Source organism: Peristeroidobacter soli, assembly GCF_004138485.1.
Taxonomy (GTDB): Bacteria; Pseudomonadota; Gammaproteobacteria; order Steroidobacterales; family Steroidobacteraceae; genus Steroidobacter; species Steroidobacter soli.
The window spans coordinates 168,035-224,794 of record NZ_RYEV01000003.1; the positions used below are offsets into that span (position 1 = coordinate 168,035).

Annotated in this window: 54 protein-coding genes (1 of these 54 running past the window's edge); 30 read left to right on the forward strand and 24 right to left on the reverse strand. The window is 62.7% G+C overall.

Annotated features, from left to right (window positions below; translation table 11 throughout):
• Window position 1 precedes the first annotated feature (1 nt).
• Complete coding sequence (locus EKO19_RS09535; protein WP_129776202.1) at window positions 2-442, reverse strand: nuclear transport factor 2 family protein; 441 nt, start codon at window positions 440-442, stop codon at window positions 2-4.
• 236 nt (window positions 443-678) lie between these two features.
• Here EKO19_RS09535 and EKO19_RS09540 point away from each other — a divergent pair, with 236 nt between their 5' ends.
• The gene (locus tag EKO19_RS09540) at window positions 679-1,665 is read left to right on the forward strand and encodes an SH3 domain-containing protein (RefSeq protein WP_129776203.1); all 987 of its coding nucleotides are present in this window, start codon (window positions 679-681) and stop codon (window positions 1,663-1,665) included.
• Here EKO19_RS09540 and EKO19_RS09545 read toward each other — a convergent pair.
• The 4 genes from EKO19_RS09545 to EKO19_RS09560 are packed head-to-tail and all read right to left on the reverse strand — an operon-like array spanning window position 1,655 to window position 3,067.
• Entirely contained in the window at window positions 1,655-2,035 is a 381-nt protein-coding gene (locus EKO19_RS09545) for a hypothetical protein (RefSeq protein ID WP_129776204.1), read from the reverse strand. The genes EKO19_RS09540 and EKO19_RS09545 overlap by 11 nt on opposite strands.
• A 10-nt stretch (window positions 2,036-2,045) precedes the next feature.
• On the reverse strand, window positions 2,046-2,294 hold the full coding sequence (locus tag EKO19_RS09550) for a hypothetical protein (RefSeq protein ID WP_129776205.1): 249 nt from the start codon (window positions 2,292-2,294) through the stop codon (window positions 2,046-2,048).
• 18 nt (window positions 2,295-2,312) lie between these two features.
• Window positions 2,313-2,651, reverse strand: a complete 339-nt coding sequence (locus EKO19_RS09555; RefSeq protein WP_129776206.1) for a hypothetical protein — start codon at window positions 2,649-2,651, stop codon at window positions 2,313-2,315.
• Window positions 2,652-2,668: 17 nt separating this feature from the next.
• On the reverse strand, window positions 2,669-3,067 hold the full coding sequence (locus tag EKO19_RS09560) for a VOC family protein (protein ID WP_129776207.1): 399 nt from the start codon (window positions 3,065-3,067) through the stop codon (window positions 2,669-2,671).
• 335 nt (window positions 3,068-3,402) lie between these two features.
• On the opposite strand from EKO19_RS09560, the gene EKO19_RS09565 reads away from it, so the two are divergent.
• Window positions 3,403-3,798 carry a VOC family protein gene (locus EKO19_RS09565; RefSeq protein ID WP_129776208.1) on the forward strand — a complete coding sequence of 132 codons (396 nt, stop codon included), beginning with the start codon at window positions 3,403-3,405 and terminating at the stop codon, window positions 3,796-3,798.
• Between the two features lie 54 nt (window positions 3,799-3,852).
• Here the strand turns inward: EKO19_RS09565 and EKO19_RS09570 are convergent, their stop codons facing one another.
• Complete coding sequence (locus EKO19_RS09570) at window positions 3,853-5,454, reverse strand: tannase/feruloyl esterase family alpha/beta hydrolase (RefSeq protein WP_217705230.1); 1,602 nt, start codon at window positions 5,452-5,454, stop codon at window positions 3,853-3,855.
• A 280-nt stretch (window positions 5,455-5,734) separates the two neighbouring features.
• Between EKO19_RS09570 and EKO19_RS09575 the strand changes: the two genes are divergently transcribed.
• Both EKO19_RS09575 and EKO19_RS09580 read left to right on the forward strand, forming a co-directional pair.
• Entirely contained in the window at window positions 5,735-7,999 is a 2,265-nt protein-coding gene (locus EKO19_RS09575; RefSeq protein WP_129776209.1) for a TonB-dependent receptor, read from the forward strand.
• Between the two features lie 67 nt (window positions 8,000-8,066).
• Window positions 8,067-9,320, forward strand: a complete 1,254-nt coding sequence (locus EKO19_RS09580) for an MFS transporter (RefSeq protein ID WP_129776210.1) — start codon at window positions 8,067-8,069, stop codon at window positions 9,318-9,320.
• 72 nt (window positions 9,321-9,392) lie between these two features.
• Here the strand turns inward: EKO19_RS09580 and EKO19_RS09585 are convergent, their stop codons facing one another.
• The 3 genes from EKO19_RS09585 to EKO19_RS09595 are packed head-to-tail and all read right to left on the reverse strand — an operon-like array spanning window position 9,393 to window position 12,266.
• On the reverse strand, window positions 9,393-10,244 hold the full coding sequence (locus EKO19_RS09585) for a TauD/TfdA dioxygenase family protein (RefSeq protein WP_129776211.1): 852 nt from the start codon (window positions 10,242-10,244) through the stop codon (window positions 9,393-9,395).
• A gap of 22 nt (window positions 10,245-10,266) precedes the next feature.
• A complete protein-coding gene (dmpG, locus tag EKO19_RS09590; protein WP_129776212.1) occupies window positions 10,267-11,319 on the reverse strand; it encodes a 4-hydroxy-2-oxovalerate aldolase in 1,053 nt (350 codons plus the stop codon).
• Window positions 11,316-12,266 (reverse strand): acetaldehyde dehydrogenase (acetylating), encoded by a 951-nt coding sequence (locus EKO19_RS09595; RefSeq protein ID WP_129776213.1) that lies wholly within the window; start codon window positions 12,264-12,266, stop codon window positions 11,316-11,318. The genes dmpG and EKO19_RS09595 overlap by 4 nt, the downstream gene beginning before the upstream one ends.
• 93 nt (window positions 12,267-12,359) lie before the next feature.
• Between EKO19_RS09595 and EKO19_RS09600 the strand changes: the two genes are divergently transcribed.
• The 5 genes from EKO19_RS09600 to EKO19_RS09620 all read left to right on the forward strand — a co-directional run bounded on the left by EKO19_RS09600 (window position 12,360) and on the right by EKO19_RS09620 (window position 17,632).
• Entirely contained in the window at window positions 12,360-13,175 is an 816-nt protein-coding gene (locus tag EKO19_RS09600; protein WP_217705231.1) for an aspartate dehydrogenase, read from the forward strand.
• A gap of 40 nt (window positions 13,176-13,215) precedes the next feature.
• Complete coding sequence (locus tag EKO19_RS09605) at window positions 13,216-13,947, forward strand: GntR family transcriptional regulator (protein ID WP_129776214.1); 732 nt, start codon at window positions 13,216-13,218, stop codon at window positions 13,945-13,947.
• Between the two features lie 119 nt (window positions 13,948-14,066).
• Window positions 14,067-15,299 (forward strand): FAD-dependent oxidoreductase, encoded by a 1,233-nt coding sequence (locus EKO19_RS09610; RefSeq protein ID WP_129776215.1) that lies wholly within the window; start codon window positions 14,067-14,069, stop codon window positions 15,297-15,299.
• An 11-nt stretch (window positions 15,300-15,310) separates the two neighbouring features.
• Entirely contained in the window at window positions 15,311-15,838 is a 528-nt protein-coding gene (locus EKO19_RS09615; protein WP_129776216.1) for a cupin domain-containing protein, read from the forward strand.
• Between the two features lie 3 nt (window positions 15,839-15,841).
• The gene (locus EKO19_RS09620; protein WP_129776217.1) at window positions 15,842-17,632 is read left to right on the forward strand and encodes a gamma-glutamyltransferase family protein; all 1,791 of its coding nucleotides are present in this window, start codon (window positions 15,842-15,844) and stop codon (window positions 17,630-17,632) included.
• Window positions 17,633-17,790: 158 nt separating this feature from the next.
• On the opposite strand, the gene EKO19_RS09625 is transcribed toward EKO19_RS09620, so the two are convergent.
• Window positions 17,791-18,117: a non-heme iron oxygenase ferredoxin subunit gene (locus EKO19_RS09625; RefSeq protein ID WP_129777335.1), complete on the reverse strand. Its 327-nt coding sequence runs from the start codon at window positions 18,115-18,117 to the stop codon at window positions 17,791-17,793.
• A 291-nt stretch (window positions 18,118-18,408) separates the two neighbouring features.
• Window positions 18,409-19,407, reverse strand: a complete 999-nt coding sequence (locus EKO19_RS09630; RefSeq protein ID WP_175597008.1) for a 2Fe-2S iron-sulfur cluster binding domain-containing protein — start codon at window positions 19,405-19,407, stop codon at window positions 18,409-18,411.
• A gap of 74 nt (window positions 19,408-19,481) precedes the next feature.
• Between EKO19_RS09630 and EKO19_RS09635 the strand changes: the two genes are divergently transcribed.
• The 8 genes from EKO19_RS09635 (at window position 19,482) to EKO19_RS09670 (ending at window position 27,083) form a co-directional block, all read left to right on the forward strand.
• A complete protein-coding gene (locus EKO19_RS09635) occupies window positions 19,482-20,258 on the forward strand; it encodes a 2-keto-4-pentenoate hydratase (RefSeq protein ID WP_129776219.1) in 777 nt (258 codons plus the stop codon).
• A 32-nt stretch (window positions 20,259-20,290) separates the two neighbouring features.
• The gene (locus EKO19_RS09640) at window positions 20,291-21,463 is read left to right on the forward strand and encodes a Rieske 2Fe-2S domain-containing protein (protein WP_129776220.1); all 1,173 of its coding nucleotides are present in this window, start codon (window positions 20,291-20,293) and stop codon (window positions 21,461-21,463) included.
• An 8-nt stretch (window positions 21,464-21,471) separates the two neighbouring features.
• Entirely contained in the window at window positions 21,472-22,299 is an 828-nt protein-coding gene (locus EKO19_RS09645; RefSeq protein WP_129776221.1) for an alpha/beta fold hydrolase, read from the forward strand.
• Between the two features lies 1 nt (window position 22,300).
• Complete coding sequence (locus EKO19_RS09650; RefSeq protein ID WP_129776222.1) at window positions 22,301-22,564, forward strand: hypothetical protein; 264 nt, start codon at window positions 22,301-22,303, stop codon at window positions 22,562-22,564.
• A gap of 2 nt (window positions 22,565-22,566) precedes the next feature.
• The gene (locus EKO19_RS09655) at window positions 22,567-23,379 is read left to right on the forward strand and encodes a DODA-type extradiol aromatic ring-opening family dioxygenase (RefSeq protein WP_129776223.1); all 813 of its coding nucleotides are present in this window, start codon (window positions 22,567-22,569) and stop codon (window positions 23,377-23,379) included.
• Between the two features lie 140 nt (window positions 23,380-23,519).
• A complete protein-coding gene (locus tag EKO19_RS09660; protein ID WP_129777336.1) occupies window positions 23,520-24,287 on the forward strand; it encodes a sulfite exporter TauE/SafE family protein in 768 nt (255 codons plus the stop codon).
• Between the two features lie 114 nt (window positions 24,288-24,401).
• Entirely contained in the window at window positions 24,402-26,411 is a 2,010-nt protein-coding gene (locus EKO19_RS09665) for a M3 family metallopeptidase (protein WP_129776224.1), read from the forward strand.
• A 135-nt stretch (window positions 26,412-26,546) separates the two neighbouring features.
• Window positions 26,547-27,083, forward strand: coding sequence for a gamma carbonic anhydrase family protein (locus EKO19_RS09670; protein ID WP_129776225.1), 537 nt, complete (start codon window positions 26,547-26,549; stop codon window positions 27,081-27,083).
• A 118-nt stretch (window positions 27,084-27,201) separates the two neighbouring features.
• On the opposite strand, the gene aroE is transcribed toward EKO19_RS09670, so the two are convergent.
• Both aroE and hemB read right to left on the reverse strand, forming a co-directional pair.
• Window positions 27,202-28,038 (reverse strand): shikimate dehydrogenase, encoded by an 837-nt coding sequence (gene aroE, locus EKO19_RS09675; RefSeq protein WP_217705234.1) that lies wholly within the window; start codon window positions 28,036-28,038, stop codon window positions 27,202-27,204.
• Window positions 28,035-29,048: a porphobilinogen synthase gene (hemB, locus tag EKO19_RS09680; protein WP_129776226.1), complete on the reverse strand. Its 1,014-nt coding sequence runs from the start codon at window positions 29,046-29,048 to the stop codon at window positions 28,035-28,037. The genes aroE and hemB overlap by 4 nt, the downstream gene beginning before the upstream one ends.
• A gap of 174 nt (window positions 29,049-29,222) precedes the next feature.
• On the opposite strand from hemB, the gene EKO19_RS09685 reads away from it, so the two are divergent.
• Window positions 29,223-29,810, forward strand: a complete 588-nt coding sequence (locus tag EKO19_RS09685) for a DNA-3-methyladenine glycosylase I (protein WP_129776227.1) — start codon at window positions 29,223-29,225, stop codon at window positions 29,808-29,810.
• Window position 29,811: 1 nt separating this feature from the next.
• On the opposite strand, the gene EKO19_RS38220 is transcribed toward EKO19_RS09685, so the two are convergent.
• Complete coding sequence (locus EKO19_RS38220) at window positions 29,812-30,657, reverse strand: 23S rRNA (adenine(2030)-N(6))-methyltransferase RlmJ (RefSeq protein WP_157995192.1); 846 nt, start codon at window positions 30,655-30,657, stop codon at window positions 29,812-29,814.
• A 36-nt stretch (window positions 30,658-30,693) separates the two neighbouring features.
• Here EKO19_RS38220 and EKO19_RS38225 point away from each other — a divergent pair, with 36 nt between their 5' ends.
• Window positions 30,694-31,215 (forward strand): hypothetical protein, encoded by a 522-nt coding sequence (locus EKO19_RS38225; protein WP_157995193.1) that lies wholly within the window; start codon window positions 30,694-30,696, stop codon window positions 31,213-31,215.
• Between the two features lie 100 nt (window positions 31,216-31,315).
• Here the strand turns inward: EKO19_RS38225 and EKO19_RS09695 are convergent, their stop codons facing one another.
• The 6 genes from EKO19_RS09695 to EKO19_RS09720 form a co-directional block, all read right to left on the reverse strand.
• A complete protein-coding gene (locus EKO19_RS09695; protein ID WP_157995194.1) occupies window positions 31,316-34,483 on the reverse strand; it encodes a S8 family serine peptidase in 3,168 nt (1,055 codons plus the stop codon).
• A gap of 284 nt (window positions 34,484-34,767) precedes the next feature.
• Entirely contained in the window at window positions 34,768-35,688 is a 921-nt protein-coding gene (gene hemF / locus EKO19_RS09700; RefSeq protein ID WP_129776230.1) for an oxygen-dependent coproporphyrinogen oxidase, read from the reverse strand.
• Window positions 35,689-35,991: 303 nt separating this feature from the next.
• Entirely contained in the window at window positions 35,992-38,544 is a 2,553-nt protein-coding gene (locus tag EKO19_RS09705) for a DNA topoisomerase I (RefSeq protein WP_129776231.1), read from the reverse strand.
• A gap of 62 nt (window positions 38,545-38,606) precedes the next feature.
• Window positions 38,607-39,086: a Smg family protein gene (locus EKO19_RS09710; RefSeq protein ID WP_129776232.1), complete on the reverse strand. Its 480-nt coding sequence runs from the start codon at window positions 39,084-39,086 to the stop codon at window positions 38,607-38,609.
• On the reverse strand, window positions 39,083-40,087 hold the full coding sequence (gene dprA, locus EKO19_RS09715) for a DNA-processing protein DprA (protein ID WP_129776233.1): 1,005 nt from the start codon (window positions 40,085-40,087) through the stop codon (window positions 39,083-39,085). The genes EKO19_RS09710 and dprA overlap by 4 nt, the downstream gene beginning before the upstream one ends.
• Before the next feature lie 33 nt (window positions 40,088-40,120).
• Window positions 40,121-41,290, reverse strand: coding sequence for a LysM peptidoglycan-binding domain-containing protein (locus EKO19_RS09720; protein WP_129776234.1), 1,170 nt, complete (start codon window positions 41,288-41,290; stop codon window positions 40,121-40,123).
• A gap of 320 nt (window positions 41,291-41,610) precedes the next feature.
• On the opposite strand from EKO19_RS09720, the gene def reads away from it, so the two are divergent.
• From def to EKO19_RS09755, 7 genes are all read left to right on the forward strand, one after another.
• Window positions 41,611-42,147: a peptide deformylase gene (def, locus tag EKO19_RS09725; protein WP_129776235.1), complete on the forward strand. Its 537-nt coding sequence runs from the start codon at window positions 41,611-41,613 to the stop codon at window positions 42,145-42,147.
• Window positions 42,148-42,320: 173 nt separating this feature from the next.
• Window positions 42,321-43,262, forward strand: a complete 942-nt coding sequence (gene fmt / locus EKO19_RS09730; protein ID WP_129776236.1) for a methionyl-tRNA formyltransferase — start codon at window positions 42,321-42,323, stop codon at window positions 43,260-43,262.
• On the forward strand, window positions 43,259-44,644 hold the full coding sequence (rsmB, locus tag EKO19_RS09735; RefSeq protein WP_129776237.1) for a 16S rRNA (cytosine(967)-C(5))-methyltransferase RsmB: 1,386 nt from the start codon (window positions 43,259-43,261) through the stop codon (window positions 44,642-44,644). Before fmt ends, rsmB begins: the two co-directional genes overlap by 4 nt.
• 141 nt (window positions 44,645-44,785) lie before the next feature.
• Window positions 44,786-45,325 carry a DUF4390 domain-containing protein gene (locus tag EKO19_RS09740; protein WP_157995195.1) on the forward strand — a complete coding sequence of 180 codons (540 nt, stop codon included), beginning with the start codon at window positions 44,786-44,788 and terminating at the stop codon, window positions 45,323-45,325.
• Window positions 45,307-47,538, forward strand: coding sequence for a sensor histidine kinase (locus tag EKO19_RS09745; RefSeq protein ID WP_129776239.1), 2,232 nt, complete (start codon window positions 45,307-45,309; stop codon window positions 47,536-47,538). The genes EKO19_RS09740 and EKO19_RS09745 overlap by 19 nt, the downstream gene beginning before the upstream one ends.
• Window positions 47,535-48,896 carry a sigma-54-dependent transcriptional regulator gene (locus EKO19_RS09750; RefSeq protein WP_129776240.1) on the forward strand — a complete coding sequence of 454 codons (1,362 nt, stop codon included), beginning with the start codon at window positions 47,535-47,537 and terminating at the stop codon, window positions 48,894-48,896. Before EKO19_RS09745 ends, EKO19_RS09750 begins: the two co-directional genes overlap by 4 nt.
• A 68-nt stretch (window positions 48,897-48,964) precedes the next feature.
• A complete protein-coding gene (locus tag EKO19_RS09755) occupies window positions 48,965-49,621 on the forward strand; it encodes an FABP family protein (RefSeq protein WP_129776241.1) in 657 nt (218 codons plus the stop codon).
• Here EKO19_RS09755 and EKO19_RS09760 read toward each other — a convergent pair.
• From EKO19_RS09760 to EKO19_RS09770, 3 genes are all read right to left on the reverse strand, one after another.
• Window positions 49,602-50,180, reverse strand: a complete 579-nt coding sequence (locus EKO19_RS09760) for an SPOR domain-containing protein (RefSeq protein WP_129776242.1) — start codon at window positions 50,178-50,180, stop codon at window positions 49,602-49,604. The genes EKO19_RS09755 and EKO19_RS09760 overlap by 20 nt on opposite strands.
• 65 nt (window positions 50,181-50,245) lie before the next feature.
• The gene (gene argS / locus EKO19_RS09765; RefSeq protein ID WP_129776243.1) at window positions 50,246-51,964 is read right to left on the reverse strand and encodes an arginine--tRNA ligase; all 1,719 of its coding nucleotides are present in this window, start codon (window positions 51,962-51,964) and stop codon (window positions 50,246-50,248) included.
• 36 nt (window positions 51,965-52,000) lie between these two features.
• The gene (locus tag EKO19_RS09770; RefSeq protein ID WP_407676643.1) at window positions 52,001-54,247 is read right to left on the reverse strand and encodes a primosomal protein N'; all 2,247 of its coding nucleotides are present in this window, start codon (window positions 54,245-54,247) and stop codon (window positions 52,001-52,003) included.
• A 181-nt stretch (window positions 54,248-54,428) separates the two neighbouring features.
• Between EKO19_RS09770 and EKO19_RS09775 the strand changes: the two genes are divergently transcribed.
• From EKO19_RS09775 to EKO19_RS09790, 4 genes are read left to right on the forward strand one after another with little or no spacing between them, the layout of a single operon-like run.
• The gene (locus EKO19_RS09775) at window positions 54,429-55,031 is read left to right on the forward strand and encodes an RNA polymerase sigma factor (RefSeq protein ID WP_129776244.1); all 603 of its coding nucleotides are present in this window, start codon (window positions 54,429-54,431) and stop codon (window positions 55,029-55,031) included.
• Entirely contained in the window at window positions 55,025-55,381 is a 357-nt protein-coding gene (locus tag EKO19_RS09780) for a hypothetical protein (protein WP_129776245.1), read from the forward strand. The genes EKO19_RS09775 and EKO19_RS09780 overlap by 7 nt, the downstream gene beginning before the upstream one ends.
• An 11-nt stretch (window positions 55,382-55,392) precedes the next feature.
• Window positions 55,393-55,626: a hypothetical protein gene (locus EKO19_RS09785; RefSeq protein WP_129776246.1), complete on the forward strand. Its 234-nt coding sequence runs from the start codon at window positions 55,393-55,395 to the stop codon at window positions 55,624-55,626.
• Complete coding sequence (locus tag EKO19_RS09790) at window positions 55,623-56,102, forward strand: DUF3106 domain-containing protein (protein ID WP_129776247.1); 480 nt, start codon at window positions 55,623-55,625, stop codon at window positions 56,100-56,102. Before EKO19_RS09785 ends, EKO19_RS09790 begins: the two co-directional genes overlap by 4 nt.
• Here EKO19_RS09790 and EKO19_RS09795 read toward each other — a convergent pair.
• Window positions 56,050-56,760, reverse strand: partial view of a 4'-phosphopantetheinyl transferase family protein gene (locus EKO19_RS09795; protein ID WP_157995196.1) — the 3' portion only. It continues 39 nt past the right edge of the window; the window shows 711 of its 750 coding nt (coding positions 40-750); the start codon falls outside the window, past its right edge; the stop codon is at window positions 56,050-56,052. The genes EKO19_RS09790 and EKO19_RS09795 overlap by 53 nt on opposite strands.

Genomic DNA, 56,760 nt, shown 5'->3' on the forward strand with positions numbered 1-56,760 from the left:
GTTATTTCGGCATCACCTCCAGGAAGCTGACTTTCCATTCGTCATCCTCCCGGCGCAGAGCGACTTTGAAGGTGCGCACCTCGGCGGCGAGATCCCACTGATCGGCCGCGGCGGCATCGCGGCCGAGCATGCCGACCAGCACCTGGGCTCGAGCTTCACCCTCTGTCGGGAAAGTCAGTTCCTCGATGCGAGTCAGCAGATGGATGGATTGGTTGGCGATGAAATAGCCCCGCGCATAACGCGTGGCCTCTTCAGCGCCCATTCCATTGGCGTCGCGATAATCCGCGGACAGGTGCCCGGCCAGCTCGCGAACATTGCGGTTCTCGGCCGCCTGTTCCATTTGTTCGATGACCGCCCGAACCTGCTGTTCAGGGGAGCCGCCGTCGCTGCAAGCGGCCAGCAGGACCAGCGGAATCAGGCTCAGGCAGTGGCGAATCGTCATAGGTGGCCAGCAATGTACTGAAGTTGCATTTTCAGCCGCGAAGCGGGCTGGAATGATGCGGGCACTATGGCGTGCCGCCACCTGCCGGGCAACGAGCACGGCCGGCAATGTTCAAGTGGGAGCTGTGCGCTTGACCGTCTCCGAGCTGCGTGCTCAGATCCCCGGCCTTGGCGCCTGGCGGCCCAAACTGGCTTTAAATCAAGTATTTCGCACCGTCGGCGCGTTGGGAGAAAGTTATGAAGTCCGTATCGGCCCGTGTTTCAGGGGTGAAGACGCTGGGCGTACGCGCTGCTGTCGTCGCCGCGTTGAGCGTGGTGGGCTTGCCGCTCACGGCGAGCGCGCAAGATGGCATCGAGCACTGTGACAAGCCCATGGGGGCGCTCGCCGTGGTCGAGCCGCAAGACTATGTGTCGCAGTCGCTGTCCCGTTATGGCCTGCAATCTCCGACCGGTTTGATCCGCATGATGGTTCAGCAGTCGAACTGCTTCATCGTCGTGGAGCGCGGCATCGGCATGCAGAACATGATGCAGGAACGCGCCCTGCAGGAATCCGGTGAGCTGCGTCAGGGCTCGAACATGGGCGGCGGCCAGATGGTCAGCGCCGATTTCGTGCTCACTCCGGCTGTGGTGTTTTCCGAGAACGATTCGGGCGGTATCGGTGGCGCGCTTGGCGGTCTGCTCCCGGGTTCCAAAGGCCGTGCGCTCGGCGCCGTCGCCGGTGGCCTGAAATTCAAGGAAGCTCAGACCAGCATGCTCGTGACCGACGCGCGCTCCGGCGTTCAGGTCGCTTCCGCCGAAGGCAACTCGAAGAAGGCAGATCTGAATCTTGGCGGCGCGCTCTTCGGTAGCAGCGCAGCCGGTGCTCTCGGTGGCTACACCAAGACCAACGAAGGCAAGGTGATCGCGGCCAGCCTCGCGGACAATTACAACAACATCGTGCGCTCGGTTCGCAGCCAGCCGAGCCTGCAGCGCGATGTCGGTACCCTCGCGGAAGAGGCGGCGAAGAAGACCAAGGGCGGCGCCGTGTACAACGAAGGCGACACCATCGTGCCGAAGCTCGGCAACCTCAAGGTGTATTCGTCGCCGAGCGAATCCTCGAAGTCGGTCGCGACGCTCGCCAAGGGCGAAGAGATGATCTTCATGGGCGAAGAGAAGGACGGCTTCCTGAAGATCGAGTCCAGCAACGGCGGCGGCTGGGTGAAGAAGGTTCTGGTCACGCGCTGATCGACGCGCGAGCGAACAGGAGCCGGGCGGGATGGAAGTCTGGCCCGGCTTGGATCCATCCCAGCATCGAGGCCGAAATAAACAGAAAAATGAGCGCCATCGCTATCGGCAGCAGCGCCACGAACCAGAAAAGGATGGGGGTCGACTCGCGATCCGGTGTCAGTTCGGGCCTGCTTCCTATCGCCACGCCCGAGCGAATCGTTAGATAAGCCCACCACGCACAGTATCCCGAAGAGAATAAAAACAGCGTGGGGCCGATCGGTTGCTGCCAGCTGTCGGTGATGATGACGTAGAGCAACCCGGCCGCTGCCGCGACCACCAGCGGCAGGTACAAAAGACGCCATGGAAATCGACCCTCGACGATTTTCATCGGGGCCGGACTATTTTCCCCAACGCCAGGCCAGCGGCTTTTCGCCTTTGACCCAGTGAATGGCGATGAGCACCGCCGTGCTCACCAGCAGCAGAATCCAGAATTGTTTTCTTTGTTGGGGTAGGAAGAGCTTTGCGCCGGCGATGAGCAAGGCGATGTAGCCGATCTGAACCACCCATCCTTGCCAGCAGTTCGCGATACCCCAGCCCCAGCCGTAACGTTTCGCTGGAAACCAGAACTTCGGTGTGTCTTCGCTCATGGTGCCTCGCTCGCTCCCTCAAGCCTGATGCCACCTGTAAGCAGTGTAGACCACCGCCAGAACAAACAGCGAGCCGAAAATCTGCTTGTTGTAACGGGCGAGGAGGAGGGGGAGATAGATGTCGAAGTTGTCGCTGCGGTCCGCGGTGAAGCGCGCCGCGACGTTGGTGAGGGGGCAGGCCCAGTGATTGAGTGCAAGAACCAGGATTTCGACGGCGACCAGGCCGATCAGGAGGATCGCCATGTCAAAGCGGCCGAGGAATGCCGCGATCGGCAGCAGGATGATGCAGCTCGCAAAGAATGCCCATACAGCGGTGTGCGCTGACTTTACGAGCGCGAGGGCGGTGGAAGATTTCAAAGTTCCGATATCGCGTCTCAGGCGGCCAGATTCAGCTGCCAGGAAACACCGAACCGGTCGTTGAGCCAGCCGAACCGCTTGGAGAAACCGTAATTGCCGAGCGGCATCAGCACCTGGCCGCCCTCCGACAGAAGGGCGAACACGCGCTCCAGCTCGGTGACTGAATCGAAGTCCACGAACGTGGAGCTCGACGGCGTGAATGAGAAGCCATGTTTGATCGGGCTGTCCGAACACATGAACTCGCGGCCGCACAGCGTGAACACGGCGACCTTGATCGTTCCCACCGGACCGCCCTGTCCTTCAGCGTAGTGCTCGACTCGCACCATTCCGGAGTCCGGGAAGGTGGCGAAGTACAGGTCCAGCGCCGCTTGCGCCGTGCCGCCCTGGAACATCAGAAAGGGTCTGGCTGTGGTCATGGCGATCTCGATGGGGTCGTTCGACAGGGCGCTATGCGAGATATCATAACTCGATCGGACCGGGTCCTCGTGGACGGAGCGTGCGCAACTCACCTAGGTGGCTCGAAGTGGCTCCGCGCGAGCCATCGGAGGCCGATTCTCCCAAGGCGGCCGGCATCTCTGATACATGGCTCATTTTTGGAGACGGCCAAGAGGAGCATCGACCCTGGCCGGGATAGACTCCTTCCTGGGAGCCTTGGGACCGAGCCACTGGCAGCTGCAGCGATTGGAAGAGTCCGTCGAGGTCCGAGTGGACGGATGAGACGGGGCACAAGAATTTTTCTGAAGGAGAGAGCATGTTCAATCATGTGATGATCGGTTCGAACGATATCGAGCGCTCGAAGCGCTTCTACGACGCTGTGCTCAAGACGCTCGGCGCCGGCGAGCCAATACGCAACAACGCGAGCACCGGCCACGTGCGGCTCTTCTATCGTCACAATGGCAGCACGTTCTGCGTTTCCGAGCCGATCAACGGCGAAGCGGCGACCTTCGCGAACGGCGGCACCATCGGGTTCAAATGCAACTCGCCGGAGCACGTCAAGGAATTCCATGACGTGGCGCTCGCTCATGGCGGCAAGTCGATCGAAGATCCGCCGGGGTTGCGCGAGGGTGGCAGCTTGGGCGCCATGTACCTGGCATACGTGCGTGACCCGGACGGCAACAAGCTCTGCGCGATCTATCGAGCCAAGTAAGGTGGGAGCGTTCAGGCGCATGCGAAATCGCGCGCGCCTGAACGCAGCGATCAATTACTTCGGCGCCCGAACCCAATCCAACCGATCGTCCGGTTCCTTCCTCGGCGACGCCTTGACCCAGTTCGCTTCGCTGTTCACATCGCCCTTGCCCGTGTACTTCGCATAAGCGGGATACGGGAACAGCGGGCGAGTGCGAATCACGCCTTGCGCACCGCTTTGAGTGGCGACGACGCGCTCGGGTGCCTGGCCTTGCTCGACCCACTTCACCAACTCGGGCAACAACTCAAACGTGTTCGGCGCGTTGCCGCCGCGGCAATGAAACATTCCGGGGACCATGAACACGCGGAACCAATCGCGCACTTTTTCGCCGCCGCCCTGACGTGAGGTGACCTGAGCGTAGTAATCGAGCAGCGCCATCGGCGATACGCCGGCGTCGGCCCAGCCGTGATACACGATCAGCTTGCCGCCACGCTGCTCAAACTCACGCAGATCCGGCGCAGTATGAGGCGCGACAGGATCGTACTTGCCCGCCATCTCTTCCGTTTTCTCAACATCAGTGTCGAAGTTGAACGTGCGATAGTTGTAATCCGCCGGCGGATTGGTCGGGAACGCGAGATAGCGCAGATACCCTTCTGCAAGTGAGCGACGACCCGCGCCACTCCACGAAAGCTCGCTGCCATACGGCGTCGCGCCCGGCATCAGCTTTTCGCCCTTGCTGTTGACCGGTCCACTGTACAGCGCCTTCGCGGCCGCAACCTGTTCCGCGGTCAAGCAATCCGGCCCGTCACCGCTCTTGCACTGAAGCTTTGCGGGATCGAAGGTGCATGCGCGCGGGTCGGTGAGAATGCCGTCGGCGAGGCCGTCGAGCTTGTCGCACGCTTTCATGACGCCTTTGTTCAGCACTTCGAGCTTCGCGGGGGTGAAGACTTCCGAGCCGTCGTCGCGCAGCAGCTTTTGTGCGTCCCAGTTGTTCGCGATCGCACCGAGGCGACCGGGGAAGGCGGGGTCGCCGGCGATGATGCCGTCGAAGTCGCCGGGATAGTGCTGCGCTTCGGTAAGCCCTTCTCGGCCGCCGGTCGAACATCCTCGAAAATATGCGCGCGCCGGACGCTTGCCGTAGTACCGTTCGGCCAGTGCCTTGCCGGCAATGGACATCAAATGCGTGGAACGGCCAGCGAAGTCTTCGCGGAGCGCAGGATCGCTCCCCCAGACAGGATCTTTGACGACCAGCCCGACGTGCCCCATGTTGTGAGCCGCGACCACGAAGTTCTCGGCGAGCGCGTCGGCGCAGTTGTTGATGTTGATGACGCCGCAGAAGCCGCCGCAGCCCACCTGAAAATAGCGGCCGTTCCAACTCTTGCTGGGCAAGCGCACTTCAAACTGAATCTGCGGCTGAATCACGCCGTTGACGGCGCAATACTCCGCCGTGCCGTCTTTGGCCGGCACCAGCTTTGCCGAAAGCACCGAGAGCGGCGCTTCGAAAGTGTTCTTGAAATCTTCCTCGACCAGTCGCTCGCAGGGAATCGCGCCGCCGATTTGAGCATCGAGCGTTGCCAGCGCGGCCGCACCCTGCGACGCGTGCGCGCCACTGGTTGCCGCAAGGAACGCCACACAAAACAGCAAGGGGGCAGTAAGGGCTCTTATGGTGGACTGCACGGGCTTTCCTCTCGACTCGCAGGGTTGAGAATCTTTGGGTCACGGACGGTCAGGCGCAACGCTGGTGCATGAACTGTGCGTTGCCGCACCAACTTTGCGCTCATTCCGACTTGAGCCAGGCTTGAATTGTCACCGCCAGGCTCTCTATGATCGTCATACATCATACAAAAATACCATCGTATTATCGGTTCGAATGGTGGTATGCAAGTTGCAGTGCTTGAGAGTTGTGGGTTGTGGGGATGCGCGACGCGGTCGCGTCGCATAACTTTGAGGAGCTTGCATGAGAGTCAGCACCAATCGGCTCGGTGGCCGGGTCGCCGTCCGGATCGGCCAGGCCGTCGCGCTGGCGGCGACCGCCATGGTCACTGTCGCGAACGCGCAGGAGGCGATCGTCGAGGAAATCGTCGTTACCGCGACCAAGCGCGAAACGACGATGAAAGATACCCCCGCGGCCATTTCGGCGGTCACCGGTGACGCCATTCGCGAGAGCGCCGCGTTCTCGCTGGAAAGTTTCACGCGAATGGACCCGTCCATTCAGGTCAACAACCGCGGTGTGGGTGACAACCAGATCATCGTCCGCGGCATTTCCTCGTCGGGCAAGCCCACGGTCGGTTTGTACTTCGACGAAGCAGTCATCACCGGCCTCGGCCTCGATGGCGGCAGCGACAATCAACCGAACATCCAGCTCCACGACATGGAGCGCGTGGAAATTCTCAAAGGTCCGCAGGGCACGCTGTTCGGTGCCGGATCGATGAGCGGCACGGTGCGCTTCATCACCAACAAGCCCGACTTGTCGAAAGCATCGTTCGGCTTCACCGGCTCGGCGGCCAGCGTGAAGGACGGCAACGAGCTGTTCCAGGGCGAAGCGGTCGCGAACCTGCCCATCATCGAAGACAAGCTCGGCATGCGCGCCGTGGTGTGGGGCGATACCGGTGGCGGCTATATCGACCAGAACCGCAATGGCCGGCAGTACGAAGATGTGAACGACCAGACCGTATGGGGCGGGCGCCTGTCGCTCGCTTCGCAAGTGACCGATTCGTTCAAGGTCACGCTGATGGGGCTGTATCAGGAAAGCAAAGCCGACGGTTCCCAGTACTTCGAGTTCGGTCAGCCCGACTACCAGAACATCTCGCCGACCCAGGAGCCGTTCGAGGACGAGATCAAGCTGTTCAGCATCATCGGCGACTACGACGTGGGCTTCGGTACCTTCACCGGCACCGCCTCGTACATGGATCGCACGTTGTATTTCTCGCGTGACAGTACGCCGACCGCTCAGCGATTCAATCTGGGCGTGGATCTGGCGTATCACCAGGACCAGGATATTTCCAACTTCTCCTCCGAATTCCGCTTTGCCTCGAAGCTCGGCGGTCCGGTCGAGTTCGTCGCCGGTGTGTTCTACGCCGAGCAGGAATCCGATGCGCGCACCGCCGCGCTGGTCGCCGATCCGAACACGGGCCTCGCGCGCTGTAACTTCCACAACGACTGCGTCGCCGCCGGCTTCGCGCGCGACGACATCAATTCGGGCATCAACAACACCACCATCGATCAGTTCGCCGCTTTCGGCGAGCTGGAATACAAGATGACCGACAAGCTCACCGGCACGATCGGTGTGCGTTACTACGAGGCGGACATCGGTCAGCGCAACATCACCAGCCAATCGCTGCGTCATCCGGTGTTCATGCCGGTGCAGACGGCGGATGTCGTGTCGCTCGATGTGGATACCACGCAGGACGAGCTGAGCTACAACTTCGCGCTGTCCTATGAGGCCACCGAAGATACGACGTTCTATGCGCGCATCGCCTCCGGCTTCCGTCCGGGCGGCGCGAACAACTCGGACGCGGCGCGCGAACAGGGCGTCACCGTGCCGGATGCCTACGATTCGGACACGCTGTGGAGCTACGAGCTCGGCGCCAAGAGCTACTTCTTCGATCGCTCCATGTACACCGAGCTGGCGGTCTATCGCATCAACTGGTCCGATCAGCAGATTTCGCTGACCGATCCGGGTGGCACGTTCGTCTACATCGGCAACGCCGGCAAGAGCTACGTGAACGGCTTCGAGTTCACGGTCAACGCGCAGCCGACCGATCAGCTGTCGATGACGTTGGGCGCGACGTATACCGATTCGCGGCTGTCGGAAGACATGCCGGTGCCGCCGCCGCCGGCCGATCCCGATGACGAGCCGACGCCGTACGGCTTCAAGGGCGATCGCATTCCGTACAGCCCGAAGTGGGCGTTCGCCGGCCAGGTGCAATATGAAGTGCCGTTCTCCTCGGCGCTCACCGGCTATGCCAATACCAACTTCAACTACCGGAGCGCGTCGTACACCAACTTCAACAGCACCTTCGGCGACTATCAGGAAGTCGAGGATTACTTCCTGGTGGGCCTGCGGCTGGGGGTGCGGTTCGATGGCTGGGACACGGGTCTGTTCGTCGACAACCTGACCAACGAAGTGCCGCAGATCGGCCTGCGCGTCAGTGGTGACGGTTATCGCGTGTACACCACGCGGCCGCGCACGATCGGTCTGCGAGTCTCGACGCGTTTCTAAACCAGCCGTAACGATCCGGCGGTCGTTCCCGATGCGGGGAGCGACCGCCGTTTGTTTGTGACAGTTCATGACTGAATCAAAAATCTTTCTGCGTGGCTGGGTCACCGTCGTGGTGTGCCTGCTCGGCATTTCCACCGGGCCGGCCGCGTTCGGGCTGGCGTCGCTGTTTCTTTTGGGCGGCCCGATCGGCGCCGAGTTCGGATGGAGCCGCACGGCCATCAGCGCGGCCGTGTCGGTGATGATGTTATGCACGGCGGTGTCGCTGCCGTTCATGGGGCGGATGGTCGACCGCTTCGGCGTGAAGAAGATCCTGGTGCCCTCGATCATCATCTTCGGCCTGTGTTTCCTCGCGGCGTCGATGATCAACAGTTACTGGCAGTTCATCGCGCTGTATGTGGCGATGGGCACCATCGCCGTGGGCACGAACAGCGTGCCTTACATGCGGGTACTCACCTCCTGGTTCGATCGGCGCCGCGGTCTCGCGATCGGCATCGCCGGCAGCGGCACCGGTCTGGGCTTTGGCTATGTGCCGCTCATTACTCAAGAGCTCGTCTCGCACTACGGTTGGCGTGGCGGCTACTTCGGCCTCGGCCTGATCATGTTGTTGTTCACGCTGCCGATGGTTGTGTTTCTGCTGCACGAAAAGCCGCAGTCGCTGGGCTTGCATCCCGACGGCGCGGTTTCCGATGCGCCGCCGGAACATCCTGTGGCCACCGGCGATACGCTTGCCGAAGCCATGCGACGACGTGACTTCTGGAGTTTGATCACGATCTTCTCGGGCCTGGCGTTCGTGCTGTACGGATTGATCCCTCACATGGTGCCGATGCTTCAGGATCGCGGCGTGCCGGCGGGTCTGGCTGCGGGTCTTGCGTCGGCGTTCGGCTGGTCCGCGTTCGGCGGGCGATTGCTGATCGGCTTCCTGGTCGATCGTTTCGACGCGCGGCGCATTGCCTTCGTGTTCTTCTCGTTGTCGGCAGTGGGATTGGGATTGTTGTCCGCGCCTTTGCCGATCTGGGTGTTCACTGTCGCGGCGATCTTGCTCGGTCTGAGCCTGGGCGCTGAAGTGGACATGCTCGCGTATCTCACCAGCCGCTACTTTGGCTTGAAAAACTTCGCGCAGATCTTCGGCGCGATGTTCTCGGCGGTGATGGTGGCGATGAGCCTGAGTCCGCTCGCCTTTGGGTACGTGTTCGATCACACGGGTTCGTACAAGTCGATTCTCGCGCTCGGTGTGCCGCTGTGTGCGCTGGCGATCGTGCTGGTGTTGATGTTGCGGCCCTACGGTGAGCGCGCTCGCGGCGGCCCGATCTCCGTCACCTGATCCCAAAAATCAGGACATAAAAAAAGGCCCGAGGTCTCTCGACCCCGGGCCTAGCCTCATAACCTCAGCAGATCAGGCCGACTCTTTCGGCCCGCCCTGGTCCGCGATCTGCACGCGGAAGCCCGAGCGCAGTTGCGGGAAGTAATCCCAAATCGCCAGGTGCTGCGTGCAGCGGTTGTCCCAGAACGCCACCGAGTGCGGCTCCCAGCGGAAGCGCACCTGGAAGTACGCGTTTTCGCAGTGGTGGAACAGGAACTGCAGGATCGCCGCGCTCTCCGCATCGGGCACTTCGTTGATGCGCGCGGTGAAGCCCTTGTTCACGTACAGCACTTTGCGGCCCGTCACCGGATGGGTGCGAATCACCGGATGGACCGCGACCGGGAATTTGCCATCGGGATTGAATCGGCCAAATGCGAGTTTTCCGTCATGCGTCGCTGTGAGGCCCTCGAGATAGGCCTTCATGCGATCCGACAGCGCATCGTAGGCGGCATACATGCTCGCAAACACAGTGTCGCCGCCCATGGTCGGCAGCGTGTGCAAATAGAGGATGCTACCCATCGGAGGAATCGTCGCGCACGACATGTCGGTGTGCCATTCCTCGCCGGCGACATGCTTCGAATTCGCATCCGCCTGCAGCTTGCGCACTTCCGGATGATCCGGCAGGCCCTGCAACGCGTGGATCTGCAGCTCGCCGAAATATTGACCGACGCGCTTCAGCGACGGCGGATCGAGCGCCTGATTGCGGAAGAAAATCACCTGGTGATCGGCGATCGCGGCATTCAGATCGGCGACCTGCTGAGCGCTCAGCGGCTTGCTCAGATCGATGCCGGAGATCACGGCGCCGATGGTCGGCGTCAGCCGGTCGGCGGTGAGGGTTTGATAGCTCTGGCTGGGCGGAACGGCTGGCTTCGGATTGGCGGCCATGGGAATCTCGAAAAGAAATTGATTACGAAGCAAGTTTGTCTTGGCGGTCTGCAGCGCCGTCGCGAGCCCGCACGAGGTCGAGCGCGACGTCGGTGATCATGTCTTCCTGGCCGCCGACCATGCGGCGCCGGCCGAGCTCGACCAGGATGGTGCGAGTGTCGAGCCCATACATCGCCGCGGCCTTTTCGGCGTGGCGCAGGAACGAGGAGTAAACGCCGGCATAACCGAGCGTCAGGGTTTCGCGATCGACGCGCACCGGCCGGTCCTGCAACGGGCGAACCAGATCTTCCGCGGCGTCCATCAGCTTGAACAGATCGCAGCCGTGCTGCCATCCGTACACATCAGCGGCGGCGATGAAGACTTCCAGCGGCGCATTGCCGGCGCCGGCGCCCATGCCGGCGAGGCTGGCGTCGACTCGGATCGCACCGTTTTTCACGGCGAGAATGGAGTTCGCGACGCCGAGGCTCAAGTTGTGATGCGCGTGAATGCCGCGCTGAGTCTCAGGCTTCAAAACGCGATCGTAAGCTTGGAAACGCGCGGCGGTGTCGTCCATCGTCATTGCGCCGCCGGAGTCGGTGACGTACACGCAATGAGCGCCGTAGCTTTCCATCAACTTCGCTTGCGCGGCGAGTTGCTCGGGCGGACTCATGTGGCTCATCATCAAGAAGCCGGACACGTCCATGCCGAGATTACGCGCGTATTCTATGTGCTGCTGAGAAACATCAGCTTCAGTGCAGTGAGTGGCGATGCGCACCGAGCGCACGCCGAGATCGAATGCATGACGCAAGTCGTGAACGGTGCCGATGCCGGGCAGCAGCAACGTCGTGAGCTTGGTGTGTTTGATCACTTCGGCGACGGCTTCGATCCACTCCCAATCGGTGTGCTTGCCGAAACCGTAGTTGAATGAAGAGCCGGCGAGGCCGTCGCCATGCGCGACTTCGATGGCGTCGACACGTGCTTCATCGAGCGCACGCGCAATCTTCTTGACGTGATCGATACCGTATTGATGGCGAATGGCGTGCATGCCATCGCGCAATGTCACGTCTTGAATGTAGAGCTTGCTGGTCGGGCTCATGCAGCGATCTCCTCGCGGAGATTGAGGGCCACGCGCTCGGCGGTGCGCAGCGCGGCGGAGGTCATGATATCGAGATTTCCCGCGTAAGCCGGCAGGTAATGCGCGGCGCCTTCCACTTCCAGGAATACGCTGACCTTGAGTCCGACGAATGATTCGTCGACGCCCTTGAACGGCAGCTTGATGCCCGGGCCGACGCGCTCGAATTGCACGCGTTGTTTCAGGCGATAGCCGGGAACGTAACTTTGCACTTCCGAGACCATGTTTTGCACGGACGCTTCGATCGCGCTTTCGTCGGCGAGCGCGGTGAGGCAGTACACCGTATCGCGCATCACCAGCGGAGGCTCGGCGGGGTTCAGCACGATAATGGCCTTACCGTGCTGCGCCCCGCCTACCTGTTCGATGGCTCGTGCCGTGGTCTCAGTAAACTCGTCAATGTTTGCTCGCGTGCCGGGGCCGGCGGATTTGCTGGCGATCGACGCGACGATCTCCGCGTACAACACCGGCGCGACCTTGCCGACGGCGGCGACGATGGGGATGGTCGCCTGACCGCCGCAGGTCACCATGTTCAGATTCGGCGCGCCGAGATGCTGATCGCCGTTCACCGGCGGAATAACGAACGGACCGACCGCGGCCGGAGTCAAATCGATCAGCGTCTTGCCTTGCGCGCGCAATATCGAATCGTGATGTTTGTGAGCGCCGGCGGACGTGGCGTCGAACACCAGGCGCACGTCTTTGAATTCCGGCATGGCCCGGAAGCCGTCGATGCCCTGCGAGGTGGTTGCGACGCCGAGTCGCCTGGCGCGGGCCAGTCCCTCGGACTGAGGGTCGACGCCGACCATCGCTGCCATCCGCAAAGTGCGGCTGGTGCGCAGGATCTTGATCATCAGGTCCGTGCCGATATTGCCGGAGCCGATGATCGCTACGGGGACGCGGGCTGTCGTGTCCATGGCCAGTAGTCCGGTGAAGGGGTGGCATTAAGGTAGTATGATCATACAATATTATCAAATACCGCCTGATGGACGGCGGTCATGAGGCGGGCGATGCGACGTAATGTGCGGCTGGGCATGATCGGTTTCGGCGCCATGGGGCGCGAGGTCCTGACCGGTCTGGAGAAACTGGGCGAGACCGACACCCTGCAGGCGGTGCTGGTCCGGCCGGGTCGGGAGGCTCCGAAGGCGGTTCATGATGTCCAGGCTCTGCTCGCCGCGCGACCTCAGGTCGTCATGGAATGCGCCGGCCATTCGGCGGTGAAGGAATTCGCGGCGCCGCTGCTGCGAGCCGGGATCGACGTGATCATTTCGTCGGTCGGCGCGCTGGCGGATGACCAGGTCAGAAATGAATTACTCACAGCGGAACGTGGTGGCGGCCGCGCGCTGCTGCCAGCGGGCGCGATCGCCGGGCTCGACGGGCTGCTGGCCGCGAGGCTCGCAGGTTTGGATGAAGTGACCTACACATCGTTCAAGCCTCCGCATGCATGGCGAGGCACGGCGGCCGAGCAGGTACTTGACTTAAACCATTCCGAAGCGGAGCGCGAATTCTTTGCGGGCTCGGCGCGCGAGGCGGCGTTGGCGTATCCGAAGAACGTCAATGTAGGTGTGGCTATCGCGTTGGTGGGCCTGGGAATGGATGCGACCCGAGTGCGGCTGGTGTCGTCCCGCAACGTCACCGACCCGCTCGGCCGCATCGAAGCGAGCGGCGCGTTCGGATACTTTCGTTTCGATATTTTCGCGCGTGCAGCGATGGATAATCCGAAAACTTCGGCGCTGACCGCGTACAGTATCGTGCAATGTGCCCGCCTCGGCGGCGCCTTGCCGATTGCCGGTTTGTGCTCGCCACCGATGCCAGCAACCCTATGATTTTTGCCGCCGCTTCTGCGCGCGACTTCGAGGAAGGACCTTGGAATACCAGGATCTGAGAATTGTTGAGAATCCGACGCTGGTGCGAGAGCACGCGCTGGACAAGCTGCGTAGTGCGATCAGCCGAGGCTTGTATCCGCCGGGCATGAGGTTGGTGGAGCGCGAGCTGTGCGAGGCGCTGGGTGTCAGTCGCACCTCGGTGCGCGAGGCTTTGCGTCAGCTGCAGGCGGAGAACCTGATCGAAGTCGGCAAGCGTCGCAATATCACGGTCGCGATCGTTTCGTCGAAGGACGCGGAAGACATTTATCTGATGCGAGAGATGCTGGAGACGCTGGCAGTGAAGCGTTTCGTGGCGCTTGCCGATGACAGCGCTGTGAAGAAGCTGGCGCGCATCCACAAGGATCTTCGCAAGGTGTTGAACAAGGGCGACGTGCGCGAGCTGGCCATCATGGCGGGCGAGTTCTACGAGACCATCCTCAATGGTTCGGGAAGCAAGGTGATCGCCGACATGGCGCGCCAGTTGTTGACGCGCGTGAACTATCTACGCATGCGATCGATGGCCGAGCCGCATCGTCTCGAAGATGGCATCCATGAGTGGGACACCTTGATGGAAGCGATCAATGCTCGCGATCCGGAAGCGGCGGCGAAGGCGATGGGTGCGCATCTGGCGAATGCGCGCAAGGCCATTGTGGCCAAGCTGAAGCAAGAGGAAGAGGCCGCTGCCGTGGTGGCTGTGCCCGAGCGGGCTACCGCCGCTCGTCGCTCTGGCTGATCGGGCCAGGGCGAGCCCCGTTAGCACGGGGCGGATGGGTCTTAATTGTGTGATTCTATGTTTGTCATACAAAGACCGCCCGGCTACACTCTCCGCCATCGCCAGCGGAAGTTCGATTCATGGGCACAGCGCCGGATAGAGATCGGGTCATCATCGCCGGGGCGGGGCCGATCGGCGCCGTGCTCGCCTACGCGCTGCGACAGCGCGACATTCCGGTCCTCTTAGTCGAGGCACTGCCCGCACCCGAAATCGATTGCCGCGCAGCCTCCTGCCACCCGCCGACCGTCGCCATGCTCGAGGAGCTCGGGCTCCTCGAAGCCGGTCTCGAGCAGGGCCTCGTCTCCCCGGTATTCAATTATCTGGATCGCGTCACCGGCCAACTCGTCGGTCGCTTCGACATCGAGGCCATGCGCGACCGCCCCAAACATCCGTACGTTCTGCAGTGGGAGCAGTACAAGATCGTCGGTACCGTATTGCAGCGTCTGGCCACTGACGCCGGAGCCGAAATCCGCATGTCGACGCGCGTCGTCGCGATCGAGCAGGACGCGGACAAAGTTGAAGTCACTGTGACATTGCCCGACGGCAGCGACGAAATCCTTTCCGGCCGCTATCTGGTCGGTTGCGACGGTGGCCGCAGCACCATTCGCAAACTGGCCGACATCGAGTTCGACGGCTTCACCTGGCCGGAACGTTTTCTGAAGATCGACACCCGCTTCGACTTCTTCGGGTTGCGGCCCGAGCTGAGCAATCGCAACTACTTCTCCGATCCCGACGAATGGTTGAATCTTTTCAAGGCGCGTGGCGCCAGCGGCGAAGGGATGTGGCGCGCTGTGAGCCCCACGTTGCCGGAGCAAACCGATGACGAACTGTTATCACCGGACGCCGTCGAGGCGCGTCTGCAGAAGTTTTGTCCCAAACCGGGCCGCTATGAAATTGCGACCATCGCGCTATACAAAGTGCACCAGCGCGTGGCTGCGACGTTCAACCGTGGTCGCGTGTTACTCGCGGGCGATTCGGCGCATGTGAACAATCCGGTGGGCGGCATGGGCATGAACGGCGGCATTCACGACGCCATCAATCTCGCCGACAAGCTGCAGGCGATCTGGTTCGAGGGCGCCGACCCGCAGCCGCTGCTGGATCGTTACACCCGGCAACGTCGCAAGGCGCAGGTCGATTACGTGCAGGCGCAGAGCATTCAGAACAAGCAGACGCTCGGTGAGAAAGATCCGGTCGAGCGGGCCAAGAAGCTGGATGGCATCCGGCGCCAGTCGGCCGATCCCGAATTGCACGATGCATTCATTCGTCGCGCCTGTCTGATCGATAGCCTGCGCGATGCGAACGCCACTCTGTAGAGGTTTCCGCCATGTCCGTTGCCCGTCATCCGCGTCCGCCCGAACTGGTCGGCGCTTCGCTCGAGCAGATCATGGATCGTTACGTCGCGCGCTTCGCCGATCGCGTGCCGGACTGGAATGCGTTCTCGGATGCCAACATCGACGGCTATCGCCGTGCGCAGCATCGGTTCGTCGGCGCGGGCGCGTCGGGCAAGCACGATGACAGCACCATCGTGCCGGCCGGCAATTTCACGCTGTCGATCATGCTGGTGCCGCCGGGGCAGGGCAATGCGCCGCATACGCATGAAGTCGAAGAGATCTTCTTTGTGCTGCAGGGTCGCTGTGTCGTGTTCATCGAAGAGGAAGACGGCCGGCGCCTGAGCAGGGAGCTGAATCAGTGGGAAATGATTTCCTGTCCGCCGGGCGTCATTCATGGTTACGTGAATGAAACCAACGAGCCGGTGTATCTGCAGGTCATGCTCGGTCGCGGCCGGCCGGAGACCGCGGGTTTCGTCGATCAGAAGCTGTTCGAGAACAAGAACGCGCACCTGACGCGTTAACCGATGTTCACGACTCGCCCGGAGATTCGCGGCACCTACGGCGTGGTCGCCTCGACGCACTGGATCGCGTCGGGTGTCGGCATGGCCATGCTCGAGCGCGGCGGTAACGCGTTCGATGCGGCTGTCGCCATCGGCTTCGCGCTGCAAATCGTCGAGCCTCATTTGTGCGGGCCAGCCGGCGAAGTGCCGATCATCTTCAGGTCGGCACGCGACGCGCAGCCCACCGTGCTGTGTGGCCAGGGCGTGGCGCCCGCCGCTGCAACCATCGAGCACATGCGCTCGATGAATCTCGACATGGTGCCGGGTTCGGGGTTGATCGCCGCGGTCGTGCCGGGCTCGTTCGACGCGTGGATGACGCTGCTTCGAGATCACGGCAGCATGCGGCTCGCCGATGTGTTGGAGCCGGCGATTCATTACGCCGAAGCAGGTCATCCATTGTTGCCCGGCGTGTCGCGCGCGATTGCGGATGTCGCCGATGCGTTCCGAAAGCTATGGCCTACGTCTGCGCCGGTCTGGTTGCCGAACAATGAAGTGCCAACGGCGCATCAACTCTTCCGCAATCCAACGCTCGCGGCGACGTGGCGAAAGATTCTTGACGCAGCGGGTGAGGGCACGCGTGAGCAACAGATCGAGCGCGCGCGAGCCGCGTGGTCGAACGGATTCGTCGCGGACGCAATCGATCGGTTCTGCCGCACGCAGGAACTGATGGATGCGAGTGGCGAGCGTCACAAAGGGTTGCTCACCGGCGACGACATGGCGAAGTGGCAGGCCACTTACGAATCGCCCCAGACCTTTCGATATCGCGACTGGACCTTTCACAAGACCGGGCCTTGGGGACAAGGGCCGGTGTTGTTACAGACATTGTCGCTGCTTGCCGGGTATGACTTGTCGAAGCTGCCGGCGTCGGAGCCGGAGTTCGTGCATGTCGTGCTGGAGGCGCTCAAGCTCGCGTTCGCGGATCGCGAGGCGTACTACGGCGATCCGAATTTCACCCAGGTTCCGCTCGATGCGTTGTTGAGCGAGAGCTACGCGGCAGAGCGCCGCAAGCTGATCGGCGACAGCGCTTCGCATGAGTTGCGCCCGGGTGTGCTGCCCGGCTTCGAAGCGCAGGTCGCCAAGAGCCTGAACATGGTTCGGATCGCCAGGAATGAAAGCGCCGGCCTCGGTGTGGGCGAGCCGACGATGATGCATTTGAAGCCGACCTTGAAGCCCGGCGACACCGTTCATTTCGACGTGATCGACCGCTTCGGCAACATGGTCTCGGCGACGCCATCGGGCGGCTGGCCGCAATCGTCGCCGACGATTCCGGAGCTGGGATTTGCGCTGAATACACGCGCGCAGATGTTCTGGTTGGAGCCTGGGTTGCCGGGCAGCCTCGAGCCCGGCAAACGGCCGCGCACGACGCTTACGCCGACGCTGGCGACGCGCGATGATGGGCTGTCGTTGATCTGCGGGACGCCGGGCGGCGATCAGCAGGACCAGTGGCAGTTGATTCTGTTACTGCGCTACATCCACCACGGGCTCGATCTGCAACAGGCCATCGACGCGCCGCTGTTCCACAGCGTGCACTTCCCGGCGTCGTTCTATCCGCGCGAGGCGTTGTTGGGAACGGCGGTGATCGAAGAGAGTTACGGTGAGAAGGTCATCAGCGAGTTGAAGCGCCGCGGTCACAACGTGAAAGTCGCGCCCGAATGGTCCGCAGGCCGACTCACAGCGGCGTTGCGGGGAACGGATGGAATATTGAGAGCAGCCGCGACGCCGCGCTTGATGCAAGCGTACGCAGTGGGAAGATAACTCGGCTCGCCGGGACAGGCCGCAAGCTTTACCGGAGCAACGCGGCTCGCCAAGACAGGCCGCAAGCTTTACCCGAGCAACGCGGCTCGCTGCCGAAGGCGGCAAGCGCGTCTGCAAGATAACCGAGCCTCGCCGCCGAAGGCGGTGAGTGCTGCCTCTCAGTTCTTCAGCAGCAAATAAACTTTGCCGTCGGCGATCTCGATCGGCCACGTGCGCAGTGCCTGCTTGCACGGCAGGCTCTTCGCCTTGCCCGAGCAAACATCGAAGCTGCCTCCGTGCATCGGACAGAACACGATGTTTCCTTGCAGCCGGCCTTCCGACAACGACGCGATGGCGTGCGTGCATTCGTCATCGACCGCATAGATCTTGCCGCCGACATTGCACACCAGGATGGGATCGTGCCCCTCCGGTTGAACACGCAACATGCCGCCGGGCGCAACGTTGCCCGCCTCACACAACTGCAGGCGTCTGGACACAGGAATCATCGCGGCTTCGGCACTCACTCACGCAGACCCGACCCAAGAAGGATGGTTGTAGTATTGTCATACAAAGTTCGCCCGGTCAACCGGTGATTGCACCGAATGCGAACTCAAGCAGGATTGGCCGCGCAACCGACCGGAAGTGCGAGGTGCCGCGGAAGCGCTACGAGCCCACTTGGCGTGCGATGCAGATGTTCACCAACGAGCGCGACGCGAACACGCCCGACCAGATCTGGAGGCGACAGCGATGAAAAGGCCGAGCGAAGCGCCGGCCGATGACTCTTGGGAGTTTCTTGATCAGCCGCCAGGCTGAAACCGCTCGGCGCGGATCGCCTGGCTCGCGACGCCGTGCGAAGTCAGGGCTTTGCGCGCGGCATCGACCATTGGCGGCGGGCCGCAAAGATAGCAGACAGTCTCCGCGTCGAAGTCTTCTTTCTGGAGCAGCGAAACGGCTGTGCCCGCGCGCAAATCTCCGTCCGCACCCTCCATCACAGCGATGCGCACTTCGAGCTCCGGCATTTCCGCGACGAGTGCCGCTAGCTCCAATTCATAGAACAGTTCCTGCCGCCGCGTGCACCCGAAGCACAACAGCGCGGGCTGTCCGCGGCCGCGCAGTGAACGAATCATCGACAACACCGGCGCGAGCCCGGTGCCGCCAGCGATAAACACGTGTCGACGCGCACGATCGTCGAGTCCGAACGCGCCGAGCGGCGCCTGCAATTTCACGCGGTCGCCAACCTTCGCGACTTCTTGCAGCCAGCGTGACATTTTTCCGTCAGGGACCAGGCGGATCATCAGCTCGATCAACGGCAGCTCGCGGGTCGTGCTGGCGATGGAATACGCGCGCGCTTCGCCGACGCCTGGCGCGGCGAGACGAATGTACTGACCGCTCTGAAAAACGAAATCCTCGGCGCGATCGAGCTTGAGCGTCAGCAGTGCCACAGACGGCGCGCCACGACGCAGCTCCATGATCTGCGCGGAATGTTTCGAGGGCGCGGAGGCGGCCGAACCCAGCGAGTAGGGCAGCTCGAACGACGCATCCGAGTTCAGGCGAGTGAGGCAGGCGGGCCGCAGTCCGGCCATCAACTCATCCGCGTTGACCGGGACTTTGCCAGTCAAATCAACGACGGTCTGACCGTCCAGGCATTGGACTACGCAACTGCCACAGCTGCCGGAGCAGCAGTCATAGCGGACCGGCAGATCCACGGCCAGTGCGCCTTCCAGCACGGTCTGACCGGCCTCCACCTCGACAGAGCGCTCCGCGCCGTCCTGAAAAATCAATCGCGCCCGATGCATTAAGGTAACCGCTTCGACCATGTTGCATGATTATCATACAATCATATAACGTTACCTCAGCAAGAGGGCGAATCATGGATCACAGAGTCGGCGAGACCGCGCAAGCCTTGTTGGATGCCTATAGCGGCGCGCCGCTGCCCCCGATCCGCAGTCGATTCGATGCGGGCGACACCCGCGCGGCCTACGCCGTGCAGCTGGCGCAGATCGAGCATTGGATCGAGAAGGGCCGCCGGCCCGTGGGCCGCAAGATCGGACTCACGTCGCCGGCGGTACAGAAGCAGTTGGGCGTGGCTGAACCGGATTTCGGTCAGCTGTTCGCGGACATGGTGTATGGCACCGGCGAGACGATTCCGGTCTCCCGATTGCAGCAGCCGCGCGTGGAGGCCGAGATTGCGCTGATCCTGTCCCGTGATTTGGATATGGCCCACGCGACCGTCGCGGACGTGATTGCATCGGTCGGCTGTGTATTGCCCGCGCTGGAAGTCGTCGGCAGTCGCATCGCCGGTTGGCAGATCGACATTGTCGACACCATTGCCGACAACGCGTCGTCGGGCGTGTTGGTGCTCGGCGGTCCGGCGCAACGGATTGAAGGACTCGACCTGGTGAATTGCGCGATGACCATGACACTGAATGGCAAGCCAGTGTCGAGCGGCTACGGTCGCGATTGTCTCGGTGGTCCGCTCAACGCGGCCGTGTGGCTTGCCAGGCGCTCGCGCGAGCTCGGCCGCCCGCTGAAGCAAGGCGAGCTGGTGATGACGGGCGCGCTCGGACCGATGATGTCCGTGCAAGCGGGCGACGTAGTGCACGCGACCATCGCCGGTGTTGGCCAGGTCGGCGTGCAGTTTGCATAAATAGATATTTGTTTCGAGGACGAGAGCAGATCATGAGTGATGACGCGCAAACCCCGGAAGGCGTCCGCCCCGAAGTTGCCGCAGCCGTCGGCGACTGGCGCGGCTATGTGGAAGCGAAGCTGGGTTTTCGCAATCACTGGTATCCGGTGCGTTTTTCGAACGAGCTGGCCGAGGGTCAGCTGCTCACTTTGCAGGTGCTCGGCGAGAAGCTGCTGATCAAGCGCATCGACGGCAAGGTCTATGCGATCCGCGATCGTTGTTTGCATCGTGGCGTGCCGCTGTCGCGCAAGCCGGATTGCTATACCAAGGACACGATCACCTGCTGGTATCACGGTTACACGTATCGTTTCCAGACCGGCGAGCTGGTGAACATTCTGGCCGTGCCCGACAGCCGGTTGATCGGCCGTCGCAAGATTCAGAGCTTCCCCTGTCAGGAAGCGAAGGGACTGATCTTCGTGTTCATCGGCGACATGGATCCGGTGCCGCCGCTGAGCCAGGACGTGCCCCCCGGTTTCCTCGATGACGATGTGATGATTCTCGGCAAGCATCGTGTGGTGAATTCGAATTGGCGCCTCGGTGCCGAGAACGGCTTCGACGCGTTGCATATCTTCATTCACAAAGACACGACGCTGCGTCACTTCCGCACCTTCAACTTCCCGATCGGCCACACGCCGCTGCCGGGCGCGGTGAAAGTGGTGGAAGACGCCGACGGTCCGAAGGGCGTGATCGACGACTTCGCTCAGCACAAGCCGATTTGGGACGGTGTGATCGACGGACGCGTCGTGGTGCGCGGTCCGCGTTCTCAGCAGGTACAGGGAACCTCCGCTTCCGTCGGCACGTCGATCTGGTTGCCGGGTGTGTTGAAGGTCGAGCAGTTCCCGCTGCCGGGTCTGACGCAGTTCGAGTGGTACGTGCCCATCGATGGCAAGACTCACTTGTACGTGCAGACCATCGGTCAGCAGGTGCAGACCGACGAAGACCGCATCAACTTCGCGAACGAATTCGAATCCGTCTACAAGCCGCACGGCCTGGATGGTTTCAATGCCGACGACATCTGGGCGCGCGAGGTCACCGAGCCGTTCTATGCCGACGACTTCGGCTGGGTGGATGAAATGTTGTGCGAGCCGGATTCCACCATTCTCGAGTGGCGCCGCCTCGCGAGCCGTGCGAATCGCGGTATCCAGACGCCTCAAGACTTGCGCTGAGCCTTGCCATGACCGAATTCGTATCGAACTTCGTCGACACCAACGGCATCCGCACGCATTACCTCGAAGCGGGCAGCGGTCCGACGCTGATTCTCATGCACGGCGGCGGCGCGGGCGCCGATGCATACGGCAATTGGCGCGAGTGCATTCCGGTCTTCGCGAAGAGATATCGGGTGATCGCGCCGGACATGGTCGGTTTCGGTCGCAGCGACAAGCCGTCGCCGGACGGCTTCGTCTACGATCAGCCGAGTCGCAATCGTCAACTGGTGACATTGCTCGATGCGCTCAACATCGAGAAGGCGTTCCTGGTCGGCAATTCCATGGGAGGCGCGACTTGTATCGGCGCGACCCTGCAGCGTCCGGAGCGCGTCGAGCGGCTGGTGTTGATGGGCAGCGCCGGTCTGCCGATTCCGGAAAGGCCGTCGCCGCAGCTGCTGCACAACTTGAACTACGATTTCACGGTGGACGGCATGCGTCGCGTGATTGCCGGCCTCACTTCGCCGAAGTATTCGCCGCCGGAGGAGCTGGTTCAGTATCGTTTCAACCTGACCAACGAGCCGGGCGCGAAGGCTGCGCTGGCGGCCGTGAATGCCCAGACGCGCAAGGGCACGCTGAACTATCCCGAAGACGAGCTGCGCAAGATCAAACAACCGACCTTGATCGTGAACGGCAAGGAAGATGGCGTGTCGACGTTGGCGCGCGCGTATCGCTTCCTGGAGCTGTTCGAGAACAGCTGGGGATATATCGTGCCCCACTGCGGTCACTGGGCGATGATCGAGCACACCGCGGATTTCTGCGCGGCGGTCGATCGGTTCCTGTCGCAGCCGGTGAATTGAAATGCCCGCGCCGCGTGGTGTGCACGAGCTGATCGAGCATCTGATCGAGACGCCCACGGATCGCGGCTTGATTCGAACCAGCCCCGACGTGTTGTTCGATCGCTTCGAGGTGCCCACGGAGGTGCGCGAAACTCTGCGCACCGGCGGACGCGATGACTTGCATCGCCTCGGCATTCACCCCAATCTGGTGATCAAGTGGCTGATCTGGTCGGGCCGGCCGACCATGCCATTCTTCCCCATCGATTATTACTTCGCGAGGCGCTGACCGTGGGCAAGATCGTGGGCGCGTTCGCCATGTCGCATGTGCTCGGCGCTCCAGGCGGGCTCGAAGAGCAGGCCGAGCGCGTGTTCGTGGGCATGAAAGAGCTGGGTCGCCAGCTGCGTGAGACTCATCCGACGCTGCTGGTCGTGATCACCAGCGATCATTTGAACAATTTCAAGCTCGACCAGCCCATGCCGTTCGCGATCGGCACCGCCGACGTGTACACGCCGTACGGCGACATGGGTCTGCCGACCGAGCAGATTCGCGGTGACGCAGCGTTCTCGACCGGCTTCGCGATGTTTGCCAACGATCGCGGCTTCAAGCTCGCCAAGCCATCGCGCTTGCGGCCGGATCATGGCGTGATGATTCCGCTGGGCATCGTCGACCCGAAGCGTGAGCTTCCCGTCGTGCCGTTGTATGTGAATACCGTCTACACGCCGGGGCCGACGCCGCAAGAGAGCTGGCGATTGGGTGAGTTGCTGCGCGCGTATGTCGCTGAGTATTGTCAGGCCGATGAGCGCGTCGCGTTGCTGGCAGGCGGCGGCCTGTCGCACTGGCTCGGCGTGCCCGAGGAAGGCCGCGTCAACGAGACCTGGGATCGCTGGTTCATGGACATGCTCGCCACCAATCAGGGCTCGAGCCTGGCCAAGCTCAGCAACCAACAGATTCTGATCGACGCGGGCAATGGTGGCCTCGAAGTGAACGCCTGGATCACGCTCGCCGGCGCCGTTTCCGGCGCGTCCGGCGAAGTGCTGTTTTACGAGGCGATTCCCGCCTGGGCGAGCGGCATGGCTGGCATGTCATTTCGGGTATCCTGATCCGCCTCATAACGCAGCCGCAGTTTTATTTTTTCACTGACCGACGGGTGCAACGGCGATGCTCCGGTACGCATCTGGATGGGCGCGACAGGGCTGTCGAAAAGAAGGGGCGAGATATGCATAGAGGCAGCTGCTAAGTGATGACGTCCTGGGATTTGTTGATCGCCGCGCTCGCGGCGGTCGGGGCTGGCTTGATCAACGCATTGGCGGGCGGCGGCACGCTGATCAGCTTTCCGGTGCTGGTTGCAGTGGGTGTGCCGCCGGTCGCGGCGAATATCACCAACGCGGTCGCGCTCTGCCCCGGCTACTTCGGCGCGACCATCGCGCAGCTGCCCAATCTCAAAGGTCAGCGCGACAAGCTGATGTTGCTGGTGCCCGTGGCGGTGTTGGGTGGGCTTGCGGGCGGCATGATTCTGCTGAAGACCGGTGAGCGTACGTTCACTGCGCTCGTGCCTTGGATGATTCTCGCCGCGTCGCTGCTGCTCGCTGTACAAGAACCGGTGAAGAAGTTCCTCAGCAAGCGGCTCTCGAATCCCTCGCATAAGCATCACACGGCACTGTTCTCGGCGTTGCCGATCGCCGCCGCGGCCATCTATGGCGGATTTTTCAGCGCGGGCATGAGCGTGCTGTTGCTAGCCGTGCTCGGCCTGACCCTCGACGATTCTCTGACCCGCCTGAACGCGCTCAAGCAGGTGCTGGCGTTCAGCGTCAACATCGCCGCGGCGGTGTTCTTCCTGTTCTCGGATCAGGTCGTCTGGATCGCCGCCGCGGTCATGGCGATCGGCGCGCTGATCGGCGGCGCGATTGGCGGCAAGCTTGCCGGAAAACTGCCGCCCGCCGTCCTGCGCTGGGTCGTGGTGGTCGCGGGAATCGCGATTGCCATTGCCTACTGGGTGAAATCCCGCTGACCGGCCCCAAACCTCGAATCCATCGGCCCCGACGAGGGGCGGGTGTCATTGGACTGCCGGGCTCTCTACAATCGGCAGTCCGTCGTCCTTCGCGTTCCGGATCCGGGGTCCATCATGACTGCACCGAGCACCGATCTGCCGGTATTTTCTGCAATCAAGCCTGCTGAAGTGGCAGGCAAGCTGCGCGCCTTGCTGGATGGCAACCGCGCCGAGCTGGAGCGATTGCTGTCGAATGACACGGCGACCTGGGACTCGCTGATCGTCCCCCTCGAGGAGATGCAGCACCGGCTGTCCCGCACCTGGTCGCCGGTCGGGCACATGAACGGCGTGGTGAACACCGATGAGCTGCGCGCCGCCTACAACGAGTGTCTGCCGCTGCTCACCGCCTGGAACACCGATCTGGCGCAGAACGAGCGCCTCTATCAAGCCTACGAGACTGTGCTGAAGAACGAAGGCGCGCGTCTGTCGCCGGGCCAGCGCAAGCTGGTCGAGAACGCACTCCGCGATTTCCGCCTGGCTGGTGTCGCGCTGCCTGCGGACAAGAAGCAGCGTTACAAGGAGCTGGTCGAGAAGCTCGCAACGCTGCAGTCGAAGTTCGATGAGAACGTGCTCGATGCGACCAACGCCTGGTCGCGCCTGCTCACCGATCAGAAAGAGATCGAAGGCCTGCCGGCGCCCATCGTCGCGCGCGCGCGCGCCGCTGCCGAAGCTAAACAGCAAACAGGTTGGTTGTTCACGCTCGACGCGCCGAACTACACGGCAGTGATGATGCATGCCGCGCACGAGCCGCTGCGTCGTGATTTCTATCATGGCTGGACGACGCGCGCGTCCGATCAGGATGGCAATGAAGGCAAGTGGGACAACACCGCGCTGATGGATCAGATCCTCGCGGTTCGCAACGAGGTCGCGAATCTCGTCGGCTATCCCAACTACGCGGAGTATTCGCTCGCGACCAAGATGGCGTCGTCGGTGCCGGAAGTTCGCGCCTTCCTCGAACAATTGGCGACGAAGAGCAAGCCGGTTGCGCAGCAAGAGTTCGATGACCTCACGAAGTTCGCGGGTCGCGAGCTGAGTGCCTGGGACGTGGCGTTCTACGCCGAGAAGCTCAAACGCGAACGCTTCAATCTTTCCGAAGAAGCGTTGCGCCCCTATTTCCCGTTGCCGCGCGTGTTGTCGGGCATGTTCTCGGTCGCTGAGAAACTGTATGGCGTGAAGATCGCCGAGCGCACGGGCGTGGATATCTATCATCCCGATGTTCGCTTCTACGACATCCTCAATGAGGATGGTTCACGGCGTGGCAGCTTCTTCGTCGATCTGTACGCTCGCGCCAAGAAGCGCGGTGGTGCGTGGATGGATGAGTGTGTGGGGCGCAAGCAGATGGCTGGGGCTACGGCATTGCCCGTTGCTTACCTGGTCTGCAACTTCATGCCGCCGGTGGGTTCGCAGCCATCGTTGCTCACGCACTCGGAAGTCGTGACGATGTTCCATGAGTTCGGGCACGGGCTGCATCACATGCTGACGCGTGTGGATTATCCGAGCATCGCCGGTATCAATGGTGTGGCTTGGGATGCGGTCGAGTTGCCGAGTCAGTTCATGGAGAACTTCGCGTGGCGCGCGGAAGTGATTCCGATGATTTCGTCTCACGTGGAAACGGGCGAAGCGTTGCCGGAAGCGGAGCTGCAGAGGTTGCTCGGCACGCGTACATTCCAGGCGGGCATGCAGACGGTGCGACAGCTGGAATTCGCGCTGTTCGATCTGCGCATTCACAGTGAGTTCGTGCCGGGCGCGGCCAGCGCGGTGATGAAGACGCTGGATGAAGTTCGTGCGCAGGTGGCGGTGGTGAAGCCGCCGGCGTTCAATCGGTTCCCCAACAGCTTCCAGCATATTTTCTCGGGCGGGTACGCGGCGGGTTACTACAGCTATAAGTGGGCTGAGGTGCTGGCGGCGGATGCGTTCAGTGCCTTCGAGGAAGGCGGCATCTTCAATCGCGCGGTGTCGAGCAAGTTCCTGTCTTCCATTCTGGAGCAGGGCGGCAGTAAGGATGCGATGGATGCATTCGTTGAATTCCGCGGGCGGAAGCCGACGATTGAGCCGTTGTTGAAGCAGTTGGGGCTCGCCGCATAACGCGGCCGCAAAGTTTTTTATTTGAGATCGGCCTGTGGCGAGCTCACGCTCGCCGCTGGATGCCGCCGGTTCGTTTTACTTCTCGATTTCAGACAGGAGTTGTGTGGCGAGCCCACTTGCTCGCCGGAACGCGCCATGACGATTGAAACTTACCAAGGTATTGCTCCCACGCTCGGGCAGCGCGTTTTCGTCCATGAGGCGGCGGTCGTCATTGGCAAGGTCACGATTGGAGATGACTCGTCCGTATGGCCGACGGCCGTTATCCGTGGCGACGTGCATTCGATTCAGATCGGCGCACGAACCAGCGTGCAGGACGGCTCAGTGCTGCACGTCACGCACGACGGTCCGTACGCGCCGGGCGGGCGGTCGTTGATCATCGGTTCGGATGTGACGGTGGGTCATCGCGTGACCTTGCATGCGTGCACGATCGGTAACGCGTGCCTCATCGGCATGGGCGCGATTCTGCTCGACAACGTCGTGGTCGAAGACCTGGTGATGATCGGTGCCGGCACGCTGGTGCCGCCGGGCAAGGTGCTCGAGAAGGGCGGGCTGTATGTGGGCAGCCCGGCCAAGCGGGTGCGCGATCTGACGGAGAAGGAGATCGCGTTCCTGACGTACTCAGCCGCGCACTACGTCAAGGTCAAAGACGAATATCTGCGCGCACGCGCGTAAGGGCCGCGCCGACACAACGCCGACTGTCGCCGCTTACAGTACTGCGAGCGCTGAGCAGTCGGCGGCTGCAAGATGGCTCGGGATGATGTTGAGGTGAGCCCGCGTGTAAGTTTCTTAGTTACGCCTGCGCCCTGATCGCTTCCAGCACCGGCTTCGTGTCGGGCTTCATTCCACGCCACAGCAAAAACGCTTCGGCCGCCTGCTCGACCAGCATTCCCCAGCCTGTCTCGGCGCGCCCCGCGCCGGCGGTCTTGGCCCAGCGAGTGAATGAAGTGTCGCCCTTGCCGTACGCCATGTCGTAGCACAGCGTTGCCGGTCCGATGGCAGTCCGCGGGATGGGCGGAATGTCATCTTGCAGGCTGGCGGAGGTGGCGTTGACGATCAAGTCGAACACTCCGTCGCTGACATCTTCGAACGTGCAGCCTCGCACGGTGCCGAGCAACTCAAACTCTTCCGCCAATTCAACCGCGCGCTGCTTGGTACGATTCGCAATCTCGATGCACTCGGGCGCGGCCGCCAACAACGGCCCCATCACGCCGCGTGCGGCGCCGCCGGCGCCAAGTAACAAAATGCGCGCGCCGGCGATATCGAAACCCATGTTGCGTGTGAGGTCGGTGACCAGGCCGGCGCCGTCGGTGTTGTCGCCGAGCAAGCCATCGCTCTTCCACACCAGCGTATTCACAGCGCGAGCAATCTCAGCGCGCGGCGTGCGATATCGGGTCACGATGTTCGCTGCCTGTTTGTGAGGCACTGTGATATTCAACCCTTTGCCGCCGGACGCGAAGAACGCGCCAACATCCCGCTCGAAATTTTCCGGGGTCACGGCCAGACGCGTGTAGCTCATGGCCTGACCGGTCTGTTTGGCGAACAGACCGTGGATGAACGGTGACCAGCTGTGCTGGATGGGGTAACCCACCACTGCGTAGCGATCGATGCTGTCGTTCATGGCGCTCATCTCGCTTCTTTGAGCCAGGCCGCCGCCTTCTTGGCGAAATAAGTCAGAATCCCGTCCGCGCCGGCACGGCGAATGGACATCAATGTTTCCAGCACGATGGCACGCTCGTCCAGCCAGCCGTTGCGAAACGCGGCCATCTGCATCGCGTATTCGCCGCTCACCTGATAAACGAACGTCGGCGCGCCGAACGTATCTTTCACCCGGCGCACGATATCCAGGTAGGGCAGACCGGGCTTGATCATCACCATGTCCGCGCCTTCCTGCAGATCGAGCGCTACTTCACGTAACGCTTCGTCGGTGTTCGCAGGATCCATCTGATAGTTATATTTGTTGCCCTTGCCGAGATTCCCGGCCGAGCCGACGGCGTCGCGGAACGGGCTGTAGAAGTTCGATGCGTACTTCGCCGAGTAGGCGAGAATGCGCGTGTTGATGTGGCCGGCCAGCTCGAGCGCTTCGCGGATGGCGCCGATGCGGCCGTCCATCATGTCGCTCGGTGCGACCACGTCGGCGCCGGCTTCGGCGTGCGACAACGCTTGTTTCACCAGTGCTTCGACCGTGATGTCGTTCACCACATAGCCCGACGCATCGATGATGCCGTCCTGGCCGTGCGTGGTGTAGGGATCGAGTGCAACGTCGGTGATCACGCCCAGCTCTGGCACCGCCTTTTTGACGGCACGCACGGCCCGCTGCGCCAGGCCTTCGGAATTCCACGACTCCTTGCCGTCGTTGCTCTTGGCCGACGGCTCGGTGACCGGGAACAGCGCCAGTGCCGGAATGCCCAGCTCGACCAGCGATTCGGCCTCGCGCACCAGCTCATCGACGCTGACCCGCTCGATGCCGGGCATGCTGTCGACGCTCTGGCGCCGCGACTGGCCTTCGATCACGAACATCGGATAGATCAGGTTGTCCGGGCTCAGCGAGGTTTCACGCATCAGCCGGCGTGAAAAGTCGTTGAAGCGCATGCGTCGCATGCGCGTGCTGGGGAATTCTCCTGACTGCAAATTAAACATGACGGCTTCCGGCTCGCGTGACTGCCAAACTATAGACCGCGAAAGTCTACACCTGCCGAAGCCGGGATTTGTCGACTACCCTGACCGATCAGGGGATCATTGGTCGCAATGCTTCGCCCGGCGGGGGTTGAGGCCGATACGTAAGTAGAGACTGAAGAAGGTTGAGAGAAGTTCATGCGTGAACCCACCCGTTGCCACTGGGCGTCGCTGGTCAGCAGCCCGCTCTACCTCGAATACCACGATAAGGAGTGGGGCGTGCCCGCCTGGGACGATGCCACCCAGTTCGAATTCCTGATTCTGGAAGGGGCGCAGGCCGGGCTGTCGTGGTCGACCATTCTCAACAAGCGCGACGGCTACCGGGCCGCCTTCGCCGGCTTCGACCCTGAACGCATTGCGAAATTCGGCAAGCGGGACGTGGCGCGGCTGATGAAGGACCCGGGCATCGTGCGCAACCGGCTCAAGATCGAGTCGGCCATCGGCAATGCCAAGGCCTTCCTGGCGTTCCAGGGCGACTTCGCCAGGCACCTGTGGAGCTTCGTCGGCGGCAAGCCTCTCCAGAACAACATTGCCGAACATGGCAAGGTTCCGGCCACCAGCCCGGAGTCGGATGCGTTGAGCAAAGATCTGAAAAAGCGCGGCTTCCGTTTCGTGGGCAGCACCATCATCTACGCGCACATGCAGGCGACCGGCATGGTGAACGATCACCTGACCAGCTGTTTTCGCCACAAACAATGCAAGGCGCTGGCAAAGAAGGCCGCTTAGCTCACTCCGGGACCAGCCATTGGATGTTCACGCCGCCCGCGCCGTCTTCGGCCATGGCGGCGTGAGCTTCGCGAAGGGCCGGTGCGATCTCCTCGTCGAACTGCCAGGGGGGATTGGCGATGATCAATCCGGAGCCGTTCAAGCCCAGCGGCGAATCGGCCGGTCGCACGTTCAGCTCCACCTGCAACAGCTTTCTCAATCCCGAATTTTGCAGCGACAGGTGCAGTCGCTGCGTTTCGCGGCCGGGCTTGATCGGATACCACAGCGCGAACATGCCATTCGGCCAGCGGCTCGCGCCTAGCAGCAGCGCCTTCTCGACTTGAGTGAATTCATGTTCCGATTCGTAGGGCGGATCGATCAGCACCAGGCCGCGATTTTCACGGGGCGGCAGATAGGTTTTCAGCGCGGCATAACCATCGCCGCACACGACCGACACGCCGCGTCGACCGCGCGTCGCCTGTTCGAGCGCTTGAGCCTCGGCGATTTGCTTTTCCACCAGTACGATGCGGTCGCCGGGTCGCAGATCGCGCGCCGCCAGTACCGGCGAACCCGGGTAGCGTTGCGAGGTGATGGCGGAGATCTCTTCCGGGGAACTAACCGCGTCCAGATAGCGCCGAAGATCTGGAGAGGCGCGAGCGATGCGCAACACGCGGCCGACGCCGCCCTGCGACTCGTTGCCGCGTAATGCATCGTGGGACAGCAGGTCGTACCACCCTCGACCCGCATGAGTATCGAGATAGAACAGCGGTTTAGGTTTACGCTTGAGTCGCTCGAGCAGGGCCAGCAGTACGATGTGCTTGTGGACATCGGCGAAGTTGCCGGCATGGAACACGTGGCGATAATTCACGGGCAGATCGGGGCGGAATTTGTGAGGGACAGATCCATGATCGTACTGAATTCTCCAGCGCGAGGCTCTTCGATCCTGGCCGTACTGGTGTTGACCTCGTTGACCGCAGCCTGCTCGGGCTCGGATCGGCGCACCGCGGCGGCTGAACCTGCGTCGGTGGAAAGTCGGAGGGCCGCGATGGAGAACGAAAGCAAGAAAATGCCGCCCGCGCGTGCACCGGGCGAGGAGCGCACGCCGCTGCAGGGCACCGGCGAAGTGCCGCAGCAGCTGCTGGCGATTTTCCAGGACGATCTGGCGCGTCGTGCGCTCGTGAAGCACGACGCAATTACGGTCTTGAGTGCGACCGAGCACCAATGGCCGGACGGTTCGCTGGGATGTCCGCAGCCCGGAATGATGTACACGCAGATGATCGTGCCGGGCTATCGCGTGGTCCTGGGAGCGGGCGGCAACCGCTACGCTTACCACTCGGATCGGCGGGGCAACTTCGTGGTTTGCTCCAACGGCATGCCGTTCAAGCCGGTGAAAGAGCAGGTCAAAGGCGAGTCGCCGGCGGAATGACGAATGCGGTCGCCGCCGCGTCCCTGACGACTCCGGAGATCATGAAGCAACAAGCCCCGGGCATCGCTGCTCGGGGCTTGGGGCCGAGAGGTGAGTACGGTCAGAACTTGATCTTGCCGCCCGGTGGCGCGATGAACAGGGCCTCGGTGCTCTTGGTAGCGCCACCGCAATTGTTCGCGGAGGCGCAGCGATCGCCGTCGGTCTGAATCATCACGCCCAGTTCCTTGGTGGTTCCCGGGATCTGACCGAAGTCGTACACCGAGACATTGCCGCTCGCACCGCCTGCCAGGTCGCTGGCCGGCGCGGCGAAGTAACGTTCGCCGAAAGGTACGATCTTCAAGCCCTCGATCGAATCGCCCGGGCCACCGAAGTAAAAGTCATCGGCGAACACGGAGATGCCGACCACTTTGCGTGCTTCCACATCGGCCGCGGTCAGGCCGAACTGCTCGAGGCACGCGTTCAACACGGTGGTGCTCGAATTGGTCGGATGCTCGACGAACCAGAAGGCGTCGGCGTCGCCCGTGGCCAGATTGATGGACCATGCCAATTGCCGGCCATCGCTCAGCTCGTTCAACGAGACGTCGCGATTCAGCAGCCAGTAGTCGTCCTCGCCGTCGTTGTTGAGATCCAGCGCGATACGATGATCGACCGCCACCGGCAACGTCTCACGTTCCCACATGTTCACCGCGAACGACCACAGATAGCCGGACGAGCAAACATCCGTCGGCACTTCCAACGTCGTGACACCCACGGCGCGCAAGTCCGGGCGCGGCGCGTTCTCGCCGCGTCCGCCAGGCGGCGAGTTCGGGCTCGTTGCCAACAGTGAGTAACCGTTGAGCTGCGCAGCGCCCACGCCACGATTCTTCAGGCTGATTGTGCCCACCCCACCGCCGCCCGCTTTCCAGGTCGGTCCACCCACGACCTGAGTGTCCGCGGACTTGCGCGGCAACACGTGCCAGGGCAGCGTGAATTTCTCCGGCTTGCCGAACAGCGCGACTTTCTCGAACACCAGATAGCCGTCGTACTCCTGCAGAGTCAGCGGCACGGGATTCGGACCATCCGGGCCTGCGTTCATCAGGTTGTTACGCAGCTTGCCGCCTTCAATGGTCATGAACACATCGATGGTGCGATCGCCCTTGGCGGGCACCGCGATCAACGGCAACGCATGGATCTTCACCGCGCCGTTGGCGACATCGTTGGCGAAGCGATAGGTCGGCTTCACCTTGAAGATCGCCGGCTGCCTGGCACGATTGAAGACGCGCACGCGCTTGTGCACGAGGACTGCCTTGTCCGCCACGTCGACGAAGCCGAAGCTCACGCCGCCGCTGCGAGTGCCGCTCTTCACCAGATCGAAGCCATAAGCGCCGGCTGTCGCAGCCGCCGCGCGATCGACACGAACTTCACCGCCACCGATACGTGAGATCGGCGCGAGCGAGTCCGGAATCACACCGGATGGCGAGCCCGGTTGCTCGATGTTGGTCTCCGCATTGTTGATCAGCAGTTGTTTCAATCGCTGCGGGGCCACCGTCGGATACAGCTGTTTCAACAACGCTGCCGAGCCCGACACCATCGGTGCCGCGCCCGAAGTACCGCCGAACGCATCGGACTGAGTGCCGGTGCCCGACATCGCCGACACCGACGCACCCGGCGCGCCGATTTCGGGCTTGATGCGGAAGTCTTCGAACATCGGTCCGCGCGATGAAGTCGAAGTCACTGAGCTGATCAATGGGAAGGTGTTGTTGGGATCGAACCGCACCGTCGCGCCGGTGCGGATGGCATTCGCATCGGCCTGATTGATCATGTAGCCCGGAATGGTGATGGGCACACCATCCGAATACGCACCCGTGAACGGCGCGCTGCCGTCGACCAGGCCAATGATGCCGATCAACGCGCCGCCCGCCTGGATGTTACGAATCTTGTCGGAGAACGTGCAGGTGCCGCGATTCACCAGCGCGATGCGTCCCGTCAGCGAGCCTGCCGCGAACGGCGTGCAACCGAGCGCGTTGCTTGCTGTGAAGACCACCGGTGCGGTAATCGCTGTCGTCAGCTCGGCGGACCAGTCTTGATGAATCGCGCCTCGTTGCGCGGGCGTGACGGCCGGCGTAACGATGGTCATCAGGTCGACGACTGCGGAGGGAACATTGGTCTGCGCGACCGACAGCGCCGTGACAGCAGCTGCGGGCGAGCCAGTGATGAAAGGTTTGTCCGAGCCATTGCCCGCCGACGCCACAGTGAACGCACCGAGCTTCGTGGCGCGATCGACCGCTGCGGACAGATCATCATCGAACGGCTGGCCGTAATCGGAGCCGAGCGACATGTTGATGATGTCGGCATGATCGGAAGTGTCGCCGTCGCCGTTCGGATCGATGGCCCACTCGAACGCTTGCATCAGTGCGACGCCGCTGCACGAAGAAGTCGGAACGGCGCAGGCCTTGACCGCATACAACTTCACATCCGGCGCAACGCCATTCTTGCCGCCGATGATGTCGGCGACATGGGTGCCGTGACCGCCAAAGGTGCTTTGATCGGGAGCCGCGATCGGATCCGGGTCCGGAGCGAGCGGTGGGCTGCCGGCAGCGCCGGTCCATGCTTCGCCGACGAAGTCATAACCGCCGATGACCTTGGCGGTGGGGAAGAGGCCGTCGGTGGTGGTGTTGCGAGGATCGGCGGCGGAGGTGCCCCATGCCTTTGCGTAGGCTTCCGCGGTTCCGGCGCCGCCCAGTGATTTGTGGGTGTAATCGATGCCGCTATCGATCACCGCGACACGTACGCCTTTGCCAGTCACGCCCAGGCCGTGCAATGTTTCACCGCCGATGTATGGAACGGTTTCCGTGAGGTTGCGCTTGTAGTTGCCGGTCGGCGCGACGCGTGTGACCGCGCGATCGCTCGCAAGCGCTTTCACGTCGGTGGAGTCGATCTCGAGGAACACCGTGTTGGCAACCAACTGCACCGAGCCGATGACAGTGGCGCTCGGTGCGCTCTGCGCGATGCGGCTGATGAATGCTGTTTGTTCGACCAACACCTCGGCTTTGGTCGTTCCAGTGCGGTCGCCGACGGGAGCGGTGTTCAGTGAGACGGCGACTTGCACACGCATCGGTGTGCTGGAGTTGCGTAGTAGCTGCGTGACATCGTTGAGCTGTGAGCGCGCCGGTGTTGGCAAGCGCGACTCCAGTTTTTTGGAGCCGGTTGCCACAGCGCGCTGAGCGGCGCTGGCATCGGCGGCCACGATCGTCAGCACGGTCGTGGCGATCAGCGACAGTGGACCCACTGTCGCCCTCCTGCGAAAGTTAGCCATGATGATCCCCTTGCTGTTATCTGCGATCGCGCGACATTCGCCGCCTTCGCTCGGCGTAGTTGCAGTTCCGCGGCCAGACGGTATCGAATGCGCAATCGCTGCAACCGACGCTACTCCTGCGCCGCGGCCAATTCAATTACGCAAACTTTCCAAACGCGCGCGCGTCCGACGCACGACTGACAAAAGTTAGTGCTGAGAGCGTTTGTATACTGAGAAGTGTCAATCGCCTCGACACCCTCACGAACGGCGTGAATGTTTTATTTCAGCTCGCGAAGCCAGTCGCGCGGTCGGAGGAAATCTGAATAGAGGCGTGCTTCGGGCGTGCCGGCTGCCGGTGTCCAGTTGTATTCCCAGCGGACCAGCGGCGGCAGAGACATCAGGATGGATTCGGTGCGGCCGCCGGATTGCAGTCCGAAATGCGTGCCGCGATCGTAAACCAGGTTGAATTCGACGTAGCGTCCGCGACGGTACAGCTGGAACTGCCGTTCACGTTCGCCGTGCGGATGGTCCTTGCGACGCTCGACGATGGGCAGATACGCCTTCAGGAAATGATCGCCGACGCTGCGTTGATAAGCGAAGCAGTGCTCGAAGCCGCCTTCGTTCAGGTCGTCGAAGAACAGGCCGCCGACGCCGCGGGTCTCGTTACGATGTTTGAGGAAGAAATATCGGTCGCACCAGTCCTTGTGCCTGGAATACACATCGGCGCCGAACGGCTCGCAGGCTTGTTGCGCGGTCCGGTGCCAGTGCAGGACGTCTTCGTCGAACGGATAGTAGGGAGTGAGATCGAAGCCGCCACCGAACCACCACGCGCCCGGTGAGCCGTCCTTGGGGAGGGCGTTGAAGAAACGCACGTTGGCGTGCGTGGTCGGGATGTAAGGATTCCAGGGATGAATGACCAGCGACACGCCGGTCGCCATCCATTGCGCGTCGGCCAGCTCGGGTCGCTGAGCGGTCGCGCTCGGCGGCAGGCGAGAGCCCATGACATGAGAGAAGTTGACGCCGGCCTGTTCGAAGACCTTGCCGTTGCGAAGCACGCGGCTGTCGCCGCCACCGCCTTCGGCTCGCTCCCAACGATCGCTGCTGAACTGCGCGCCGCCGTCGATCTGCTCGAGGCCCGAGCAAATGCGATCCTGCAGTCCGCGCAGGTAAGCGAGCACGGCATCAGCATCGACGGCCATCAACGATCTCCAATGGAACGACTGCGGTCATGATGCGACCAAGTCGTCACTGAGGGAAGTCGAGCTCGATCGCCCGACGCCGCCACGCCAGTGCCGATCTTGCCGCGGCGGCCAGCGCCGCTGCCCGGACAGGCAGCTATTCGCCTGAGTGCTTCGAATGAACCGACGCCGCTGTCAGCAAGGTGTGCTTGCTTCGAGCGAGCCGACGCCGGCGTCGAGGAGGTGCGCGCGTAGAACGAACTGGCGCCGCCGGCTGGAAAGCAGTTGCTTCTCAGCCGGCGGCGCGTGGGGGCGGTGGTTTAGTTACTTCGGCTTGGCCGGCGGCTTGCTGGCCGCTTTGGCGGGCGCTTTCTTCGCTGCCGTTTTAGCGGCGGCGGTCTTTGCAGGTGCCTTCTTCGCTGGCGCTTTCTCGGCGGCCGGAGCCTTCGCTGTTTTCGCCGGCGTGCTCTTGCTCTTGGCCGCAGCCTTCACCGGCTTCTCGGACTCGGCGCTGGCGGCATCCGTCTTCGCGGCGGTCTTCTTCGCGAAGCGACCAAAGCGGCCCTTGCCTCGCTCGGGCGCGGCTTTGAGCAGCTCGACGCACTCGTCCAGGGTCAGCGTCTTGGGATCGCGTTCCTTGGGGATCTTGGCGTTCTTGACCTTGTCGGTGATGTACGGGCCGAAGCGGCCGTTCAACACCTGAATGCCGGCTTCCTCGAAATTCAGGATCGTGCGATTCGCATCCAGCTCTTCCTTGGCCTTGATCAGCTCGAGCGCGCGCGGCAGCTCGATGGTGTACGGATCGTCGTCCTTGATGGACGCGAACTTCTTCGCGCCATATTGAATGTAAGGACCGAAGCGGCCGATGGCGACGCGGATCGCATGACCGTCGGAGTATTGGCCGACCGTCCGCGGCAGCGTGAACAGCTCCAGCGCTTCGGGCAGCGTGATGCTGTCCATACGCTGGTTGGCTTTGAGGCTGGCGAACTTCGGCTTCTCTTCGTCGTCCTTCGTACCCATCTGCACGAACGGACCGTACTTACCGTAACGAACCGAGATGGGTTTGCCCGTGACCGGATCGTTGCCGATCACGCGGGCTTCGGAAACGTCTTCGCGCGTGACCGTCTCATCGACCACGTCGACGCGTTCTTTGAATTCGGTCCAGAAGCGCTCCAGCACCGGCACCCATTCCTCGCGGCCGTCGGCGATCTCGTCGAGGTCGTCTTCCATCTTGGCGGTGAAGCCGTACTCGACGTAGTGATGGAAATTCCGCGATAGGAATTTATTGACGATCTTGCCCAGATCCGTCGGCGTGAAGCGGCGATTCTCAAGCGCCGTATATTTCTTGTTGACCAGCGTGGAAATGATGCTGGCGTAGGTCGAGGGCCGGCCGATGCCGTGCTCTTCCAACGCTTTGACCAGGCTCGCTTCCGAGAAGCGTGGCGGTGGCTCGGTGAAGTGCTGTTCACCACGCAGCTCGAGCAGCGCGACCTGATCGCCCACTTCCATGGCGGGGAGGATGCGATCGTTGTCGTCCTCGACCGTGTCGTCCTGGCCTTCCTTATAGACGGCGATGTAGCCCGGCTTCACCAGCGTCGAGCCGTTGGCACGCAGGACGGCAGTCGAACCGTCACGCTTCGCGCTCGTGCCCGGCACGAGGTCGACGGCGACGGTGTCGTATACCGCCGGCTCCATCTGGCTGGCGACCGCGCGCTTCCAGATCAGGCTGTAGAGCTTGAGCTGGTCGGCGTCGATCTTGCCGGCGAGGCGGTCGGGCGTAATGGAAGCGGACGTCGGACGAATCGCTTCGTGCGCTTCCTGCGCGTTTTTCGACTTCGTCTTATACGTGCGCGGCGACTCGGGCACCGAGTCCTTGCCGTACTCGCGCTCGATCACCTGCCGGATCTCGGCGATGGCTTCGTTCGCGAGGTTCACCGAGTCGGTACGCATATAGGTGATGAGACCGACGGCGCCTTCGCCGAAGTCCACACCTTCATACAGCTGCTGCGCCAGACGCATCGTGCGCTGAGCGCCGAAGCCGAGCTTGCGGGCCGATTCCTGTTGCAGCGTCGACGTGGTGAACGGCGGCGCCGGATTGCGCTTGCGTTGCTTCTTGTCGATGTTGGCGACGCTGAGCTTGCCGTTGGCGGCGCTCTCGATGGCGGTACGCACATCGGTGGCCTGGCCTTCGTTCGTCACCGTGAACTGTTCGACCTTCTCGCCGCGGAACTCGATGAGGCGCGCCGGGAATGTTTGCCTGGACTTCTCCACGTCGGCATCGATGGTCCAGTACTCGCGCGGCTTGAAGGCGAGAATTTCTTCTTCGCGTTCGCAGATCATGCGCAGCGCCGGGCTCTGCACGCGGCCGGCGGAGGCGCCCGGCAAACCCGCTTTCTTCCACAGCAGCGGCGAGATATTGAAGCCGACCAGGTAATCGAGCGCGCGACGCGCCTGCTGCGCGTTCACCAGATCCTGCGAGATGTCGCGCGGCTGACCGATGGCTTCGCGAATCGCGTTCTTGGTGATCTCGTAGAACACCACGCGATGCACGTCCTTGCCGTCGAGCACGCCTTGTTCCTTGAGCAGCTCGGTGAGATGCCAGGAAATGGCTTCGCCCTCGCGGTCGGGGTCGGTTGCCAGATACAAGGCGTCGGATTTCTTGAGCGCCCTGGCGATGGCCTGAACGTGTTTCTCGTTCTTTTCCAGGATCTGATAGCGCATCGCGAAATTGCGCTTCGGATCGACCGCGCCTTCCTTCGGCACCAGGTCGCGGACATGGCCATAGGAAGCGAGTACCTCGAAATTCTTGCCGAGGTACTTCTTGATGGTCTTCGCCTTTGCAGGCGATTCCACGATGACTAGATTCTTCTGCTCCATAAAAAAAGAAACCGCGGTGGCCGCGGTGCTGCTGAAAACTGCGCCAGTGTGAGCGCGGCTCTTCAGTGCACCACTTGCAGACGGTTATCGAATACCAAGTCCTCCATCCGCAGGTAAGCGCTCTGTTGGCCGGGCTGGCTGAACAGCACCATGAGCACCACCCACTTCACCTGTTCAATGTCGATCTGTTGCACGTCGAGCGCCAGCAGACGGTCGATGACCAGCTCACGCTGCGCGGGGCTCACGATGCCGATGTTCTCCAGGTACAGGATGTACCCGCGGCATTCGGTATCGAGCCGTGCCTGTTCGCGCGCGTCGAAGATGCGAATGGATCGCGATCCCGGAACGCCGCCAGCACGGCTCGGATCGGCCGACAGCTGCTCGAGCCATTCGAGCGCGCGGCCTACTTCTCGTTCGGAAAATCCGGCGCGTTCCAGTTCGTCCCGGAGAGTGTCGCGGTCGGGTTCGGGGGCGCAGTCCAGGTCGGCGTCGAAATAATTCTCGAAGAGATAGATCAGGATATCGAGAACGCTTTCCTTCATTTCGCTGCCTTAGAGACGCGCCGGGCATATCGCCCGCCAGGGCAGGCGTCGATGCGCGCCTCCAGTTCGAGGATCAGCAGCATGGACGCTACCTCGTCGGCCGCGAGGCCGGTACGTGCGATCAGATCGTCGACACTGGCCGGCTCGAAGCCGAGCGCATCTAACAGGATTTCATACCCTTTGTCCAATGCCGGGGCTAAAACTGCTGTGCTTTCAGCGCTCTCGGCCGATGTCGGGCTGACAGCCGCCAGCAACGGGCCCAGCTCGACGAATATATCGTCGGCCGTTTCCACCAGCTGCGCGCCCTCGCGGATCAGTTTGTGGCAACCGCGTGAAAGCGGATTGTGAATCGAGCCGGGGATCGCGAAGACCTCCCGACCTTGTTCCGCCGCCAGCCGTGCCGTGATCAACGAGCCGCTCCGCACTGCAGCCTCCACCACCAAGGTACCTAGTGACAATCCACTGATAATGCGATTGCGCCGGGGAAAGTTGCTTCTGCTCGCCGGCGTGCCCAGGGGAAATTCGCTGACCAGCGCGCCGCCGGATGCAATTTCCGCCGACAGCACAGCATTGGCGCGCGGGTAGTCGATATCAAGGCCTGTGCCGCACACGGCAATGGTCCTGCCGCCGCCTTCGAGCGCGCCCCGGTGAGCAGCCGTGTCGATGCCGATCGCCAGTCCGCTGGTGATCGTCAGGCCCGAGCGCGCCAGATGGCCGGCAAAGCGGCGGGCGATGTCATGTCCCGCCGGAGTGGGATTACGCGAGCCGACGATCGCCAGCTGCGGCAGGCTCAATGCATCGGGGTTGCCACGGACCAGCAGGCCAGACGGCGCGTCCGGCAAAGTGGCCAGCAGCCCCGGGTAGCGAGGCGAGCCGCGAGGAATGAAATGATGCGCTGGCTGATCCAGCCAGCGGCGGTGTCGTTCCAATAACTGGAGTCGTGCCTCGGCGTTGCAGCCGGGCACGAGGGCCTGTTTCAGCCATGTTTCGAGCTCGTCCATGAGCTCACGAAATTACCCTCGGTCGAAGTGCGCTTATGGGTTTTTAGCGCGGTCGCCCCGACGAATTTCGTGGGTCGTTTCCATGATGAGCGCGTAGCTCATGTTGTCGAATGCTTTGAACACCATCAGCACGCCGGCGCGTTCGTCGGGCAACTGCACGTTGTTGCCGAAGTTGGAGCTGCGGCTGCGACGGGCGCCGAGCCCGCCTTCCTTGAAGGTATCGCGCACGACACCGCCGCGCTGATACACGGCGAGGATGTGGCCAGGTTCCAGGCCAGCTTTCGATCCGCGGTTCAGCGCGACGACTTGATACTGACCCATCACCGTGTGACTGCGCACGGCGATCACGCCGGCGTCGATCTCGGAGGAGGGTGCGTGCGGAACGAAGTCCACATTCACATCCACTGACTCCGGGAACACCTTGTCGCCCTGCAGGACTTCGCGCGTCGAATCGGTCATTAGCAGCTTGGCCGGATCGCCTTCGGTGGCAACCGGGCCCGAGCCCACGTACATGCCCGAGTAACCGAGCAGCGCATTGTTGTCCGGATCGCGCAGCTCTTCTTCGACGTGGATGACGCTGAAGCGCGTCTCCGGCGCCGCATCGCCGATGCCGCGTGCGTAGACCTCATTGCCGATGGCGCCGACCATGTGCGAGTCGCGCAGCGCGACCACGTACGGTGCGGTCTTCACCTGGTCCTTGGTGAGCAGCGTCGGCCGGCCCATGAAGCTGGCGACGATGTCGTAGGGAATCGCGGTGACTGCCTGGCTCAGTGGCGAGCGGCGCACCTCGGGCGACAGACGTTTGCCGCCGGTGCCGCGCTCGACGGTCTCGCCGCCGCGTTCAGCGACTGTCAGACGGGGCTGACCGTCGATGTAGACCAGCTTGAGCACGTCGCCCGGATAAATCAGGTGGGGATTGGCGATCTGGGGGTTCACGTACCAGATTTCCGGCCAATACCAGGGCTCCTTCAGGAACACCCTGGAGATATCCCAGAGCGTGTCGCCGGTCTTGACCACATATTGATCCGGGGCATTGGCGGCCAGCGGAATGTTGCTGCCGGAGCCGACGGTTTGACCCACCGATGGACGAGCGCCTTCCTGGGCGAGGGTGCTCTTCGGTGCCAGCAGGCCCGCGGTAACGGTCAGACCAGCGACCAGGCTCAGCAGGATCGCCGGACGAAGTGCCAGATTCGCAGTTTTCATGCGCTTCAACGAGCTCCCATTAGAGTCCCTGAACAGCGACGCCCGGGGTCATTCTCGAGGCGCGTAAGGCGTTGTACCGACGCGCAAAAACCCAATCGGGGCCGACATTAAGTTCAACAGTGGCCGAACTTTAGCAGCATCATTGCAACCAGTGCAGAAATGGGGCTCCAGCCCGCGACGTGGTTCTCATTCCTGCCCCCGGGGCGCCCACCCGGGCGCCGATTCAATCTGTCTATGGCGGGCATGGCCACGAAGGGCTTGTTTCCTGCCAAATCAACTGCAGACTAGGCGCTAGTTTCCGCCTTCTGACGTTTTCGAACATGGCACTACTTCCGATTCTCGAATTCCCCGATCCGCGCCTGCGCACCAAAGCGCAGCCGGTGGAAGAGGTGGATGCCGCCCTGCGAAAGCTGATCGACGACATGTTCGAGACCATGTACGCCGCCCCGGGGATCGGCCTGGCCGCCACCCAGGTGAATGTTCACAAACGGCTGCTGGTCATCGACATCAGCGAAAAGCGCAATGAGCGCCTGACCTTGATCAACCCCGAGATCATCGATCACAGCGGCATGGAGGAGACCGAGGAGGGCTGTCTGTCCGTCCCCGGGATCTACGAAAAGGTCAAACGCGCCGACCGCATCCGCGTGCGGGCGCTGGATCGCGACGGCAAGCCGTTCGAGCTGGAGGCCGACGGGCTGCTGGCCGTGTGCATTCAGCATGAGATGGATCATCTCGAAGGCAAGCTGTTCGTCGACTACCTGTCGGACCTGAAGCGCACCCGCATTCGTAAGAAGCTCGAGAAGGACCGCAAGGAAAAGGCCGCCGACGCGGCTCGCGGGCGGAGCAAGGCGCTCTAAGAGTTTCGTTTGCTGGCGCGGTGGCCCGCGCAGTCGCCAGAGGGAGGTTTGTCGCGCTTCGCGCGGCTGACGCGTTGGGGCGTCTTTCCCGGTCTTTGCCCCTCGCAAAACTTCCGGCTCCGCCACGCCCCAACAACACTAGAATAAGCGCCCCCAAGCCCCGCCGAGTTTTGATGTCCTTTCCGTTGTCCCTCATCTTCGCCGGCACGCCGGAGTTTTCCGTGCCCGCGTTGGAAGCGCTGGTCGGCTCGCGACATCGCGTGCTGGCGGTCTATACGCAGCCGGACCGGCCGGCGGGCCGCGGGCAGCAGGTGACCATGAGCGCGGTGAAGCAGTGCGCGCTCAAGCATCAGTTGCCTGTTGAGCAACCGCAGACTTTGAAAGATCCCGCGGCGGTGGAGCGGCTCGCGCAATATCAAGCTGATCTGATGATCGTTGTCGCATATGGATTGCTGCTGCCGAAGACCGTGCTCGACACGCCTCGACTCGGTTGCGTGAACATTCACGCGTCGCTACTTCCGCGGTGGCGAGGGGCGGCGCCGATTCAGCGCGCGATTCAAGCGGGAGATAAAGAGAGTGGCGTGACCATCATGCAGATGGACGTCGGGCTCGACACCGGTCCGATGCTGCTCGAACGTGTCACTCCAATCGATGCGCGGGAGACAGGCGCGACGCTTCACGATCGTTTGTCGACGCTCGGTGCCAACGCGGTGCTCGAAGCGATCGAGGCCATCGCGGCCGGCACCGCAAAGCCGATGGAGCAGCCGAAAGAAGGCGCTACCTACGCCGCGAAAATCAAAAAAGAAGAAGCGTTGATCGATTGGTCCAGATCCGCTGTGGAGATCGATCGACACGTGCGCGCGTTCAATCCGTGGCCGATTGCCGAGACACGTTGGAACGGTCAGCAGCTGCGCATTTGGGAAGCAACGCCACTCGATAAGAAATCATCCGCGGCACCCGGCACTGTCGTTGCAACGAGCGGCGACGGCATCGAAGTCGCAACCGGTGATGGAACGTTACAGCTCACGCGTGTGCAAGCGGCAGGTCGCAAAGCCATGCCGGCCGCGGATTTCCTCAGAGCGCATCGCCCCGAGGGCGCGGTCCTTGGATTGTGAGCGCATCAGCAGCAGTCAGAGCCAGAGCCGCGAAAGTCGTCGCGGAAGTTGTCGAGCGCGGTCGTTCGCTCGACGCGGTGCTGAGCGACGAAAGCACCAGTAACAAACAAGAGCGCGGCCTGCTTCGTTCGCTGAGTTACGACAGCATTCGCTGGTACGTGCGACTCGATGCATTGCTCACCCGCCTGCTGGCACGACCCAATCAACAGCTCGAGCCCGAGATCCGCGCGCTCGCCATCGTTGGTTTGTGCCAGCTGATACACACAGATATTCCCGAGCATGCCGCGGTCGCGGAGACGGTCGCGGCGACGAGAGTGCTCAAGCAGCCGCGCGCCTCTGGACTGGTGAACGCGATCCTGCGTCGCTGTCAGCGGGAGCAGGCGCAGTTGCTGCCGAAGATCGATCGCGATCTGGCCGTGCGTACCGCGCATCCGCGCTGGCTGGTCGAGAAGTTGCGCAAGGATTGGGGCGATCGGGCCAACGACATTCTCGACGCCAACAATCAGCGCCCGCCATTCTGGATTCGCGTGAATCGGGCGCGCGTCACGGCTGCGAACTATCGAGAGCAATTGCAGGCAAAGCGGATCGGTGTGCTCGCCAGCGCGTTCGACGACACGGCGCTGTTGCTCGACCAGGCCATGGATGTCAGCGAATTACCGGGCTTCGACGACGGCTGGGTCTCGGTGCAGGATGCCGCCGCGCAACTCGCGGGCCACCTGCTCGACCCGCAGGCGGGCGAGCGCATTCTGGATGCGTGTGCCGCGCCGGGCGGTAAAACCGGCCACTTGCTCGAGCTGGCCCCTGAACTTGCCGCGCTTACCGCGGTCGACGTTTCTCCCGAACGGCTGAAGCGCGTCTCGCAGAATCTGCAAAGGTTGGGTGTTTCTGCGGATGTGATCGCGGCCGATGCGGCCGAGCCGGCGAGCTGGTGGGACGGCAGACAGTTCAACCGCATCCTGCTGGATGTGCCCTGTTCCGCGACCGGCGTGATTCGGCGTCACCCAGACATCAAACTGCTGCGCCGGAGCGATGACATCGCGGCGCTGGCGGCGCGCCAGTCGCAGCTGTTGCGGGCTTTGTGGCCGTTACTGCAGCCGGGTGGCAGATTGCTCTATGCCAGTTGCTCCGCCTTACAGGCCGAGACCACCGCGGTAATCGCGGACTTTCTGGGTGACGAGCCGACCGCGCGCGAGGTCACTGGCGAAAGACTGCAGGCCTTGCCGCCCCTGGGGGAGGGAACGCCTGTCGGCGTTCATGGCTTAAGAATCGCAGCGGGTTCGGCCGGGATGGACGGTTTTTATTATGCTTTGTTCGAGAAGCGGCGCGGCCCGAGTGGGGACTTGCCTGCATCAACCAACATGAATTCGTCCAATCTCGGTTAAGGATGTTCCGTGGCGGCAAGCCCAACCTGGCGCGATGTGCTTTGCCTGACTGCGCTGGACGTAATAGTCCGGTGCTGGGCAGGATGCCCGCATGCCGGGGGTGCAGGGACGCGCAGGACCGGCCGCGCTTTGGCGTGGCTCATGGTGTCGCTCGGCTGCCTGCTCGGATCGGCCGCCTCGGCCGAGACGCCGGTCCGCTTTGAAGTCCGTTCCGCTTATGTCGAACCGGCGGACCGCGTCTACGAGCTGAACGCCACGCTCAACTTCGACTTGCCCGAGGGCGCGCGAGCCGCGATCCGCGAAGGTGTGCCGCTGACACTGCATCTGGAAATCGTCGTCAAACGCCAGCGCAGCTTCTGGCTGGACGAGACGGTCGCGACCCTCGACCAGTCCTATGAGCTGGCGTATCGCGCCTTGAGCGAGCGCTACCTGGTTCGCAATTTAAATAGCGGCGAACAAGCGTCTTATGCGACGCTGGACGCCGCGCTCGATGCCCTGCGCGTGATCAGCCGCCTGCCCATCCTGGACCAGGCGCTGGTATCGTCGAACCGGCGGCACGAAATCAGCATTCGCGGTAGCCTCGATGTGCGCACGATGCCCGATGCCTTGCGCTTCGTGCTGTTCTGGTCGGATGACTGGCGGCAGCGCAGCGAGTGGTACACATGGTCGCCGCAACTCTGAAACGCACGCTGGTCTCGATCCTGGTGCTCATAGGATCGGGGCTGTGGGTGGCTGCGTTGCTCATCATGGCGCAGACCGTGCAGCAGTCGGCGCACTTCAGCGATCTGCATCCCTTCATCGTCGGCGTCAACGTCGCGGGCCTGCTGGTCCTTTCCATTCTGATCGGTGGCCGCGTCACGCAGCTGGTGCGCGATTGGCGCAAGCGTGTGGTCGGCTCGCGGCTCGAAGCGCGCATGGTGTGGATGTCGGCGACGCTCGCGATGGCGCCGCTGTTGCTGGTGTTCTATTTCTCCGTGGTGTTCCTCAACAAGGGCATCGACAGCTGGTTCCACGTCGAGATTCGCCAGGGCTTGGAAGATGCGTTGACGTTGTCACGCGCCGCGCTCGATCTGCGAATGCGCGAATATCTGGAACGGACGCGCGGAGTCGCGGCACGCATCGCGCCGATACGCCCCGGTGAATTCCAGGCGCTTGACGAGCTACGCCGAGAGAATGAAGCGCTGGAGCTCACGCTGCTCGCCTCCAACAGCCGCATCCTCGCGACCAGCTCCGATCGACTGGGTGACATCGTGCCCGCGCCGCTGAGCGATGAGATGACGATGCAAGTTCGTCAGGGCCGTGACTACGTCGCGCTCGATCCGGTCGCGGGTGGTGGATATCTCGTACGTACGGCGGTTCGTGTACCGCAGGTATTGCCGGGTGATGAGCAGCGCGTACTGCAGGCCATCTATCCCATCGAGCGACGCCTCGGTGAGCTGGCTGACACCGTCGAGTCTTCCTATCAGCGTTACGGCGAGAAGGCGCGCTTGCGCGAGCCGTTGAAGACCAGCTTCACGCTCACGCTGACATTGGTATTGCTGTTGTCGCTGTTCGGCGCGCTGTACGGCGCGTTGTGGGCCGCGCGTCGCTTGGTGCGTCCAATTCAGGACTTGGTTGCGGGTACGCGCGCCGTAGCGAAGGGCGACTTCGATTTGCGTTTGCCGCTGACCTCGCACGACGAAATGGGCATCCTGGTGCATTCGTTCAATGACATGACCAAGCGGCTCGCCAAGTCGCGCGAGGAGACGCGCCGTGTGCAGCAGGCTGTCGAAGCCGAGCGCGCCAATCTCGCGGTCATTCTGGCCCGGCTGTCCACGGGCGTGATTTCGCTCGAACCCGATCACACCATTCGTACCGCAAACCAGGCTGCGTGCTCCATTCTCGGCGTCGATGTGGAGGCCCTGATCGGCAAGCCGCTGGCACCGACCGGTAGCGAGAGCACGCTATTCGAGCAGTTCCAGTCCACCTGTAGCGCGCATCTGGCCGCGGGTCAGAGTGAGTGGCGCGAGCAGTTGGTGCTCCAGGGCGAGTCGACCCGGCGCATCCTGATGTGTGCCTGTACCACGCTGTCCGGCGAGGACCAGACCCCCGGAGGCTATGTCATCGTGTTCGACGACATCACCACCCTCCTGCAAGCCCAGCGCGACGCGGCCTGGGGTGAGGTGGCGCGGCGCCTGGCGCACGAGATCAAGAACCCGCTGACGCCTATCCAGCTGTCCGCGGAGCGGCTGCGCCACAAGCTGTTGGGGCACATCGACGCCAGCCAGGGCCAGGTCCTGGACCGCGCCACCCATACCATCGTCCAGCAGGTCGAGGCCATGAAGGAGATGGTCAACGCCTTCAGCGAATACGCGCGCGCTCCGGAGATGGATGTGTCACGCTTCGACCTGAACCAGCTCATCGGCGAAGTGGCGGAGCTGTATCGCGCGCCGGGCCGGCCAGGCACCACCCTGCAGCTGCAGAAGGGGCTGCCGGACATCGAGGCCGACCGTGGCCGCCTGCGGCAGATCATTCATAATCTGCTCGCCAATGCATGGGAAGCGCTGGAGGGGGTGCCGGATCCGTCGGTGCGCGTCAGGACGCGGCTGATCGAGAAGGGCAGCGGGGCGACGGCGAGCCGCGCGGCGGAGATCGTCGTCGAGGACAATGGACCGGGCTTCCGGCCGGATGTGATCGGCCAGGTGTTCGATCCTTATGTAACGACCAAACCGAAAGGCACGGGCCTGGGGCTCGCGATTGTGAAAAAAATAGTCGAAGAGCACGGCGGAGCCATAGACGCGGATAATGTGCGCACGGGAGGCGCGCGGGTTTGTATCGAGTTGCCGTTGACTGCGGTCCGCGGTGGCGGTCCGATTCGCGAACGGCGCACTGGACCGAGGAGGGAGCGGGCATGAGTGCAGCGCGCATACTAGTCGTCGATGACGAAAGCGAGATCCGCGGGCTTCTGAAAGAAATCCTCGCGGATGAAGGTTACGAGGTGGACGTCGCCGCGGATGCCGCGGAGGCACGTTCGGCTCGTGCCCAGCACGATCCCGATCTGGTCCTGCTCGATATCTGGATGCCGGATACCGACGGCATCACCCTGCTCCGTGAGTGGGTGCAGCCGAACGGCACTTCCTGTCCGGTCGTCATGATGTCGGGGCACGGCACCGTGGAGACTGCCGTCGAAGCGACGCGTCTCGGTGCATTCGATTTCGTCGAGAAGCCACTGTCACTCGCCAAGCTGTTACGTACGGTCGAGCGCGCGCTCGATTCGGGTCGTAACAAGCGTCAAAGCGGACGGGCGCTGACTCCGCCTCTGCTCGCGCCCGTCGGCAAGAGCCGTGCGATGGCCGCGCTTCGCGAGCAAGTTCAACAGGTCGCGCCGCATGAGACGCCGGTGCTCATCGTCGGTGAGCCGGGTACGGGGCGCGAGGCGTTCGCGCGCTACATTCATTCGTTGAGCCCGCGCGCGCAGGCGCCATTCGTACAGCTCGTTGCGACGGGCGTGAGCGATGACGGCGCGGCTGCGGCGTTGTTCGGCACTGAAGATTCGAATGGCGTTCACGCCGGCGTGTTCGAACAGGCGGCCGGTGGCGTGCTGTTCATCAATGGCGTCGAGGATTTGCCGCCGAAGGCGCAGGGCCTGCTGGTTGCTGCGCTCGAGACGCGGACCTTTACGCGCGTCGGTGGCGCGACCCCGGTGAATACCAACGTTCGAATCATCGGCTCCGCGACCTCGCGTTTCTTGAACGCCGAGGGCACGGGCGTGCGGCTCGAGCTGTTGTCGCGCTTGAATGTGATCACTTTGAATGTGCCGCCGCTGCGTGATTACGCGCAGGACGTGCCGGATCTGCTGCGTCACTATGTCGATCGTCTGGTCGACGAGCAGCACCTGCCTTTCCGCCGCTTCGGCGTGGCCGCGCAGAATCGTCTGCGCAACTATCCGTGGCCGGGGAACGTGCGTGAGCTGCGGAATCTCGTGCAGCGGTTGTTGATCCTCGGCGGCGAAGAAGAAATCCGTCTGGATGAGATCGAGCGTGAGCTCGCGGCGCATGCGCCGACCAACGAGCCGCTCGTGAAACAGGACTTGCTGGCGTTGCCGCTGCGTGAGGCGCGCGAACATTTCGAGCGGGCTTATCTGCAGCAGCAGCTGATTCTGTGCAACGGCAAGGTCGGGCAGCTGGCGAAGCGCGTCGGCATGGAGCGCACGCACTTGTATCGCAAGCTGCGCTCGCTCGGCGTCGATTTTCGCCAACTCGCTGAAGACTGAGGAGCCGGCGTCCTCCGCTCGTCGCGAGAACGAACGCGCCCGCGTCGAGCGCGCCACCGGGGAGCCCCATGCCAGACATGCCCGCCGATATTTTTTCCGAGCCCGAGGTTTCGCCGGATACGCTGGCCAACCTGGGCCCGCTACGCCGGCTGGCCGGCGTGTGGCAATCCGACCAGGGCGTGGATATCAGTCCCAAAGCGGACGGCCCCGAGCGGCGCGTGTTCCGCGAACACATCCGAATGGATCCGATCGATGCGCAGGCCAACGGCCCTCAGCTCCTTTACGGGCTGCGCTATCACATTCATATCAACACGCCGGAAGAGGCCATCACCTTCCACGATCAGGTCGGCTACTGGCTGTGGGAGCCGGCCACCGGTCTGATCATGCAGACCATCGCCATTCCTCGTGGGCAGGTGGTGCTGGCGGGCGGTACGGCGCGGCCCGACGACGATCGTATTTCGGTGGAGGCGCGGCGCGGGGACTCGCGCTTCGGCATTTGTTCGACCACCTTCCTCGAGGAGGCGTTTCGAACCGACTACTACCGGATCGACATTACATTCAACAGTGACGACAGCTGGACTTACGTGACGCGCACGGATCTGGCGGTCCGCGGCAACCTGCCGGCGTTCGACCATCGCGATACCAACACCCTACGACGGATCGCGCCACCGACGCCGAACCCGCTGGCCGCGGGCGGCAACATCGTCACTCGCCAACGCGAATAACCAGCGCGTCGATCTGCGCCTGACGCAGTTTGCTCCGCGTCTCTTCGAGCTTCTGCAAATTGGTGATGGGCCCGACGCGTACCCGGTGCCACGTATCCTTGTCGATGGTCACTTTCTGAACCTTCGACTCCACGCCTTGCAGGGCAATCAACGCCCGCACGCGGTCCGCATCCTTGAAGTTACGGAACGACCCCGCCTGCAAGATATAAGCGCCGGGCTTCTCCACCGGTCCCGCGACGACCGAGGGCGCAGCGCCGCCGCGCGCATCCTGCTCGGGAATCACGACTTCGTACTTGGGCAGCATTTCGTAGAAGTCGAACTGCTGAGTCTCCGAATCTTCCTGTGATGCCGGCGCGGGTTTGTTCTGCGCTTTGCCCTCATCGCGAATCATCGGCGCGGCCGTTTGCTGGGCGGCCAAGCGCGCCTCGGTGCGGCGGTCGAATAGATAGACGCCGAGCGCAACGGCGAGGCCGAGCGCGAGGCCGCACACGAAGCCGGCCATGCCGGACAGTCCGGACGAACCGGCGCGACGCTTGGAATGTTTGTAGTCCTTGGCCATCAGACAATGGAATCAGCTGACTCGAGCAGGTAACGATTACCAGCGCGCAAGTTTGCGCTGGTCTGTCATTCCTCGCCAGCGGTCGCCGTCTTTTTCGATTCCATCTTCTCGGGCGCGGACACGCCGAGCAGTTTCAGGCCGTTCTCCAGCACCTGCCGGGTCGCCGCGACCAGGTTCAGGCGGGCGTTGCGCAGCTTCACGTCGTCGATGATGAACTTGTGCGCGTTGTAGTAGGCGTGGAAATCGCCCGCCAGCTCGCGCAGATAGTGAGCCAGCTGATGCGGCTCGAGATCGCGCGTGGCGTTCTCCAGCAGCTCCGGATAGTAGGTCGCGCGGCGAATGAGCGCCTTCTCGTGCGGCTCGGAGAGCAGCTCGACGTTGGCTTCGCCGATGTCGCGATCGTGCGTCAGGCCCTTCTCCTGCAGCTGACGGAACACGCTGCAAACACGCGCGTGCGCCATTTGCACGTAGTACACCGGGTTCTCCTCGCCCTCGGCCAGCGCCAGATCGATATCGAAGACGAACTCCGAATCGGCCTTACGCGATACGAGGAAGAAGCGCACGGCATCGCGGCCCACCCACTCGATCAGATCGCGCACCGTCACATACGAGCCCGCGCGCTTGGAAATCTTCACTTCCTCGCCGCCGCGCATGACCTTCACCATTTTGTGAAGCACGTAGTCGGGATAGCCCTTCGGGATGCCAACGTTGAGTGCCTGCAGGCCCGCGCGTACGCGCGCGATCGTGCCGTGGTGGTCGGTGCCCTGTACGTTGATGGCGCGGAAGAACCCACGCTGCCACTTGGTGACGTGATACGCGACGTCGGGCAGGAAGTAGGTGTATGTGCCGTCCGACTTACGCATCACGCGATCTTTGTCATCGCCGAAGTCCGTGGTCTTGAGCCACAGCGCGTTGTCTTTCTCGTAGGTGTGGCCGCTCGCGATCAGACCTTGCACGGTCGTATCGACCTTGCCGTCGTTGTACAGGCTGGACTCGAGGTAATACGTGTCGAAGCGCACGCCGAACTTCTGCAGGTCCACGTCCTGCTCATGTCGCAGACAAGTGACAGCGAAGCGGCGGATCGCATCGAGATCATCGATCTTGCCGCTGGCGCGGATCGGCTCGCCGTCGAAGGCGTGCACCGTCTTGCGCGCGAGGAAGTCATTGGCGATGTCCTGGATGTACTCGCCCGCGTACCAGCCTTCCTGCCATTCTGGATCGCCGGGCTTCTGGCCACGCGCGCGCGCCTGTACAGACAGCGCCAGGTTTTGGATCTGGACACCGGCGTCGTTGTAGTAGAACTCACGGCTGACCGGATGACCCTGTGATTGCAACAGGGCCGCGAGCGCATCTCCGAGCGCCGCTTGCCGGCCGTGGCCGACATGCAGCGGGCCCGTGGGATTCGCCGAGACGAATTCGACGACGACGTTCTGCCCGGCGCCACGCTTGTTGTAACCATAGGCCACGCCGAGATCGAAAATGCGTGACAGTTCCTGCTGATACGACTGCGGCGACAGATGGAAATTGATGAAGCCAGGGCCGGCGATCTCGATCTTGCTGACCAGTTCGCCGGTGGGAATGCAATCGACGATGGCCTGCGCCAGCTGCCGCGGGTTCTTACGCGCGGGCTTTGCGAGCTGCAACGCAATGTTTGTCGCGAAGTCGCCGTGCGCGGGGTCGCGCGTGCGCTCGACGTCCACGGTGGGATGCACGTCCGCGGGGAGAATGTCAGGCGGCAGGCAGGCCAACGCGGCCTGCACGAGGCGTTCGATCTGGTACTTCACAAAGAGCAGGGGAGAGTGATGTTCGGGACAGTGTACTCAACTCAACTCGGCCGCATCTACATCGATCGACCACCGCACGCGGCGAGCCTCCGGGAGCATGGGAAGCAGGGGCAGCCAGCCGCCAAGAAACTTCTGCAACGGCGAGTGGCTGGGCGCGCGGATCAACAATTGCGCGCGGAAACGGCCGGCGCGGCGTTCCATCGGCGCGGGCGCGGGGCCGAGCAACTTCACGCCGCGAACCGGGAAGTCCACGGCTAGATCGTGTGCATCTTGCAGGAATTTCAGCGGCGCCTGCTGATCGGTGGCCTCGGCGCGCAGGAGCGCGATCCGGGCGAATGGCGGCCAGCCGCTTTGTTCACGTTCTGTCAACGCGCCGTCGGCAAAAGCCGCGTAGCCGCCCGTCAGCAATAACGTAAGCAGCGGATGCTCGGGATATTCCGTCTGAATCAATACTTCGCCGGGACGGTCCGCGCGCCCGGCGCGGCCGGCGACCTGCACGATGGTTTGGGCGAGGCGTTCCGGTGCGCGAAAGTCCGTACTGAACAAGCCCTGGTCGGCGTTCAGCACGACCACCAGCGTAACCTTGGGAAAATCGTGGCCTTTGGTCAGCATTTGCGTGCCCACCAGAATGCGGATTTCGCCGCGGTTCACGCGCGCCAGCGTTTCCTCCAGCTCGCCCTTACGGCGCATGCTGTCGCGGTCGATACGCGCCATCGGTGCAGTAAACAACTGCTGGAGCGCCTCTTCGATGCGTTCCGTGCCCTGGCCCACGGGCTTTACGTCGGCAAAACAGGTTGGACATTCGTTCGGAAGGTTTTCCTGCGAGCCGCAGTGATGGCAGATGAGGTCGCGGCCGCGGGCGTGCACCGTCAGGTGAGCGTCACATCGGCGGCAGTGAGCGGACCACCCGCAGTTTGGGCAGAACAGCACGGGCGCGTAGCCGCGGCGGTTGATGAACAGCATCACCTGTCCGCCGGCATCGAGATGGCGCTGAATGGTCATCACGGTCGGCGTGGCGATGCCCTGAGTCACACCGTGTTTGCGCAGATCGACCAGTGCGACCTGCGGCGGTTTCGCGCTGCCGGCGCGGTAGGGGAGATGTGAGAGTGTTTCCGGTTGTTTGCGGGCGCGTGCCAATGTTTCCAGCGAGGGTGTCGCGGAGCCGAGTACGACCGGAATGCCCAGCCGCTGTGCGCGCACGAGCGCGAGGTCGCGCGCCGAGTATCGAAAGCCGTCCTGCTGTTTGAACGAGGCGTCGTGCTCCTCATCGATGATGATGAGGCCCGGGTGCAGCAGCGGCGTGAAGATGGCGGAGCGCGTCCCAATGACGATGCGGGCCGTGCCTTCGCGCGCGTCTCGCCACGCAGCCAAGCGCTCCGTGTCATTCAATCCGGAGTGAAGCACTGCGAGTGGCGCGTCGAAGCGTCCACGGAATCGCCCGATCAGCTGGGGCGTGAGTGCGATCTCGGGCACGAGCACTAGGACTTGCTGGCCGCGCGCGAGAACGGACTCGATCACCTGCAGATACACCTCGGTTTTGCCGCTGCCGGTAACGCCGTAAAGCAGGTGAGAAGCAAAAGTGCCGAGTGTTTTCTGAATTCGCTCGACCGCGGCGGCCTGCGCCTCGTTGAGCGGCGGCCCTTCTCGCATGACCGATACGGGCGGGATCTCATCGGTTTGCTCGCGAGCGAATTGCTCGACGAAGCCGCGCTCTTCGAGATTGCGCAGCGCTGACAGCGGGCTCTCGGTCGCGCCCAGAATCTCGGAAGCGGGCGCGTGCTCATTTTTCGAGAGGTAGTCAGCGATGGCGCGCAGACGAATCGACCGCGCCGGCAGTTTCGCGAGCGCCTCCTCGCGTCCGAGCGCAGTGAGCCGCCACAGAATCTGCTCCTCGCGAATCGGCGCGCCACTTCTGAGCAAAACTGGCATCGCCGAGGTGAGCACTTCGCCAACCGGATGGCGGTAGTACTCCGCGGCCCAGGTCAGTAATGCGAGTAAGTCGGGCGAGAACGTCGGCTCAGTGTCGACGACTTCGAACGCCGCGCGCAGTTTGTTTGCCGGAACTTCGGTTTGATCGCGGCCTTCGACGACTACGCCGACCACGCGGCGGCGGCCGAATGGCACCCAAACTCGACATCCCGCCAGAACTGACGTATCGGCGGGCGCGCGGTAATCGAACACTTGCCGAAGCGGAGTGTCGATTGCGACCGCGAGATACGGGGTCCGGTCTATGCACAAAACCTGTGGACAACTCTGTGCATTGTTTGGGGTGAAGCGACTCAAGTGCTCATTCCACGGACGAGTTTCGTCAGTGCTCAATTTTTAGACGGGGTTCACGGTCTTCTACGGGTCTCCCGCGGGATTTCCCCGGCCGCATTCCTTACGTTTTGCGGCCTTCGGGTCAACCGCGCACAGCCGGCGGCGTTGCTAGCAGAACGGTCGTCACTAAAGGTTGCTGGAGTATATGGGGCTCTTTGCTACCCTTTGCGCGGCGGGCGATGTCCCGCCTGCCGTGGAGGAACAGTCTCTGGATCAGGTGCGCGCGCTGGATCGCTTTCTCGTCAGCGTCGAGAAGCGTGCGTTCCGGATCGCCAGGATTGCCTTGCGTAACGACGACGATGCGCTGGATATCGTACAGGACGCGATGCTGCAGCTGGCACGTCGCTACGCTCAGCGCCCTGCCGAGGAATGGCGGCCGCTGTTCTACCGGATCCTCCAGAACCGGATCCGGGACTGTCAGCGCCGGCGCAAGGTGCGGGCCAAATTGATGAGCTGGCTGCCGGGTTGGAAGGCCGAGGAGGACGAGGCCGCCGATCCGTACGAAGGCGTGGCCGATGCGCGTCCGCAGCCGCAGGACCTGCTCGCGACCGACCAGGCCATGGCCGAGCTGGAGCGAGCGCTCGCGGAGCTGCCTGGCCGGCAGCAGGAGGCGTTCATGTTGCGTAACTTCGAAGGCATGGATGTCGCGCAGACCGCCGAGGCCATGGGCTGCAGCGAAGGCAGCGTCAAGACACACTACTCACGCGCGGTCCACACACTCCGTGAGCAGTTGGGAGCTGCATGGTGAACACCCCCGATCCCCTCGAAGAGCGCAGCCGCGAGCTGTTCGACGACAGCGTCGAGCGCCTCGATGCGCGGACTCGTTCCCGGCTGAACCAAGCACGACAGCGAGCTGTGGAGGAAATGAAGAAGGGCCGGGTCCGTCGCTATTGGCTCGGCGTGCCCCTCGGTGGCTTGGCTGCGGCGGCTCTGATCGCCGTGATCTTGATCCGTGGCGGCGGCGAACCCGCTGGAACCGAGAATGGCGGGAACCTGCTGGATGACTTCGATATCGTCGCCGATGCTGACAGTTTCGAGCTGATTCAGGATGTGGAGTTCTACTCCTGGCTGGCCGATCAGGGCGACAACCCCGGCTGAGCATGATGAGGATGCTGTTCTTGGTGAGCTGGATGCTAGTGGGCGCGATGAGCCGGGCGGCCGACGAGATCGAGCCATTGGACGCCGATTTCCTCGAATATCTCGCCAACATGGAGGACGAAGACGACGATTGGACGCTGCTCGAGGACGCCCCGCGCAAGACCGCGGACGGGGAGCAGGCCAAGAAGGCCGAGACGCGCAAGCCAAGTAAAGAGGCGGCAAAGCCTGCCGTGGATGAGCGATGACCAGCCGGTTGATGTGGGTCCTGTCCCTGATCCTCAGCGCAGTGCTGCTGGCGGCAACGCCCGCGCGCGCGGCTCAGACGGGTGGCGCGGGCGTGAGCTGGCAGGAGCTGTCTCCCGAGCAGCAGAAGTTGTTGGCCAAGTTCGAATCGCGCTGGGCCGATTTGCCACTGGCGCGCCAGCAGTCGCTGGCCAAGGGGTCGCAGCGCTGGCTGAGCATGCCGCCGGAACAGCGGCAGCAGGCCAAACAGCGGTTTCAGCGCTGGCAGTCTCTGGATGTTCAGCAGCGGCGGGAGATGCGCCGCATGTTCAATCAGTTCAAGAAACTGCCGCCGGAGGAACAGGCGCGCATCCGAGACAATTTCCGGCGCTTCAAAGATCTGCCGCCTGAACAGCGGCAGCAGCTCCGCAAGCAGTTTCAGCAGCTCACGCCGGAGCAGCGTCAGCGCCTGAAGGAGCGCCTGCGCAAGCAACCATGAGCGGCCAGTCCGCGCGCTGCTTCGGTGGCCACTCCCACGTGTTCAGCTGCAAGGCCTCGTTCCCGCCGATCCGCGCGACGGCGATGACGATCTCCGGCCGCGGCTGAAACACGGCCGCGCTCCAGCCCGCATCCGTTGGCACGCGGCCGCGCCACTCGCGGTCCTCCATCCAAAAAATGCAATGGCGAAGCGCATCGACCAAGCCCAGCTGCAGCGCCTTCGCGAACGATTCCTTCAACGTCCACAGCGTATAGAACAGCGCTTGCTGTGATTCAGGTGCCGCGGACTCGAGCGCGCGCACCTCGCGTTCATCGAACGCAAAGCGCGCGAGTCGGAGCACATCACGCGGTCGATTGATTTCCAGATCGACGCCGATGCGCGATCCATCAGGCGCAATCAACAGCGCCGCATGCTCCGCGCTATGGCTCAAGCTGTGCGCGGCCGAGCCAACCTCGGCCATCGCAAGTAGCGCGCGACTGACCTCGAAATCCGCGCGCCGTCGCGACCCGCGAGAGTCAGCGAGCCGCGCGCGGTCGTCCTCGGACAGCGTCAATGGATCGAAATGTGCGCGCGCGGTTGGAAATCCCAGCCAGAGCGTCAGACGAGTGACCGCCGCTGCACGATTCATGCTGAAGGGATTGGCCGATAGCGCATGTGG

Coding starts and splice junctions, on each gene's coding strand:
- EKO19_RS09535 (WP_129776202.1), bottom strand. CDS start 442: ATGACGATTCGCCACTGCCTGAGCCTGATTCCGCTGGTCCTGCTGGCC.
- EKO19_RS09540 (WP_129776203.1), top strand. CDS start 679: ATGAAGTCCGTATCGGCCCGTGTTTCAGGGGTGAAGACGCTGGGCGTA.
- EKO19_RS09545 (WP_129776204.1), bottom strand. CDS start 2,035: ATGAAAATCGTCGAGGGTCGATTTCCATGGCGTCTTTTGTACCTGCCG.
- EKO19_RS09550 (WP_129776205.1), bottom strand. CDS start 2,294: ATGAGCGAAGACACACCGAAGTTCTGGTTTCCAGCGAAACGTTACGGC.
- EKO19_RS09560 (WP_129776207.1), bottom strand. CDS start 3,067: ATGACCACAGCCAGACCCTTTCTGATGTTCCAGGGCGGCACGGCGCAA.
- EKO19_RS09565 (WP_129776208.1), top strand. CDS start 3,403: ATGTTCAATCATGTGATGATCGGTTCGAACGATATCGAGCGCTCGAAG.
- EKO19_RS09575 (WP_129776209.1), top strand. CDS start 5,735: ATGAGAGTCAGCACCAATCGGCTCGGTGGCCGGGTCGCCGTCCGGATC.
- EKO19_RS09580 (WP_129776210.1), top strand. CDS start 8,067: ATGACTGAATCAAAAATCTTTCTGCGTGGCTGGGTCACCGTCGTGGTG.
- EKO19_RS09585 (WP_129776211.1), bottom strand. CDS start 10,244: ATGGCCGCCAATCCGAAGCCAGCCGTTCCGCCCAGCCAGAGCTATCAA.
- dmpG (WP_129776212.1), bottom strand. CDS start 11,319: ATGAGCCCGACCAGCAAGCTCTACATTCAAGACGTGACATTGCGCGAT.
- EKO19_RS09595 (WP_129776213.1), bottom strand. CDS start 12,266: ATGGACACGACAGCCCGCGTCCCCGTAGCGATCATCGGCTCCGGCAAT.
- EKO19_RS09600 (WP_217705231.1), top strand. CDS start 12,360: ATGCGACGTAATGTGCGGCTGGGCATGATCGGTTTCGGCGCCATGGGG.
- EKO19_RS09610 (WP_129776215.1), top strand. CDS start 14,067: ATGGGCACAGCGCCGGATAGAGATCGGGTCATCATCGCCGGGGCGGGG.
- EKO19_RS09615 (WP_129776216.1), top strand. CDS start 15,311: ATGTCCGTTGCCCGTCATCCGCGTCCGCCCGAACTGGTCGGCGCTTCG.
- EKO19_RS09620 (WP_129776217.1), top strand. CDS start 15,842: ATGTTCACGACTCGCCCGGAGATTCGCGGCACCTACGGCGTGGTCGCC.
- EKO19_RS09625 (WP_129777335.1), bottom strand. CDS start 18,117: ATGATTCCTGTGTCCAGACGCCTGCAGTTGTGTGAGGCGGGCAACGTT.
- EKO19_RS09630 (WP_175597008.1), bottom strand. CDS start 19,407: ATGCATCGGGCGCGATTGATTTTTCAGGACGGCGCGGAGCGCTCTGTC.
- EKO19_RS09635 (WP_129776219.1), top strand. CDS start 19,482: ATGGATCACAGAGTCGGCGAGACCGCGCAAGCCTTGTTGGATGCCTAT.
- EKO19_RS09640 (WP_129776220.1), top strand. CDS start 20,291: ATGAGTGATGACGCGCAAACCCCGGAAGGCGTCCGCCCCGAAGTTGCC.
- EKO19_RS09645 (WP_129776221.1), top strand. CDS start 21,472: ATGACCGAATTCGTATCGAACTTCGTCGACACCAACGGCATCCGCACG.
- EKO19_RS09650 (WP_129776222.1), top strand. CDS start 22,301: ATGCCCGCGCCGCGTGGTGTGCACGAGCTGATCGAGCATCTGATCGAG.
- EKO19_RS09660 (WP_129777336.1), top strand. CDS start 23,520: ATGACGTCCTGGGATTTGTTGATCGCCGCGCTCGCGGCGGTCGGGGCT.
- EKO19_RS09665 (WP_129776224.1), top strand. CDS start 24,402: ATGACTGCACCGAGCACCGATCTGCCGGTATTTTCTGCAATCAAGCCT.
- EKO19_RS09670 (WP_129776225.1), top strand. CDS start 26,547: ATGACGATTGAAACTTACCAAGGTATTGCTCCCACGCTCGGGCAGCGC.
- aroE (WP_217705234.1), bottom strand. CDS start 28,038: ATGAGCGCCATGAACGACAGCATCGATCGCTACGCAGTGGTGGGTTAC.
- hemB (WP_129776226.1), bottom strand. CDS start 29,048: ATGTTTAATTTGCAGTCAGGAGAATTCCCCAGCACGCGCATGCGACGC.
- EKO19_RS09685 (WP_129776227.1), top strand. CDS start 29,223: ATGCGTGAACCCACCCGTTGCCACTGGGCGTCGCTGGTCAGCAGCCCG.
- EKO19_RS38225 (WP_157995193.1), top strand. CDS start 30,694: ATGATCGTACTGAATTCTCCAGCGCGAGGCTCTTCGATCCTGGCCGTA.
- hemF (WP_129776230.1), bottom strand. CDS start 35,688: ATGGCCGTCGATGCTGATGCCGTGCTCGCTTACCTGCGCGGACTGCAG.
- EKO19_RS09705 (WP_129776231.1), bottom strand. CDS start 38,544: ATGGAGCAGAAGAATCTAGTCATCGTGGAATCGCCTGCAAAGGCGAAG.
- EKO19_RS09710 (WP_129776232.1), bottom strand. CDS start 39,086: ATGAAGGAAAGCGTTCTCGATATCCTGATCTATCTCTTCGAGAATTAT.
- dprA (WP_129776233.1), bottom strand. CDS start 40,087: ATGGACGAGCTCGAAACATGGCTGAAACAGGCCCTCGTGCCCGGCTGC.
- EKO19_RS09720 (WP_129776234.1), bottom strand. CDS start 41,290: ATGAAAACTGCGAATCTGGCACTTCGTCCGGCGATCCTGCTGAGCCTG.
- def (WP_129776235.1), top strand. CDS start 41,611: ATGGCACTACTTCCGATTCTCGAATTCCCCGATCCGCGCCTGCGCACC.
- fmt (WP_129776236.1), top strand. CDS start 42,321: ATGTCCTTTCCGTTGTCCCTCATCTTCGCCGGCACGCCGGAGTTTTCC.
- EKO19_RS09740 (WP_157995195.1), top strand. CDS start 44,786: ATGGTGTCGCTCGGCTGCCTGCTCGGATCGGCCGCCTCGGCCGAGACG.
- EKO19_RS09745 (WP_129776239.1), top strand. CDS start 45,307: ATGGTCGCCGCAACTCTGAAACGCACGCTGGTCTCGATCCTGGTGCTC.
- EKO19_RS09750 (WP_129776240.1), top strand. CDS start 47,535: ATGAGTGCAGCGCGCATACTAGTCGTCGATGACGAAAGCGAGATCCGC.
- EKO19_RS09755 (WP_129776241.1), top strand. CDS start 48,965: ATGCCAGACATGCCCGCCGATATTTTTTCCGAGCCCGAGGTTTCGCCG.
- EKO19_RS09760 (WP_129776242.1), bottom strand. CDS start 50,180: ATGGCCAAGGACTACAAACATTCCAAGCGTCGCGCCGGTTCGTCCGGA.
- EKO19_RS09775 (WP_129776244.1), top strand. CDS start 54,429: ATGGGGCTCTTTGCTACCCTTTGCGCGGCGGGCGATGTCCCGCCTGCC.
- EKO19_RS09780 (WP_129776245.1), top strand. CDS start 55,025: ATGGTGAACACCCCCGATCCCCTCGAAGAGCGCAGCCGCGAGCTGTTC.
- EKO19_RS09785 (WP_129776246.1), top strand. CDS start 55,393: ATGCTGTTCTTGGTGAGCTGGATGCTAGTGGGCGCGATGAGCCGGGCG.
- EKO19_RS09790 (WP_129776247.1), top strand. CDS start 55,623: ATGACCAGCCGGTTGATGTGGGTCCTGTCCCTGATCCTCAGCGCAGTG.